The 52,110-nt window shown below is 61.4% G+C and carries 39 protein-coding genes and 1 pseudogene (1 of these 40 cut by a window edge); 17 read left to right on the forward strand and 23 right to left on the reverse strand.

All coding sequences use genetic code 11. The features are described 5' to 3' along the window. Nucleotides 1-429: the start of an MBL fold metallo-hydrolase gene (locus D0Z70_RS15470; RefSeq protein ID WP_182913982.1), read on the reverse strand. Its footprint begins 867 nt before the window's first position; only the first 429 of its 1,296 coding nucleotides appear in the window; it begins with the start codon at nt 427-429; its stop codon lies beyond the left edge, outside the window. 350 nt (nt 430-779) lie between these two features. Then, a complete protein-coding gene (locus D0Z70_RS15475) occupies nt 780-2,639 on the reverse strand; it encodes a competence protein CoiA family protein (RefSeq protein ID WP_147418775.1) in 1,860 nt (619 codons plus the stop codon). Between the two features lie 269 nt (nt 2,640-2,908). On the opposite strand from D0Z70_RS15475, the gene D0Z70_RS15480 reads away from it, so the two are divergent. From D0Z70_RS15480 to D0Z70_RS15520, 9 genes are all read left to right on the forward strand, one after another. Next, a complete protein-coding gene (locus tag D0Z70_RS15480) occupies nt 2,909-4,279 on the forward strand; it encodes a lipase/acyltransferase domain-containing protein (protein WP_119748022.1) in 1,371 nt (456 codons plus the stop codon). A 9-nt stretch (nt 4,280-4,288) separates the two neighbouring features. Beyond that, complete coding sequence (locus D0Z70_RS15485) at nt 4,289-6,067, forward strand: S1 family peptidase (RefSeq protein ID WP_182913983.1); 1,779 nt, start codon at nt 4,289-4,291, stop codon at nt 6,065-6,067. Between the two features lie 398 nt (nt 6,068-6,465). Continuing rightward, nucleotides 6,466-9,135 (forward strand): AAA family ATPase, encoded by a 2,670-nt coding sequence (locus D0Z70_RS15490; RefSeq protein WP_182913984.1) that lies wholly within the window; start codon nt 6,466-6,468, stop codon nt 9,133-9,135. A gap of 308 nt (nt 9,136-9,443) precedes the next feature. Then, nucleotides 9,444-10,553, forward strand: a complete 1,110-nt coding sequence (locus tag D0Z70_RS15495; RefSeq protein ID WP_119748028.1) for a metallophosphoesterase family protein — start codon at nt 9,444-9,446, stop codon at nt 10,551-10,553. Further along, nucleotides 10,550-13,171 (forward strand): AAA family ATPase, encoded by a 2,622-nt coding sequence (locus tag D0Z70_RS15500; protein ID WP_119748030.1) that lies wholly within the window; start codon nt 10,550-10,552, stop codon nt 13,169-13,171. Before D0Z70_RS15495 ends, D0Z70_RS15500 begins: the two co-directional genes overlap by 4 nt. Before the next feature lie 122 nt (nt 13,172-13,293). Then, nucleotides 13,294-14,511: a DUF4297 family anti-phage-associated protein gene (locus D0Z70_RS15505; protein ID WP_220475654.1), complete on the forward strand. Its 1,218-nt coding sequence runs from the start codon at nt 13,294-13,296 to the stop codon at nt 14,509-14,511. A 9-nt stretch (nt 14,512-14,520) separates the two neighbouring features. Then, entirely contained in the window at nt 14,521-16,182 is a 1,662-nt protein-coding gene (locus tag D0Z70_RS15510; protein WP_119748034.1) for an ATP-binding protein, read from the forward strand. A gap of 34 nt (nt 16,183-16,216) precedes the next feature. Next, the gene (locus tag D0Z70_RS15515) at nt 16,217-16,837 is read left to right on the forward strand and encodes a hypothetical protein (RefSeq protein ID WP_147418776.1); all 621 of its coding nucleotides are present in this window, start codon (nt 16,217-16,219) and stop codon (nt 16,835-16,837) included. Between the two features lie 673 nt (nt 16,838-17,510). Next, nucleotides 17,511-19,913, forward strand: coding sequence for a TonB-dependent receptor (locus D0Z70_RS15520; protein ID WP_119748038.1), 2,403 nt, complete (start codon nt 17,511-17,513; stop codon nt 19,911-19,913). A gap of 108 nt (nt 19,914-20,021) precedes the next feature. Here D0Z70_RS15520 and treF read toward each other — a convergent pair whose 3' ends face one another. The 12 genes from treF to D0Z70_RS15580 form a co-directional block, all read right to left on the reverse strand. Continuing rightward, on the reverse strand, nt 20,022-21,596 hold the full coding sequence (treF, locus tag D0Z70_RS15525; RefSeq protein WP_119748104.1) for an alpha,alpha-trehalase TreF: 1,575 nt from the start codon (nt 21,594-21,596) through the stop codon (nt 20,022-20,024). 169 nt (nt 21,597-21,765) lie between these two features. Then, nucleotides 21,766-23,367 carry an AMP-binding protein gene (locus D0Z70_RS15530; RefSeq protein ID WP_119748040.1) on the reverse strand — a complete coding sequence of 534 codons (1,602 nt, stop codon included), beginning with the start codon at nt 23,365-23,367 and terminating at the stop codon, nt 21,766-21,768. Between the two features lie 122 nt (nt 23,368-23,489). Beyond that, nucleotides 23,490-24,848 carry an alpha/beta hydrolase family protein gene (locus D0Z70_RS15535; protein ID WP_147418777.1) on the reverse strand — a complete coding sequence of 453 codons (1,359 nt, stop codon included), beginning with the start codon at nt 24,846-24,848 and terminating at the stop codon, nt 23,490-23,492. Between the two features lie 21 nt (nt 24,849-24,869). Beyond that, nucleotides 24,870-25,907, reverse strand: a complete 1,038-nt coding sequence (locus tag D0Z70_RS15540; protein ID WP_239018948.1) for an alpha/beta hydrolase — start codon at nt 25,905-25,907, stop codon at nt 24,870-24,872. Further along, entirely contained in the window at nt 25,904-26,833 is a 930-nt protein-coding gene (locus tag D0Z70_RS15545; protein ID WP_182913985.1) for an alpha/beta hydrolase, read from the reverse strand. The genes D0Z70_RS15540 and D0Z70_RS15545 overlap by 4 nt, the downstream gene beginning before the upstream one ends. Before the next feature lie 53 nt (nt 26,834-26,886). Beyond that, nucleotides 26,887-28,215 (reverse strand): glycoside hydrolase family 1 protein, encoded by a 1,329-nt coding sequence (locus D0Z70_RS15550; protein WP_338054907.1) that lies wholly within the window; start codon nt 28,213-28,215, stop codon nt 26,887-26,889. Between the two features lie 4 nt (nt 28,216-28,219). Continuing rightward, a complete protein-coding gene (locus D0Z70_RS15555; protein WP_119748048.1) occupies nt 28,220-29,557 on the reverse strand; it encodes an alpha/beta hydrolase in 1,338 nt (445 codons plus the stop codon). Further along, nucleotides 29,557-32,268: a TonB-dependent receptor gene (locus D0Z70_RS15560; protein WP_239018949.1), complete on the reverse strand. Its 2,712-nt coding sequence runs from the start codon at nt 32,266-32,268 to the stop codon at nt 29,557-29,559. Before D0Z70_RS15560 ends, D0Z70_RS15555 begins: the two co-directional genes overlap by 1 nt. A 103-nt stretch (nt 32,269-32,371) precedes the next feature. Next, a complete protein-coding gene (locus tag D0Z70_RS15565) occupies nt 32,372-33,322 on the reverse strand; it encodes a FecR family protein (RefSeq protein ID WP_119748051.1) in 951 nt (316 codons plus the stop codon). Then, complete coding sequence (locus D0Z70_RS15570) at nt 33,315-33,887, reverse strand: RNA polymerase sigma factor (protein ID WP_119748053.1); 573 nt, start codon at nt 33,885-33,887, stop codon at nt 33,315-33,317. Before D0Z70_RS15570 ends, D0Z70_RS15565 begins: the two co-directional genes overlap by 8 nt. 634 nt (nt 33,888-34,521) lie before the next feature. After that, entirely contained in the window at nt 34,522-35,961 is a 1,440-nt protein-coding gene (locus D0Z70_RS15575) for an IS1182 family transposase (protein WP_119748055.1), read from the reverse strand. A gap of 163 nt (nt 35,962-36,124) precedes the next feature. Beyond that, the gene (locus D0Z70_RS15580; protein WP_119748057.1) at nt 36,125-37,177 is read right to left on the reverse strand and encodes an alpha/beta hydrolase family protein; all 1,053 of its coding nucleotides are present in this window, start codon (nt 37,175-37,177) and stop codon (nt 36,125-36,127) included. 279 nt (nt 37,178-37,456) lie between these two features. On the opposite strand from D0Z70_RS15580, the gene D0Z70_RS15585 reads away from it, so the two are divergent. Next, nucleotides 37,457-37,792, forward strand: coding sequence for a TfoX/Sxy family protein (locus tag D0Z70_RS15585; protein WP_119748059.1), 336 nt, complete (start codon nt 37,457-37,459; stop codon nt 37,790-37,792). A gap of 207 nt (nt 37,793-37,999) precedes the next feature. Here D0Z70_RS15585 and D0Z70_RS15590 read toward each other — a convergent pair whose 3' ends face one another. From D0Z70_RS15590 to D0Z70_RS15600, 3 genes are read right to left on the reverse strand one after another with little or no spacing between them, the layout of a single operon-like run. Then, a complete protein-coding gene (locus D0Z70_RS15590; RefSeq protein WP_119748061.1) occupies nt 38,000-38,464 on the reverse strand; it encodes a nuclear transport factor 2 family protein in 465 nt (154 codons plus the stop codon). Nucleotides 38,465-38,478: 14 nt separating this feature from the next. Next, on the reverse strand, nt 38,479-38,889 hold the full coding sequence (locus D0Z70_RS15595) for a VOC family protein (RefSeq protein WP_119748063.1): 411 nt from the start codon (nt 38,887-38,889) through the stop codon (nt 38,479-38,481). Continuing rightward, a complete protein-coding gene (locus D0Z70_RS15600; RefSeq protein ID WP_119748065.1) occupies nt 38,886-39,494 on the reverse strand; it encodes a pyridoxamine 5'-phosphate oxidase family protein in 609 nt (202 codons plus the stop codon). The genes D0Z70_RS15595 and D0Z70_RS15600 overlap by 4 nt, the downstream gene beginning before the upstream one ends. Nucleotides 39,495-39,570: 76 nt before the next feature. Between D0Z70_RS15600 and D0Z70_RS15605 the strand changes: the two genes are divergently transcribed. Further along, on the forward strand, nt 39,571-40,464 hold the full coding sequence (locus tag D0Z70_RS15605; protein WP_119748067.1) for a LysR family transcriptional regulator: 894 nt from the start codon (nt 39,571-39,573) through the stop codon (nt 40,462-40,464). A 172-nt stretch (nt 40,465-40,636) separates the two neighbouring features. On the opposite strand, the gene D0Z70_RS15610 is transcribed toward D0Z70_RS15605, so the two are convergent. Together D0Z70_RS15610 and D0Z70_RS15615 are read right to left on the reverse strand one after the other, a co-directional pair. Further along, the gene (locus tag D0Z70_RS15610) at nt 40,637-41,086 is read right to left on the reverse strand and encodes a DoxX family protein (protein ID WP_119748069.1); all 450 of its coding nucleotides are present in this window, start codon (nt 41,084-41,086) and stop codon (nt 40,637-40,639) included. Nucleotides 41,087-41,112: 26 nt separating this feature from the next. Continuing rightward, complete coding sequence (locus tag D0Z70_RS15615) at nt 41,113-41,382, reverse strand: BufA1 family periplasmic bufferin-type metallophore (RefSeq protein WP_119748071.1); 270 nt, start codon at nt 41,380-41,382, stop codon at nt 41,113-41,115. A gap of 223 nt (nt 41,383-41,605) precedes the next feature. Between D0Z70_RS15615 and D0Z70_RS15620 the strand changes: the two genes are divergently transcribed. The 5 genes from D0Z70_RS15620 to D0Z70_RS15640 all read left to right on the forward strand — a co-directional run bounded on the left by D0Z70_RS15620 (nt 41,606) and on the right by D0Z70_RS15640 (nt 44,834). Beyond that, the gene (locus D0Z70_RS15620; RefSeq protein WP_119748073.1) at nt 41,606-42,142 is read left to right on the forward strand and encodes a sigma-70 family RNA polymerase sigma factor; all 537 of its coding nucleotides are present in this window, start codon (nt 41,606-41,608) and stop codon (nt 42,140-42,142) included. Continuing rightward, entirely contained in the window at nt 42,142-42,783 is a 642-nt protein-coding gene (locus D0Z70_RS15625; protein ID WP_119748075.1) for a DUF1109 domain-containing protein, read from the forward strand. The genes D0Z70_RS15620 and D0Z70_RS15625 overlap by 1 nt, the downstream gene beginning before the upstream one ends. A 75-nt stretch (nt 42,784-42,858) precedes the next feature. Further along, nucleotides 42,859-43,128, forward strand: a complete 270-nt coding sequence (gene bufA2, locus D0Z70_RS15630) for a BufA2 family periplasmic bufferin-type metallophore (RefSeq protein ID WP_119748077.1) — start codon at nt 42,859-42,861, stop codon at nt 43,126-43,128. 90 nt (nt 43,129-43,218) lie between these two features. After that, nucleotides 43,219-44,061, forward strand: a complete 843-nt coding sequence (gene bufB, locus D0Z70_RS15635; RefSeq protein ID WP_119748079.1) for an MNIO family bufferin maturase — start codon at nt 43,219-43,221, stop codon at nt 44,059-44,061. Nucleotides 44,062-44,072: 11 nt separating this feature from the next. Beyond that, entirely contained in the window at nt 44,073-44,834 is a 762-nt protein-coding gene (locus D0Z70_RS15640) for an HvfC/BufC N-terminal domain-containing protein (protein ID WP_239018950.1), read from the forward strand. 233 nt (nt 44,835-45,067) lie between these two features. On the opposite strand, the pseudogene D0Z70_RS15645 reads toward D0Z70_RS15640, so the two are convergent. From D0Z70_RS15645 to ku, 4 genes and pseudogenes are all read right to left on the reverse strand, one after another. Continuing rightward, nucleotides 45,068-45,947, reverse strand: a pseudogene (locus tag D0Z70_RS15645) (SDR family oxidoreductase). A 151-nt stretch (nt 45,948-46,098) separates the two neighbouring features. Next, nucleotides 46,099-48,576 (reverse strand): DNA ligase D, encoded by a 2,478-nt coding sequence (ligD, locus tag D0Z70_RS15650; RefSeq protein WP_119748083.1) that lies wholly within the window; start codon nt 48,574-48,576, stop codon nt 46,099-46,101. A 71-nt stretch (nt 48,577-48,647) separates the two neighbouring features. Then, nucleotides 48,648-49,469 carry a GNAT family N-acetyltransferase gene (locus D0Z70_RS15655; RefSeq protein ID WP_119748085.1) on the reverse strand — a complete coding sequence of 274 codons (822 nt, stop codon included), beginning with the start codon at nt 49,467-49,469 and terminating at the stop codon, nt 48,648-48,650. 35 nt (nt 49,470-49,504) lie between these two features. After that, nucleotides 49,505-50,404: a non-homologous end joining protein Ku gene (gene ku / locus D0Z70_RS15660; RefSeq protein ID WP_119748110.1), complete on the reverse strand. Its 900-nt coding sequence runs from the start codon at nt 50,402-50,404 to the stop codon at nt 49,505-49,507. 379 nt (nt 50,405-50,783) lie between these two features. Between ku and D0Z70_RS15665 the strand changes: the two genes are divergently transcribed. Beyond that, nucleotides 50,784-51,905, forward strand: a complete 1,122-nt coding sequence (locus D0Z70_RS15665) for an alpha/beta fold hydrolase (RefSeq protein ID WP_220475655.1) — start codon at nt 50,784-50,786, stop codon at nt 51,903-51,905. Nucleotides 51,906-52,110: the final 205 nt, after the last annotated feature.

Raw genomic sequence — 52,110 nt, forward strand, 5'->3', positions numbered from 1 at the left:
ACCGGTTGCGACAGGATCGCGCCCGCCGGCATCGATCAATATGGCAGCGCACGGAAACTCGACGAGCGTCGCATTGCCCTGATCGACATCGATATAGTGGACCTTCACCTGATCTGGTCCGCTTGGCGCCGTATCAGCGGACTCGAGCGCGAACTCGTCGGCGCGTTTCACATAGGTCCGATATACCCATCCGACACGACCGTCGCCGAGGCGGACATGATAATAGCCGCGCTCCTGCCTTCCATCGTCAAGCAACACCAGGCGTTCGCCGATAGCGGGAAAGTGCAGTCTCGGGGATGTGCTCAGTGGGTTTGCGCGTACCGTGACGTTACGAGTGACGACCAGGTCCTGCGCATCGGCGGACCATGGAACGGCAAAGGCTGCCAGAAAAGCGATGCCAGAAAACAGGATGTGAAACACATTGCGCACGGCCAACTCCCCCGGAAGATCCACGCGAAATCCCGAGGAGGTTCTGCCATTGTGTCCAGCAGGTCAAATCAAATCCCGTCGAGATTGGCGTGTTTGCGCAGATGTCGCCGCATTCGAACAAATCGGGGCCTCGGCATCCGCTTTTCACATTTGGGCGACTTGGATAACCTCAGAATCTGTCGTTCATGCATATGCGTCATATAGCGGGCTTTGGGACATTCGCGACAGTCCGGTTTGGAGCGATCGGGAGTTGGAAGCTGCCACTCCAATTACGGTCTAGCGCAGACTTTTAGGGGCTAATCAGCCAACGTGATGACGCGCGCGCCTCATCGAGACTGCGATCTGCAGGTCTACCGGCGACGAGCGCGCTTGTCGCGCTTTCGCCAGCGGTCGAGTTCGCCTCTCGCTAAATGCAGCCCAGCTTGATCAACACACACTGCCCAAGGCGACGCCTGGAGATGGCTCGAGTAATTGTTGAGAAACGGATCCGTCAGGCCTGGCCCCAGCGCCTTGTCAGCCTCTCCCTTAAGGAGGCTTCGGCATTCTGCCGCCAATGCCTGTTTCGCAGCCTTTGCGCGGCGGACCTTTCCGATCGCCTCAAGCTCGAGGAGAGCCTCGACCAGACCAGGCTCGCCATTGCGGGCCCGCCAGATCGGGGCATCAGCATCGGGCGGCACGTAGAGCCAGCTGTTGGCCTGTGTCCCGAAAACCGCCTCCGCCGCCATGCTCAGCCTGTGCCCCCGCGCGTCCGCCTCAGCCATCCGCCTGACCCGCGCCCGTTCTTCAGCACGCAGCATTGCGCCCTGGACGGGCAAGCTCAGACCCTCCGCCACTGTCTCGCCGCCGTCGACCATATGCAGGACAGCAAGCAGAGCCCCCTCAAAGGCTGACCAACGTGGTTGGTCTGCCTCAAGAAGCGCGGCGAGGCTCTGATCGAAGCCCGGGATTGGCGCCGCGGCCCAGGCTGCCTCGTCAAATCCTTGCCATTCAAAACCGGGCAGCGTGCCCATCATCCTGGCTATGATCCGATCCGTTGCCGCGCGCCTCTCAGTGCGCAGCCGCCAGCGCGCCTGCTGCCGCGCGAGCGCCTCGGCACGATCGTGATGCACCTCGAAGCCGTCGAGGCCATCGCTCTGCAACAGACCCATGGCGCACAGATAGTAGAGATAGTCCTCCACCGCCTGGCGCGGCAAGGGCAAGTCAAGCAAGTCCGGCGGCAAAGCCGCCTTCACATCGTCGGACAGCTCTGCATGGAACAGCGCGTGGATGCAGTCGTCAATCGCGCGCACGGCACTGTCCAGATTGATATGGGGGAGATAAAATTCCTCCCCGATCCGCACCTCGATCATGCGTACAAGCAGCGCCGCCTGCCAGCGGGCATTGGGCACGAGAAAACCGCAGCTCGATGTGCCGGGTAGCAGAAGATGGCAATTGTCCGGATCCTGGTTGATGGCGGCCAGCTCTGCCAGCCCGGCCGCGCATCGGCTTTTCCTAGCAGCAACCAAGGCGCGGCGGACCTTGTCGACCTTGGCATCGCGCTCCCGTCTGGCCTTGGTGGCCCGGGCCTCTTCCGCCTGCGCGGCGCGCTCGTGACGCTTGCGCTGCGCCTCGGCCGCTGCTGCGGCGCGCTGCTCGATCAGGGCACGAAGCTTCGCCTCGGCGGCGTCCTCCTTTCTGTTATAGAGCCATGTGCGCGGCGCAGTTTCGATAAGCGCCTTTTCTATCTGCTCGCGATCGTCACTTTTGCGCCAGGCCGACAGATCAATCTCCAGCGTGGCGAGCCCGCGATCCTTCAGCTTGGCAATCTTCTCGGGCCCGCAGGCATGGGTCACATAGACCTCGACGAGCAGGCGCTGGCCGTCCCGGGTCGTCAGAACGACATCCGGGACAAGATCATCGAGTATCTTCTCCAGCTCGGCATGGGCGAAGGTGAAAAATCCCTGGCCATGAATCTGGAGCGTCTCTCGCCCGATCTGGGCACCCACAGGCGGAAGGAGGATGCGCTTTTCGCGGCCCAGAACCTCTTTTGCCCAGATATGGGCATTGGTCTCAGCGTTACGGCCACATCCGGTCCCCTGGCCATAATGGCCGAAATGCTCGACCTTGATCCGCCCCTTGCGCGCGATGAGGGTTCGCCCACATGCCGGGCAGGTGCACGCACAGGCGAGGCCGCGCTGTGCCTCTGAAATATGAGTGAGCGTGCCATCCACCTGCCGGCCATAGACAAGCTCGACGCCAAATGCGGCAAAAGGCCTGTGATCTGTATAGCCAAAGGGATTGATGGGAAGGGGGGCGCCGACCATGCCCGATGATGACGCGTTGGCGCGACGCTGAAAAGCAAAACTCAAATAGGTGGCGCTGTGAACAAATAGTCAGGATGGATCGGAATGCGATTGCGTCTATCCTCTCTTTGAGAGATTTTCGCTGTCTGGGGATGGCGGCTTGCGTCATCGATACGAAATGGTGGGGGCCATAATTGATGCACATCGTCATCGTCATCCCGGGGATCATGGGTACTGCGCTCGAACTTCCTGCCCTCGACGGCGGAAAGAGCGAGATGGTCTGGCCGCCAACGCCGCTGGAGACAAAATTTGGCTATAAGCGCCGCGACAAGCTCGTTGATCCCAGAGTGCGCCCGACAAAGATCATCCGCCATGTGCTATGCGTCCAATTCTACAGCGGCCTGTTCGATCAGCTTGACCATCTGGGCTTCACCGAAACCGGACAGCAGAATCGTCTGCTTGCCTTTCCATATGACTGGCGGCTCGATCTTTTTACCATAGCCGGTCAACTCGAGACACTCATCGCAAAGGCCCATGCCGATGGCGCCACAAAAATCACGCTGGTCGCACATAGCATGGGCGGGCTTGTCACGCGGCTCATCCTCGAAGACCCCGCCATGCAGGCCAAGCCCTGGTTCGCGGCGATCGACCAGTTCATAGCCATTGCAACTCCGCATCTGGGTGCACCGCTCGCGCTCGCCCGGGTCCTCGGCCTCGACAGCGCCATGGGGATCAGCAAGGCCGACTTTGCCTGGATCGCAAGTCAGGATGCCTATCCGTCTGCCTATCAACTCCTGCCTGCGCCAGCCGATTTATGCTGCTGGAACCAGTCCAGCCTGACACTTGCGCCCCTCGACATTTATGATCCCGCCACTGCGGAAAAGCTCGGCCTCAAGACGGCGCTCCTCGAGCGCACGCGCGCGGTTCATGTGCGGCTCGATGCCGGCCGCCGCGCCGCCCATATCCGCTATTTCTACTTTGCTGGCAGCGGGCACCGCACGGTCACACGCGTCAATCTCTTCACAAAGGGGCTGGGGGAGCTGGACCTTCCAAGGTCAGTGGTCACCCGGACCGACGAGGCCGGAGACGGAACCGTACCCCTCACCAGCGCGCTGCCGGTCCGCGGCCAGCATCATATCGCCGTCAATGAGCATTCGACCGCATTTGCCGGCGATCCTTTTCACCGCGTCTTTGCGCGCTTGCTGGGCTTTGACGAGGGCTATGCGCTGGAGGCCGTGGGCGATGAGGCAAGGCTCACGCTCGAGGCCCCCATCATCGAAAGCGGGTCGACCATCGAGGTCGTCCTGAGCGCGATCAACAAGGAAGGCTGCCTCACCGAGATCGACGGCACCCTCGTGCTGATGAAGAAGCCCGACATGGAAACGGACCAGGACATTGAGGCCCAACGCATACCGATACGCTATGCAGGGGCGCCGTTCACGCGGCTCCATTTCCGCCTGAACCCCATCACTGAGCCCGGGCACTATGTCCTACAGTTCTCAGGGTCCCCCAATGTCGCCGAACCGGTCGCATTCAGCGTCTTTGCTGAAGAGCAGGATGCAAGCTGATCCATGTGGGTGCCAGAAGATATCGAAAATGCGGTGAGGATCTATCCCGACAAGGCCGCCCTTGCACTGGCTGCGATGCAGCTCGGTGACGCAGAGCTGCCGCTCAATGCCGCAGCGCTCAACGGGCTGGCGGCATTCTACAACGGCAATGTGGGAAAAGCGTGGCGGACAGTCCTTGAGTCGACTGGGCGCCTCGACATATTTGCGCGCGCCCTGGCGGTTCAGGGGGTGCCGATCGACTTTTCACCGCCGCCGCCCCTGCCGCCGGGCAAGAATCTCAAAGACTTTCAGGACTTTTGCCGGCGCCTTAGCGGCTTTCATTGCCGGATCGAACGCGGCACCCAGCCTGTGGGATCGGGCGTCCTCATCGGGCCGACCTCGGTGCTGACCTCCTGGCACGTCATCACAAGCGTTGCGCCCAATGTCGCAGACCCTGCCCCGCCGCCCAGGATCAAGGTGCGCCTCTCCGACGGCCAGGTCATGAGCGCGGTCTTCCCGCCCATTTCTTTCTCCAAATGCAGCCTCAACGAATATGCCTATAAATTACCCGTCGATGAGGCAGAGCTAGCCGGCTTCTCGGATTTTGCGGTTTTGCAGCTCGAGCGCGCGGTCGGTCCTGCCTTCGGAATGGCACGTCTCGCCAAAGCGCCCCAAGCCTATGCGAATGGTGCGCCTATCGTTGTTGTCCATTATCCCTTGGGTGTCGGTCCCGAAATCGGCCTGGGCTCTATCGGCCCCCTGCGCCGCCTGAAATCCCGGTGGTCGCATAGCGTCGGGACGGATCGCGGCTCTTCGGGCGGCGGCTGTTTCGACAGCGCTTATGCGATCATGGGAATCCACCAGGGGAGAGGGGAAACAAACCGTGGCAGGCTGGTGCCGGCAAGCTGCTTTCATGCCGATGTCGCCCGGATCGTCGCCAATGATATTGCACCGCCGCGTGTTTGGTCCCTCAATGGCTCTCCAGATGGCGAATTCATCCTAGGGCGATCGAGCTTCTTTGACGGCTTTGCGGCGGCATCGCGTGACGGACCCATTCGCGGCATTCGCGTCAAGCGTGCGGACCCGACCGCTGATACGAGCGGCCTGGCGTTCAGCTACCGTATCCTCGACCGTCTGGTCGCGCGCGACCCCTCTGCGCGCCTGTGCCGCCTCAGTTTCGAGACGCTCGTCGAAGATCTGGTCAGCTATATCGCATCGCGTGTGAAAGCCTGCGGTCTCCCGGTCGACGCGCCCGCAGCCGTAGAAGGGGTTGCCAAAGGCCAAACGCAGCCCGAGGCGATCGGGGCTGATCGCGGGCGCCGCCTCGCGCTCGCTATCAACAGCGCGCTCGAGCCAATCGACCAGCGCCTCTGGCTCTATTTCGACCATCCCGCTTTGGCATTTGGCGATGAGATACGTTCAACCCTCGAAGCCTTTGTCGATCAGCTCATTCTACTCCCACGGGTGCGGATCGTGATTGCCGGTTTCGAGGCGGTTCCGCTGCCGGGCGCTGACTATGCCAATGCCGCCCAGGCGCGTGCCGAGAGCCGGCCGGGTCTTGTCACGGACTATATTTCCGGCTTTGCCCCAAGCGATATCACCGCTTTTCTGAGCGATGCGTCGCTCGCTGCCGGCAAGACGCTCAGTATGGAACGCATCGCCGAACTCACCCAGCTAGCCCTCGCCGATCTTCCTCATAGCAACGGCATCTTCGCGCCCTGGCTTGCCGAACAGGCCGCCGAACGCCTGCGGCCAGCGATACGCGCGCTTTTTGCCGAGACCGCGCCTGTGCAGGCAGGCGCGCTATGAGTGCGCTTCCTGAGGCTACGATCGCCCTTATTGATGCGGCAAAGCGCTTCGCGGCCCTGTCGGGTCGCTTCACGCCTCACGACGCGCTGCCGCGCGAAGCCCTTCAGAACCCGGGCCTTGCGGCCGTGGTTGCATCGGCCCTCGCCGAGGCCTGCGATGTCGATCTTGATGGTACAGGACGGTGGCTGCTGCGCTCCAATGAACGCCGGTTCGTCCTTACTAGCTTGCGTGAATCCGGCGCGCTGAGCGCTGCGGTCGGGCAGCGCATGGCCTTGGGCTATGATCCCGAAACACGCCAGCTGCTTGCAGCGGCGCTTGGCACCGGCGATTTTGCCGAAACCGTCGTCGAGCGCGACATTGCCGATCCCGGTGTCGATCAGGCGCGAATTGCAGCGATCGTGACGGCGATCGAGCGCGCCGGCGGAGCCTTGATGCGCTTCCTGGCCGCCGCCAAATCCCGTCTACATAGCTTTGAGCGCGACGAACGGCGCCGGTTTGTGACCGAACAGCTCTTTGTCGGGCGCGTTGAAGAAATGACGGCGTTGCTGGACTGGTTCAAGCAGGGCCTCGACCAGCCGCGCGCCCGCGCCGCCTATATCGGCGGCATTCCCGGCATTGGAAAATCCGCACTCCTCGAAGAGACCGTGCAGCGGATCGAGGCTCAGGAAGCCCCGATTGTGGTGCGCCTCGATTTTGATCGGGCAGGCCTCACCATCCTCGACCTCCTGCGCCTCACCATGGAAGTGGCGCGCCAGGTCAGCGCCCACATCAGCCGGGACAGCGCCGCGCTCGCCGAAGCGCGGCTCGTCGCTGGGAGGGTCGAGCAAGGCAGCGAGCAATTCATCGCCTCCGATGCGTCTAAATTTCCCGCTCGCCTTGGCCATGCCATTGGCGAGGCCGTCACTACATCGGGCCGTCCCGTCCTGCTCATACTCGACACGCTCGAGGTCTTGCGCGGACGCGGCGAGCAGCATCCCGTCGCCCTGTTCGAATGGATCGATCACCTTGTGAACGCGGGGGTGAAACCGCTGCATATTCTCGCTGCGGGCCGCGGAGAAGCGCTCGACAGCTGTCCCGACCGCATCGGCCTGCCGATCGCCCTTAAAGGGCTGGATGAAGCCTCGGCGGCCCAGATGCTGGCAATCCTTGAGGTTCCTGGACCAAGCCGCGCCCATATACAGGATATCGCTGACGGCAATCCGCTCGTGCTACGCTTGGCGGCCGAATGCGTGCGCCGCTTTGGCGGCGCTGCCCTCCCTGACCAAGCGATCGACCGGCAGATCACAGCGCCCTATCTTTATCGTTTCCTCCTGTCGCGGCTAGACGATCCGCTGCTGTCCGCCCTTGCCAATCCGGGCCTCATCGCACGGCGTATCAGTGCCGACTTTCTGCGCGAGGTTCTGGCACCGGCGCTGAATCTCCCGCCGCTGAGCGAGGCCGAGGCCTTATCCTGCTTCACAAAGCTTGCCGCCCAGCATTGGTTGGTAGGCCCGGATGACGAGCCGGGGTTTGTGCGGCACCGGCCGGACATGCGCCATGTGCTGCTCCCGATACTCTACAGTGAACAGCCTCAGCAATGTGCCCGCATAGATTTATTGGCCGATCGTTGGTTTTCACGCCGCGAGGATAATCTGTCGCGCGTCGATGCCCTGTATCACCGCCTGCAGCGCATGCGCTCGGGCGCCAAGCCCCCCCGCATCGCGCCCGGTATCGCGGTCCAGTTCAGTCCGGACATGATCGCGGAACTTCCCAGTACGGCGCAAGCCGCGCTCCAGCGCTCTACAGGTCGGCGTAGCGCGCAATTCCGCACCAGTGCGCCAAGCGGCCGAAAAATGGATGAGCGAGAGGCCACCCACGAGATAATCGGACTCATCGAGCGCCAGGATTGGCGGGAATGCCGCTATGTCGTCGAAAGGGTCCTCCAGGCGGGCGAGATCGATCCGGATGGTGACCTGTCCACCGCCATCATGACATTTCACTGGCGGGTCGGCGAATGGCATAGCGCGCGGCAGCGCCTCCGTGTCCGCCGGCCGGCTGAGCCTTTCGATGTCGCCATGATGGCGCCCATGCTGGGCGTCACCCTCCTGGAAATATGGGCCGAGGCTGGAGGTCCTGAGATAGGGCGAGCGCTCCGGGATGTGCCGCTTCTTTCCATCCTAGGCGAGGCGCAGCAGCAGCCGCGATCCCTGGCCAGAATCGGTGCCCTCGGCTTTCGATCAATGGCTCTGGAAGCCGCATTTCATGGCGAGGCCTATGATCGCGAGCCCGATCCACGAACCTATTGTCTCGTCCACTATGTGCATGGCCATGAGGGCTCGGCTGGATATCAGGTCGAGACCATAGCGCGCGAGCGTATGCGGCAGCGGCTGGCTGATGGCCATTCAGGCGACGTGCCAGCCGGCCCGATGGCGGTCGCATCTCTCACACCTTACGCCTTCTTCGCTGCCACGCTGGCGCTCCAGCCCGGCAACCAATGGATCGAAGAGCAAGCACATGCCGACGAAGCACGGCTCAGTAGACTGCCCAGCCTGTTTGGCGACGCCCGGTTCAACACTCTGTCCGACAGCCCCATCGCCGGTATTGCGGGTCTTGGCCTTTTTGCCGAATGGGCCGAGGCGACAGTCTTCTTCCGACCCCATGCCGAACTGCGATCCCTTGCCACGTCAGCGGAACGATGGCGCCGCGTGATCGCGGGCGACTGGCGCTATGGACGCAAGCCTACCGGATGGCTTCGTGATCAATGGAGCCCTGTCGATTCCAGTGGATTTGGAAGCATCCAGGCTCCTCTCGTGCTGGACTGGTCGCTCCATGCCCGCGTGCTGAGACTGAGCGACAGCCATGATCCAGAAACAGCGGCTACTGAAGAACTCGCCGGCTGGGCGCCTGATGGTGATCCCGCTCGTCTGCTCCAGATGCTGGTCGCACGCTATGGTCGGGCGATTGGGACAGCCACCCTTATGGACAATAGTTTAAGCCGGGCGGCCCATCTAAGACGACACCGCGTGCCTGCCGCCTTTTTACCGGCGCTGGTTGTCCTGCTGGACATGGTGCATCTCAGCCTAGATTAATCGCGCACTGCGCTTGCGTCCGCCTCGCGCAGGCGACCTGAGCCGGATCACAAATTCGTTTCACGAGAAATCCGAATGCTACAATCTATCTGTCGGATGCTGGTGTCCAAAGTGAATACGATATTGAATCTAGCCCCTTGTCGGGCGCTAGAGGGAGGCTATGAAATGTCGGCCTCGGTTGCTTACGGAATATTGTAGACGGGCCCGACATGATCGACGGTTGTGACCTTGATAGTTGACAACAGGAGGCCTCAGTTAGGTCGTCGCCGTAAAGGAATACTTAGCCATGCTGACCAAGGTGAGGTAGCTTGAAATTCATCCATTCCGCTGACTGGCAACTCGGCAAACCGTATGGCCGCTTCGAGCCCGAAGTCCGGGCCGGACTTACCGAGGCGCGGTTCGAGGCCATCGACACACTTGGTCGTGCAGCGGCTGAACAGGGCGTGGAGCACGTCGTCGTCGCCGGCGATATCTTTGATACCGAAGGGCCCGAGGACCGGACGATCGTCCAAGCCATATCCAGGATGAGCCGTCATGGCTGTCGCTGGTGGCTGCTTCCCGGCAACCATGATTTCGCCCGCAATGGCGGCTTGTGGGATCGCGTACATCAGCGGGCGAGCGAGAACATCGTCGTCTTGTCGACACCCGAACCGGTCGAGATGAATCCTGGAATCTGGCTGCTGCCGGCGCCGCTTGAGCATCGACATAATCTCGAAGATCCTACCGCCCGTTTCGACGCCATGGAGACGCCCGGCGCGACCCTACGCATCGGCCTCGCACACGGTTCAATCCGCGACTTCGGCTCGCAAGGCGAAACGAAGAACAAGATCGCGCCCGATCGCGCCCGCCGATCGAACCTCGACTATCTAGCGCTTGGCGACTGGCATGGGGCCCTCCGCGTCGATGGTCGCACCTGGTATGCCGGCACGCCCGAAGTCGATCGCTTCCAGCGGGATGATCCCGGGCAGGCCCTTGTCGTGGAGCTGTCAACCGGTGCGGAGCCCTCCGTCACGCCGATCCGCACGGGCCGATTCCAATGGCTTCTACGGGACTGGATGGTCAGTGACCAGGCAGCGTTCGATGCCGAGTGCGCATTGCTTTTTGGCGCGATCGACCCGCCCACAACGCTTCTGCGCCTGACGCTGGCTGGTATCACCAGTCTCGGCGACCGGATTGGTATGCTGGGTCGGCTCGAAAACGATATCGGCCATCAGCTGCGGTATCTCGACGTGCGCGCGGATGATCTGGTTGGCCGGCCAAGGGAGGAAGACATTTCGAATCTAGCCGTCGAGGGCATGCTCGGGGCGGCGGCGACGATGCTTAATGCCAGGATCGAACGCGGCGGCGAGGATGCGGTGGTCGCGAAGCGGGCCCTTGAGCGGCTCTTCGTGGAATATAGCCGGGAGGAGCCGGCATGAGCCTCGTCATTCGTCGCATCGCGGTGGAAAATTTCCGGAAATTCCGCGCGCCCGTAGTGATCGAGGGCCTTACTGACGGCCTCAACGTCGTCATCGAGCCGAATGAGACGGGCAAGTCGACACTTCTCGAGGCCTTGCGCGCGGCCTTTTTCGTGCGCTTCAACACGCGCAATCAGCTGGCCCAATCCTTCGCCCCCCATGGCGATGCGGTTGGTCCTGAGGTCGAGGTCACTTTCGATGTCGATGGCGCGCCGTGGTCGGTGACCAAGCATTTCTTGCGCAGCGCATCGGTCGAGATTTCTGGGCCTCAGGGCCGTGCACAAGGGGAGGAGGCCGAGGCGCGCTTGAATGCGCTGCTCGGTTCAGTCCGCGACACGAGCCGGGGCGGCGATGTCGCGACTTATGGCGCTCTCGGTTTGCTGTGGGTCGCCCAGACCGAAGCCCTGTCCGTGACCGCGCCCGGCCAGATCGTGCGCGACAGCGTCACCTCCACACTCGAGGCGGAAGTCGGGTCGATCATGGGTGGCGCTGCCTATCGCCGCGTCAGGGATCGGGTCGAGGCTCAGTATGAGGTCTACTGGACACCGACGGGACAGAAGCGTGGCCGGCAAGCGGATGCGCGTGAGCGGCTCGACGCTGCCGAGACCGCAGCACGCGAAGCCGCGGATCGATTAGCCATGTTGGAGCGCAGCTTCTCAGATGTCGAGGCGGCTCGCGCTCGCCTAAAGATCATCCAGCGTGAGATGGCGGACAATACGGATGCGCAGACGCGTAGCGACCTGGTCGCTTCGCTCGACGTCGCGCGAGCGGCGGCCCAAATCCTCAGCACCCGTCGTGCCGAGCAAGAGGCGGTCAACGGTAAGGTGAAGGCGCTCGCTGACCTTCGGCAGCGCCACGACGACGCGACTCAGGTCCGAATGAAAGCAGATGCAGCGCTGACCGAGGCAAGTGAACGGCGCCTCGGTGTCGCCGACACATTGTCGGCCGCGAAGCAGAAAGTGGTAGATGCGCGCACCGCGCTTGATGTCGCGCGTACGGAACGCCAGGCCGCGCGAACGGCCTTGGCGGAAGGAGAAGAGAGGAACCGACAAAGCCGTCGCGGTCTAGCGGTCCAGTCCGCGCGCCAGCGGCATGCCGATCTCCTGAAGCTCGAGGAACAACACAGCACCGCGAAGGCGCTCTCCGACACGGCGATCGCCCCGAAAGTGCTGACGTCGCTTGAAGCGCATGATCGTGCCGTTGCCGAAGCGCAGGCAGTGGTGAGCGCCGGAGCGACCCGGATTGCGTTGTCCGGCTCAGCAAACGGCATCACGATTGATGGCGAGCCAATGGCACTCGGCGTGCGTACCCTCGATCATGAGGTCCATGTCCGCTTCGGCGCCGCCGAGCTGCAAATCACGCCGCCGGCGTCTGCCGCCAGCGCCGCAGAGGTCTTGGCGTCTGCGCTTCGTAAGCAGAAAGCCGCACTCGACGATCTTGGTGTTGTCGATCTTGCTGCCGCGAGAGCCCGCCACGAGATCGCTAGGGATGCCGCAGCCGATCTGCGAACCCTGGAGGCGCGCATCGAAGCGGCCACGCCCGCCGACGATCTCCTTCAGGTCACTGCTGGATCCGCCGCGCTCAAACTGTTCGTTGCTGAGCTCGGTACGGAGGAGGCCGTGGGGGAGGGGGAGCTTCCCGATATCGAGGCGCTCACGAAGGCGGTGGAGACGGCCGATAGCGCCTCAGCCCGTGCCGAAGGGGCCCAGGACAGCGCCATTGAGGCCCTGCGTCGGGCAGAGAAGGAGGAAGCGCCTCTTGCGACGGCAGAAGCTAGGGCCACGAGCGATGTTGCCAACGCTGTCAGCGCGCTTGAGGCGATCGAGCGGCGACCTGAATGGACGACGCTTACCGAAGATCTGGCTAAGGCGCGCGAGCAAGCCGCAGAGGCTTCGGTCAAGGTTGAAGACGCAGTCCGCGATGCCTCTGCGCACGATGTTGCGGCAATCACGCGCAAAATCGAATTGATCGATGCGAGGGTGCGCACGGCCGGGGAAACCCGAACGCGGTTGGAGACCGATATCGCGCGCCTTGAAGGGACGATCGAGAGCGAGGGCGGACTCGGCCTTGCGGATCGGACAGCTGCCGCCTCCGAGGAAGTCGAGGCGGCGCGTCTTGCTCTTCAGCGCATCACCGATGAAGCGGAAACGCTGAAGCTGCTGCGAAGCACCCTCGACGCAGCCCGTAACGAGACGTCGGCCAAATTTGTCGGTCCGGTGGCGGCGCGGGCGAAGCGTCATATCGAGCGTCTGCTGCCTGGATGCGAGCTCAACTTTTCGGAGGATCTCGGTCTCGAAAGCGTGATCCGTGCGGGCGTAGACGAAAGCTGCGCGAGCCTGTCGCGCGGCACGCAGGAGCAGCTTGCCGTTCTCACCCGGATTGCATTTGCCGATATGCTGCTGGAGCAGGGAAAGCCCGTGTCGCTGATCCTCGACGATCCGCTGGTCTATTCCGACGATGCCCGTCTCGACACGATGATCGAGATCCTGTCGGAGGCCGCGACCCGCATGCAGGTCGTCCTCCTCACCTGCCGCGATCGCGCCTTCAGACATGTCGCTGGAAATCGGATCGTGTTGTGATCATGCAGTCCTCAATCGCTGATATACCATCATCGACAACCGGGAACGGCCGAAAATGGGGATTTTGATGCCGAATGAATGCGGAGTGACGTTCGCGCGGAAGATCACCGTAGGGGGTAATCGTGGCTGATCGGAGTGCAGTTTCTACGATTGCTGGCTATTTCTATCAATTCGATCGCTCGATCCTCAGCATCCTGGGGCTAACCGGCGCGAATGACTCGGTGGCGATCGAATGCATTGAGGATATTGACATCCACACGGCTACGGAAACGACCGCGGTCCAGTGTAAATATTACGAGAAATCCGAGTATAATCATTCGATTATCAAGCCTGCGATCATGTTCATGCTCGCGCACTACAAAGCGGGCCTTACGGCCGATCGGCCAACGATCCAATATCAGCTCAGCGGCCATTTTGCGTCGGGGCAGGACAAGTTGGTGCTCCCATTCGATATTGGCTTCCTCAAGGCTAATTTTCTCACGACTACGTCGAAAGAAAAAACGGTCAAAAAGCATGAAGAGCTAGGTGTCAGTGATGCGGAGCTTGAGGATTTTTTGAAGCTCCTGTCCATCGATGTAAATGCGGCGAAATTCGACGATCAGTTTCAGACCATCATTGAGAGCCTTGCAAAGCAGTTTGGTTGTTCGCCGTTCGCAGCCGAGTTCTTTTATTATAACAGCGCCCTAAGGGTCATCAAAGAACTCGCCATCGAGCCGGGGGAGGCTCTGCGTGTTATAACGAGGGCAGACTTCATAAAGCGAATAGATACATCATCGTATCTCTTTGATGAGTGGTTCATCGCCAAGCTCGGTACGGCCAAATATTATCGCGGGTTGCGCAACGAGTTTTTCGCAACGGGCGTCAACGTCTCCCCGGCCGAACGGCTCTTCATCATCCATGCGGCTGACGACAGCTACAGTCGGAACACGGTCAAAACGCTATTGAAGACGATCTCCCGGAAATATTCCAAGCTATCCAAGCGCGACGCGAAGCCCTTCTCGCCGTACGTTCTGCTCGTCGGCATTGACGATAGCGAACTTGCCGGCCTCAAGCAGGAGCTGCACAATGAAGACGTTCGCTTCGTCGACGGCTACGATTTCAAGGGCGCCCAGTTCGACGCCGGGTCGATCTCCCGGCCGGCCTCCTACGCCGCCGCTGGTCCGGCTCTGAGACTATTCTGCGATCTGGCGGAGGCGCGGCAGACCTTTCTGTCGTTCCAGCGCTCGCGCGAGATCTACGAATTCTATCGCAGTGAGCCAGTTGAAGACTTTGGTGATGGTGCCATCAGACACACCCGATTCCAGATTCCCAAGTACGAAGATATTGACAAGATCATTTAGGGGGTGGGTATGAGTGATGTAAAAGCGGAAGTCGTCGCTGTCTTTCCTAATAAGGTAAAGATCGTCGTCGATGACCTGGAGAATTTCAGGATCGCCGAGGAGTCTCTCCGCGTCGGCTCTTATTTGAAGATCGCCGACAATGAGAATGCGGTACTAGTCGCCATCATTGAGAATTTTCAGATCCAGGCGCGCGAAGACGGCAGTCAGGACTATGTAATCGAGGCTTTCCCGCTCGGCGTTCTGCGCGATCAGAAGTTTGAGCGCGGCGGAGACGCGCTGGCGATCCCGCCCAAGACGGTCCAGCCGGCAACGATCGACGATATCCGCCTGATCTATGGTAGCTCGTTGCCCGTGAAGGATCGTTTCTGCTTCTCGAGCCTTGCAACTAACAAAGAGGTCGAAGTTCCCGTCGATGGGAACAAATTCTTCAACAAGCATATCGCGGTGGTCGGCTCCACAGGCTCCGGTAAGTCCCACACCGTTGCAAAGATCGTTCAGAAGGCGGTTGGGGCGAAGGGCGACTATACGCTGAACAACTCGCATGTGATCATTTTCGATATCCATTCAGAATATCGTGCGGCCTTCCCGGAGGCGAATTTCATCGACAGTGCCAGCCTGGTTCTCCCCTACTGGATGCTGAGCGGTGAGGAATTGGAGGAGTTCTTCCTCGACACCGAGGCGAATGATCATAATCAGCGCAACGTGTTCAAGGACGCTGTAATCAAGAGCAGGAAGGATAACTTCCAAGGCGGTGAAATCGAGAAGCAAAGGATCCACCTCGATACACCGCTGCCGTTTGATATCGGGGATATTTTGAAAGACGCGGTCGAAAAGAATACCCAAGTTAACGGGACCGGAGAGCTTTATGCAAGTGGTCCAAAAAAAGGTCAGGAGAAAACCACTCAGGGAAGTCTCTATGGGCGTTTGACAAATTTTGTTAATCGCCTTGAAAGCAAGATAAACGACCGGCGGCTTGATTTCTTTCTTGGAGAGAAGTCTAGGATCATCACGTTTGAAGAGACGCTTCGCTCTATATTGGGATACGGTGAAGGTGAATGCAAGAATGTGACAGTTATTGACTTGAGCGGTGTTCCGTTTGAGGTCCTGAGCATAACAGTTTCGCTCATCTCGCGCCTGATTTTCGAACATGGGTATTTCTATAAACGCTTGCGCTGCGCTGAGAATGCTAATGAGAAGATAAATAATGATGCGCCCATTCTTCTCGTTTACGAGGAGGCGCACAAATATGTGCCGAACAGCGAACTGTCAAAGTTCCGGGCGTCAAAGATGTCGATCGAGCGCATTGCCAAAGAGGGTCGAAAGTATGGGGTTACCTTACTGCTCGCGAGCCAGCGACCATCGGAGATCTCAGAGACGATCTTCTCCCAATGTAACAATTTTATCGCGATGCGCCTAACTAATCCCGTCGATCAAGGCTATGTCCGCAAGTTGCTGCCGGACTCATTGGGAACGCTCATCGACAAGATGCCGGCGTTCAAACAGGGGGAGGCGCTATTGGTTGGCGAGTCGATCGCGCTGCCTTCAGTTGTCCAAATTGAGGTCTGCACGACCGCTCCAGCATCGACTGATATTCCGTACTGGGATCTTTGGCAGCAGCAGTGGAAGGATCTCGCGATCGACAAAATCCGCGATGAGTGGATGCGCCGCTAGTCAGGCGATGACCCGCCTCATAGGGATACCGCAAATGGCCTTCTTAACGATCCTTGGCACCGCCGTCGCTACCGCCATCGCTGCCCAGGGTGCATTGTGGGTCAAAGAGAAATGGGTGGCTGGCGCAGAGGGTCGCTTCTCCGCCTTGTACGCTGCACTTTTCTTTGAAGAATATGCCAGCGCCTGCTCACATCGTCTCGGCGAATATAGTGAATACATATCGTCGAGCGGCCACGCTGGCGTTGCTCATGGAGCACTACCTGAACTTCCTGACTTTCCGACGGAGATCGACTGGCGGCGGGTCGGCATTCGTCGGACCGAAGACGCGTTTGCGTATCGGGTGAAACATGCGGCGGCGAGTGCAAAAATCGCGTACTTGTACGACTTCGATCCACCGGACGGCGGGGATCACGAACTTGTCATGCAGTTGATCGGGCGAGGCCTAGACGCGCTGGCTTTAGGCGCGAAAATTCGCAAATCAGGGAGGCTAAAAGCTAAACAAGATCCGGATTCCGAATATACGGTTGAGCGTCACCTTACTGATCAGCGCATGCACGGGGAAGATATCCGGCAGAAGTACCTAGCTTCGCAGGCAGCGTCGCATGCTGCGTTGGTCGCGGGTGCGGCACCAAGAGGTGTCGATGTCACAATCTGAAGGTAGGCGTTTCGTTGCTCACGGATTTAGGCCTCGTCAGTGGCCATCACCCATAGCGTCTCAGGCGACTACAGCAGTCGACCCTCTGACACGAGGTTAGCCACTATCGCTAAGAATGCCTAGAGAAAGCCGACCTTCTGCTGTTGGGAAGCCGAAATCGACCACGGAACGGCGACTAAGGGTCGACATCTACCTGCAACGAATGCTGAATTAGGAGTTTGCACTATCCATAAGCGACATGCCGACCGACAAATTTTCCGGCGAGCCGACGTCAAAATTTGCCGAGCCGGGGGTCGCATTGCGATAGAAGGTATGTACCTGCTGATAGGACAGTTCTGAGATATGCTTTATCTCTACTTTTGACCTAGCCTCGAAGCAACCTTCCGATGCCGTCTAGCGTGACCGCTGACCATCCTCGCGTCCGATATAATCCTCGCCAGAAGGATCGACCCCGTCGCAAGCGATGCCGAAGCACTGGTGCACCAATGTCACACTTGATTATCGAATTACAACAGGTGCGAAACTTTCTTGCGAGCACGTGATTAAGCGGTCAGGGCGCCGTTTCGCCCGCGGTCCGACGCGGGCAGTGGAAGACAACGTTCAAGGCGGCTTCCCAACCATGATTGCGATCCGGCTCCTTTGAGAATGCCGGAAGCTCAGGAGGAACATCATAATGCATAACATCCGTCTATCCGCGTCCAGACTGCTTCTGGCTGGCGCTGCACCATTCGCCCTGATCGCCGGGAGCGCGATGGCCCAGACCGCCCCTGCCGCGCAGGATGCGCCCGAAGCGGCGGCCGATGAAAATCAGGCCGACATCGTCGTGGTCGGCACCGCAGGCGGCGGCACGCGCCGTCAGGACGCAGCCTTCGCCGTCACCAGCCTGTCCAGCGACGCCATCGCCCGCGCCGCGCCCAACAGCACGGCCGACCTGCTGCGCACCATTCCGGGCGTCAGCGCCGAAAGCTCCGGCGGCCAGAACGGCGCCAACATCTTCGTGCGTGGGTATCCGTCGGGCGGCGATGCGCAGTTCGTGACCTTCCAGCTGGGCGGCGTGCCTTTCTTCCCGCCTTCGACCCTGTCTTTCCTTGAAAATTCGCAGCTGATCCGCCTCGACGAAACGGTCGATCGCGTGGAAGCCGTGCGCGGCGGCACCGGATCGCTTTTCTCGAACGGCCAGCCGGGCCTGACCGTCAATGTGCAGCAGCGCGAAGGCGGTCAGACGCTGAAGGGCTTTGCGAAGCTGTCCTACACCGATTATGACGAAATTCGCGGCGATGCCTGGATTTCGGGGCCGATCAGCGAAGACACGACCTTCATGGTCGGCGGCTATTATGCGCAGGGCAATGGCATCCGCGATCCGCAGTTCCGCGCCGAAAAGGGTGGTCAGATCACCGCGAACATCCGCCACGACTTCGGCGGTCGCGGCTCGCTGCTGATTTACGGTCGTTACCTCAACGATCATGGCCAGTGGCTGCTGCCCATCCCCGTCAATCAGGATGGCAGCAAGATCAGCCAGTTCGCCAATTTCGACCATGGCACCGGCGCGCTCGCCGGTCGCGATGTCCGCGTTACCACCAACAACGCCGGTCGCACCGTCGACCTGGCCGATGGTCGCGGCGCGAAGCTGGGCAATTTCGGCCTCAGCTTCGATTACGAACTGGTCGACGGCCTGAGCATTCGCGAACGCGCCAGCTATATGTGGGGCACGGCCAACACCATCGGACTGGTGCCCACCGACGCACCGATGAGCGCGGCGGCCATGGCGACGACGCTGGGCGGCGCGGGTTCGACCGTGGGCAGCCTGACCTACGCATCGGGCGGCGCGGCGGCAGCGGCCGGCACGCAGGTCATGCGCGCGGGCATCTGGGACGTGCGCAAGCGGATCGACGCTTTCGTCAACGACATGGCGCTGGAGTTCAAGGCTGGCGGCAACAAGCTGACCGGCGGCTTCTACCTTGCCAACTACACCACCCGCGACAACTGGGCGCTGGGCAACGACGTTCTGCTGACGGCCGAACCCAATGCCCGTCGCCTGAACCTGACGCTGGGCGATGGCCGCGTGGCGACCCGCGACGGCTTCACCTCCGGCGCCAGCTTCCTGGTGAACGGTCGTTATGAGGGGCGCGACATCGCCTTCTATGCGGTGGACGAGCTCCAGATCACCGACCAGCTGCGCGTCGATGGCGGCGTGCGCTGGCAGCGTCATGAAGTCGTGGGCGATGTCGCCACCTCCGGCGCGGCCTTCGATCAGGATGGCAGCGCCGCCACCCTGTACGACCGGACCGTGCAGCTGGGCGGTGCAGGCCGTATCGACTATGGCGCGTCGCGCTGGTCGTGGACGGCGGGCGCCAACTACGACTTCACCAGCCAGATCGGCGTCTTTGCCCGGTACAGCCGCGGCAACAGCTTCCCGCAGTTCGACAATCTGCGCGAAGGGCTGACCATCATCTCGAAGGTGGACACCTATGAAGGCGGGTTGAAGGTTTCGACGCCGATGCTGAACCTCTATGCGACCTTGTTCCACAACAAGTTCGACGGTCTGGCGACGACGCAGATCATCAACGGCGTGCCCAATGAATCGGTCGGCGGCGCCAAGGCGACCGGCGTCGAGCTGGAAGGCGTGATCCGTCCGTTCGCGGGCTTCAGCATCGCAGCGGCGGGCACCTATCTCGACGGCACCTATCGCGGCTTCTTCAGCGGCAACGGCACCATCGACAATACGGGCAACCGCGTGCAGCGTCAGCCCAAGTGGATGTGGCGCGTGACGCCCAGCTACGAACTGACGGTGGGCGATTTCCGTCCGTCCATCTTCGCCACGCTGCAATATACGGGCGACCGTTTCTCCGACCCGGAAAATGCGCAGTTGCTGCCCAACTATTATCAGCTGGACGCGGGCGTGTCGGTGGACGTCAACCAGCGGCTGAAGCTGGCGGTTACGGGTAACAACCTGACCGACGAGCTGGGTCTGACCGAAGGCAATCCGCGCATCATCGGATCGCAGGGTGCAGGCACGATCCTGGCGCGTCCGATCCTGGGCCGGTCCTTCCGCTTCAGCGCGGCCTACAGCTTCTGATCATGTGAGCAAAAGAAGGGGGCCGGGCGATCCAATCGCCCGGCCCCCTTCTTTTCTGTTTTCCGCATGATGCGAGCCATAGGCTGTGCCAGCCGACTTCATTATGCTTTATTCGGCCTTTTCCAGTTCGGCCGCTATGTCGGGATAACGGTCCAGCAGCGCGCTGGTCACGCCATTGGTCCATCCGAACCCGTCCTGAAGCGGATATTCGCCTCCGCCGCCGGGCTTGCGTTCTTCCACATCATATTTTTCCAGCATCTTGCCGGTTTCGGCATAGGCCGCTGCGACCGTACCGATCCAGCGCCCGGCAATGTCGCGGGCCAGCGTTTCCTGCCCATTGCGCGCCAGCCCGTCGATCGCCACCCATTGCAGCGGCGCCCAGCCATTGGGCGTATCCCATTGCTGGCCGGTCCGGTTGGGTGTGGTGCGCAGGCCGCCGCTGCCCAGCAGTTTCGCGCGGACCGTGGTCGCCACGGCATCAGCCTGTGCAGGCGACGCCGCGCCGACGAACAGCGGATAGAGGGTCGCGGCGGACAGGATGGCTGTGGGCTTCTTCGCCTTGCTGTCCCAGTCGGCATAGCGGCCTTCCTTGCCGACCCACAGATAGCGGTCGATCGCCGCCTTGCGCTTGCGCGCCAGCCCTGCAAATTCGGTGGCGCAGGCGCTGTCGCCCGCCTTCTGGCAGCGCGCCTCGATCCGCTGTTCCATCGCCAGCATCAGGCTGTTGAGGTCCACCGGTACGATGTCGGTCGTGTGGATGGTCGCGATCGTCCGCCCGTCGCCGAACCAGCGCGAGCTGAAGTCCCAGCCGCTTTCCGCGCCCGCGCGCAGGTGGCGATAGGTGATGGCCTTGTCGCCCTTCGCCTCCGCCGCGGTCGCCACATCTTCGGCATAGGATTCGTCGCGGGGCGTATCCTTGTCGTCCCAATAGCGGTTGAGCAGCGTGCCGTCGGGCATCCGCACGATGCGTTCGCACGGACGGCTGGCCTGAACGCAGGACGCGCCCTTCATCCAATAGGCATATTCCTGTCGCAGTGCCGCCAGCTGACGAGTGGCGGTGTCGGGGCTGTCATCCTTCGACAGGTCCAGCATCAGCGCGTAGAAGGGCGGCTGCGACCGGCTGAGATAATAGCTGCGCATGCCGTTGGGGATGTGGCCGTAGATTTCGATCGTCGCGGTGAAATCCACCAGCATGCTTTCGATCAGCGACTGCTGACCGTCGACCGCCAGGCCCAGCATGGTGAAATAGCTGTCCCAATAATAGATTTCGCGAAAGCGGCCGCCCGGTACGACGAAGGGCGTGGGCAGCGGCAGCGCGGAACTGCCCGCCTGTCGCTCGACCGGCTGGCGGACGAGCGTCGGCCACAGGGTGCGGACATGCGCGCGCAGGTTGGACGCGCCATGATCGTTGACGCCCGGCACGCGGAAGTGGTGCAGCACGAATGTTTTCAGCGCGTCCTTGCCCTGAGGCGGTTGCTGGCGATAGGCCGCCATGATCGCGGCAGGGTTCGATCGCGGTGTCGCGTCGACGAAGGTCTTGCCGTCGGGGAACAGTTTTTCAAGCTGAACGCGCTGGAACAGGTCGCCGTATAGTTCGGCAGGGGAGGATTGCGCCCAGCCCGGATTTCCCAACGCGAGGAGGGAGACGAGGCCGGCAGCAACGAAGGATCGCCAATTTTTCATGCCCGCTCTTTCGGTTGCGCCGCCAGCCTTTGCAACGGCAAAATCGGATGATCGGCCAATACTGCCGCCCAACAGCGCAGCGTCAACGTTGGCAGCTATGCGCGACCGGATGGGGCACTAGCCTGCATCGAACCATGCGTTCTTAAGTGTGACCTAGTCGATCATCTCGTCATAGCGATGCTCCGGGCTTGCGAGAGGTAGCGACAGGGGAAATTGCCCGTAGTTCCCGTCGCAACAGCTTACCCACCGCTGATTTTGGCATTGTTTCAATGAAATGAATGTGCCGTGGCACCTTGTAAGCGGTCAGGTTGCGGCGACAATGCGCGATCACCATTTCCGCTGTTAGCGTCTCGTCGCGTCGGACAATATAGAGCGCCACAGCTTCGCAACCTTGGCCGTCCGGAACTCCAACGCATGCGCATTCCACGACGCCGGGTAAGTCGGAGGTGACCGCCTCTATCTCGTTCGGATAGACGTTGAAGCCTGAGACAAGGATCATGTCCTTGAGCCGGTCGACGATATGGTAGCGTCCATCGGGATCGCAGCGCGCTATGTCTCCAGTACGGAAAAAGCCATCTGCTGTGGTCGCCGCAGCGGTCGCTTCGGGATTGCGCCAATATCCTTTCATGACCTGCGGCCCGCGCGCACATAGTTCACCAATCGCGCCATTCTCGACATCCTGCCCTTTCTCGTCGCGAAGGGCGATTTGGGTGTTTTTTACCGGGAGGCCGACACTTGCAAGAAAGCGTGGTTCGTCGAGTGGCGTGCATGTGAGGATGGGGGACGTTTCCGACAGGCCATATCCTTCTTTGATATGACCACCCGTCAGCCTATGCCATTGGGCAGATACCACCGGCTGCACAGTTGCACCGCCGCCCATGGTAATGAGGCGCGGATGAAACCGAAGTGCCTGAAAGCCTGGATGCGCGCCCAGCGCCTTGAACAACGTGTTCACCCCCGTGACGAAGTTCACGTCATGACGGTGCCATGCATCGATCAGTTGGTCTAGTTTACGCGGATCGGCGATCAGCACATTGGCTGCGCCCAGTGCGATCGAGGAGAACAGGTTCACGGTCAGCGCGAAGATATGATAAAGCGGGATAGCCGTCAGCACCTTGATAGGACCGTGGTTCAGGATCAACGCGCTTCTATCCATGAACTGCTCGATATTCGCCAGAATGTTGCCGTGTGTCAGCATCGCCCCCTTCGAAGGGCCGGTAGTGCCACCGGTATATTGGAGAAACGCAAGATCCTCGCGCGTGAGCGCTGGCCATGACATCGCGGGGTCCGGCACAATGGCGAGCGCGTCATCCCATGTACTGATCGTCCAGGTGGCGGGGACCGTGTCGAGCAGCGATGGATTACACGCGCCTGTCAGTATGACATGCTCCATATCGCGCGGCGCCGCCGCAATCAGTGTCGGCAGCGCGGTCGCAGGAATCACGGCCGCTTTTACGCCTGCGTCGTTGAGCTGATGCCCAAGCTCACGGGGCGTGTAGAGGGGATTGCAATTCACCTGTACGCAACCAAGCCGAAGCACAGCCGCCGTGGCTAAAGGAAAGGCGATGCCGTTGGGCAGGATCACGGCGACCCTGTCGCCGGGAACCACGCCCTTGTTGCGCATAAGCGCGGCAATGGCCTCCGATCTGTCCCACCATTCGCCGTAGGTCAGGCAGACGTCGCCTTCGAAAAAAACGGGGCTTGCACCATTGTCCTCACAGGCAAGCGCTATATAGTCGACCAGATTGTCGATGTCGGAAACCGGCTTCATCGCCCAATATCTCTCCTTATGCGCGCCGGTTCTGTGCCGGTCGCTGATTATCGATTGCGGCGCACAATAGCGTATCGATCACACAATGCGCGGGTCACGCCGTTGGTCAGCTAGATACTGTCTCATTGGATAGCGTCTGGGCCGGGTTTCCGCTTGGTTTCGACCCACTGGCGCAGCGCATTCCATCCCGCCAGCGCCTGCGCAGGGCTGAAGCCGCAATGGGTATAGCCCTCGATCCCGCCGATAGGCAGTGGCGCGCGGGTCGGCGGCACGGCATAGGCCACAAGGAATCTGTCGCGACCGTTTGCGCGCACCTTTGCCTCAAAAGCGACTTCCTGCGCATAAGGGACGAGAGAGTCGATCCGGTTGTGCATCGTGATGAGCGGCGTGTTGATCCGGCCGGTCGCCTCATGCCATCGGGTGAGATAGGCGGTCGCCTTGGGGGCTGCTCGCACCCGCTGGATCTGCGCGTTCAGCATCGTTTCCTCCTGCGCGGTCATGCCAGAGGCGGAATAATGTTTTTGGCGGTTATCATATATCCAGCCGCCCGCCGTGGCGGCCATGTCCGACGCACCCAGCGCGGTCGTGACCAGAGGATAGGTCAGCGACGCAGCATCATAATCGAAGCCGCCGATCGCCGTCACCTGTCGCACGATCCGCGCTTCGGAGCCGTCGGGGTTCTTTTGTGCCGCAGTCCACAGCGCCAGCGGCGGCTGCGCGACCTGGCCCATCCGGGTCCAGACATAGGCGGTAGCCTGCGGGTCAGGGGTTCCAGCGGGCGGCACGGACGATATCGCGTCGAGCCGCACGTCCCGCTCCCCCGGCAACGCGTAGGGCGTATCGCGCGTCAGGACGGTGTAAGCCAGCCGCATATCCGTTAGCTGGCCTAGCAAGGTCTTCCAACTGTCGACCACACCGCAGCGGGCAAGGCCACCGGCAAAGGCGCGCGGATAGAGTTCCAGCAGGGTGACGACGATGCTGCCGCCCATGGAGTCACCGAGCACATAGACGCGCTTTCCGCCCAGTGCGGTGATGAAGTCGCGCAGGCGCTTTGTGTTGCGAACCGCTGTTTCCACGCCCAACCCCGCCTTGTCGTATGCGCTGTGGCCGACGGCGAAGCCCTGATCGTATATGGCCCGAAACAGGGCGCCGCCTGGCCCCTTTTCAACCGGGTCGGCCTCCACCGCAATTGGCATGCCGGGAGTCGAATAACCGTGTGCGTACAAAAGACTGTCGCCTTTCCACCCGGCCGGAAAAACAAGCGCGAACTGCGCGCCGCCCAACTTGCCGTTAAGGGTGGTTCCGCCATTGGGCGCCGGTTTTCCGGTCACGTTCGTCGCGCCGAGCGACTGCGCGCGCGCAACGAGTGCGTTCCGATCCGTGGCCAGCGCGACCGCTGGCGTACGCGCTGAAATCGGTGGAACGGAAAGGAAGGTCGCGCCGATAGCTGCGGCGCAAATCATGAGGCGAGTAGCACGCATGGACATGTTCTCCGGGGGGTCTCACTGGTTCCTGTCGGTCAGATGGCGGTCGAAAAACTGCGCTATCAGCTGAAATGCCTCAGCGGATTCGGGCATGTCCGGCCACATGAAGAAGGCGTGGGGCAGGCCATCGAACAGCTGAAGGTCGCTGTCGACTCCCGCCCGCGCAAGGCGTCGGTGCGCGAGCGTCAGGGCGCTGACGGCGAAGTCGCGCCCGCCTGCAAGCAGCAGCGTCGGCGGCATCGCGCGTATTTCCGCTTCCGACATCAATGGATAGGCGGCAGCGTCGTCGGCGGGAACGCCCTCCATATAGGGCGTTGGCAGCGTCGCGGGCAGCGCAGGCGCAGCCATGACATCGCCCCCTGTGCTCGGCCCGGCCAGATAGGGGCTGTCCCCCGAATAACCGGCTCCGGTCCCGCAGAAGGTTCCGATCGCGCCGGGGCGCGGCAAACCTGCCTTGCGTATCCAGGCGGTCGCCTGCGCGGTGATGATCCCGCCTGCTGAACAGCCATAGATACCGATGGCCGATGGGCTATAGGTTTTCAGCAGCTCGCCATAGACCGCGGTCACATCCTGCGACGCTGCGGGGTAGCGGTGTTCAGGCGTCAGGCGGTAATCGACCGTCACGACGCGGATGCCCATCGTGGCGGCGATCGGTATCGCTTCGACCAGCGCACCGCTGCCCGATCCCCACATGAAAGCGCCACCATGCACGTTGATGAGGATGCGGTGCGCGTTGGCTGCTGCCGGGCCGTCCTTCGGATCGACGATGTGGACCCGAACGCCGTTTATCTGTGTGGGGCGTTCTGTCGTCGCGAAATGGCGACGCATTTCGGCGAGGCGGTCGTCATTGTAGCGCTGATAGAAGGCACGTTGCCTGGTCACATCGCCAGCAATGTCTTTGGGCGCGGTCGCGGCTTTCATCCGGGCGAGCACCTGCTTCGCTTGCTCGCTGAGCTGGCTGGATGGCGGCAGGGTGAAGGCGGGGACAGCCACCTGTTGCGCACTGGCTGGCGCTGCCAGAAGGACTGTCCATGAAGCGATCATGAGGGCTTTCATTGTGTATTCTCCATCCTCTCCCGGAAAAAGCGTACCATGGCGGCAAAGGCCGCCTCGCTTTCCGGCGCGTCGATATAGCTCCAGAAGGCATGGGGCAGACCGTCCCACACCAGCAGCTTGGCCGACACATGAGCTGCATCGAGGCTACGGCAGAAGTCCGCCGTTCCGCCCAGTAAAAAATCGCGGACGCTCGTCAGACAGAGCGTTGGTGGCCATCCTTCCAGTTTTCCAAGCCCGGGCGACAGCAGGGGGTCCGTCAGGTCGTGCGCACCAGCATAGAGGCGAGCCAGCGCTCGGACCCCGGCGGGAGCAGCAAACAGGGTGGTCGTATCGGCATCGCGCGAGAGGTCGGCGGTACCGCTGAAGAAGCCGAGCGCGGCCGGCTGCGGCAGTCCCGATGCGCGCAGCCGCGCAATCAACTGCGCCGACAATATGGCGCCCGCCGAGGTGCCGTAAAGCCCGATCGCTCGATCCTTCGACAATATGCGATAGACGGAAAGCGCATCATCGACCCCGGCGGGATAGGGGTGTTCGGGCGCCAGACGGTAGCGCACGGCAATGACGCGATAGCCGGTCAGCCCGGCGACGGCGGCATTTTCGGTGATCGACCCGGCGTCGACCATGAAGCCGCCGCCATGCAGGTTCATCAGCCATGGGCCGTTCGACCGCTCATTGCGCGGGTGGAAGATGCGAACCGGAACTCCCGCTATGACGGTTTCCTCGATCCGCACCTGGTAGCGGCGGAGGCGGGGACCGCCAATCGCCTGCTGGATCGATTCCGCCCTGGCGCGGCGGTCGGGCATCGCGGCCGGTTCGGGGGGGCGGGCGTCATTGGCGGCGATGGAAGCTAGCGCTTGCGTTGATAATGTGTCCGGCCACGGCGCCTTGACGATCTGCGCCGGAGCACGCGTCGACGAAAGCAGCATGGCTGCGGCTATCGCAACACGAAGCCTTCCCCTTGTGCGCATCAGACCGGCGGTCATCCGTGCATCGTCCCGCCCGATTGGGCTATGCGGCCATAGAGTTTGGCGCTCGGCTTCACCTGTCGCCGAAAGCTCGTGCGATCGACCGATACCAGGCCATATTTTGGGCCATAGCCCGACATCCATTCGAAATTATCGAGCAGCGACCAGTGTATATAGCCTATCACCGGTATTCCGTCGCGCCGTGCCGCCTCGATCGACGCGATTGCCGACGGAATGAAGCGGGTGCGTTCTTTGTCGTCGGCGGCATCGATGCCATTTTCAGTGACCAGGACCGGCTTTCCCGTCGCCTTGTGGGCGTAGCGCACGACGTCGCCGACCGCTTGCGGATACCATTCCCTGCCGTCCGGGCGGCGGGGCGCATCGGCGGGCAGGTCGACGTCGCCCTTCGGCCCGACATAGGCGCGGCCATAGGTCTGTATGCCGATAAAATCGTCCTTGTCGGTCACGGCGAAGAATGGGGCATAGACATGGGCGCGCTTGCGCTCGATCGCGCTGTCAGGACCGGCTGCGACATTGTCTGGAATGGCGAGGCTGAGGCCGATCGGCAGGTCGCCACGCACAGCGCGAATGGCTTCGCGCGCCTTCACATGGGCCGCGACGACGCCTGGGATCATCGGTTCGGGATCGCCCGCATTGAGCAGCGAGAAACGGTCAGATCCGCTTGCCTTCGCGGCGGCGGCAACGCTGGCGGCGATCTTGTCCATGAAGGCGGTAGAAGGCGGGCTGCTCGCCCAGCGCCCACCAAGCGCAAGGTTTGGCTCGTTGAAGGTCAGCGCGTGGCTGATCCCACCCGCCATAGCCCGCGCCACCCGGTCACAGTAACGGGCGAACAGATCCGGCGCGTCCGGATTTTCCCAGCCGCCAGTTGCCGCAAACCAGCGCGGTGTAGTGAAATGATTGAAGGTCACGACCGGGGCCAGCCCCCGCTCGCGGCAATGATCGATCATCTGCGTGTAATGGTCGAGATAGGCTTGGCTGAACTGATCCTTCGCCGGTTCGATCCGGCACCATTCCACGGAGAAGCGATAGCAGTTGAGGCCCAGCGTCTTGACGATTTCGATATCTTCCCGCCACCGGTGAAGGCTGTTGCAGGCATCGCCCGACGGTTCTGCAAAGACGGTGGGCTTCACCTGTTCGAGCAACCAGATATCGGCGTTGACATTATTGCCCTCCACCTGATGTCCCGCCGTCGCCGCGCCCCAAAGGAAGGGTGGGCGTCCCGATGCGTCGGCCTTGGCAGCCTTCGCAGGATGCACTGCCGCCGCTGACATACCGCCCGCGACCAATCCCATCGCTTTGCGCCTGTCGATCATGTTCGCCATGTCCTTACGTCCCCTTATCGGGGCGCTGGCCCGTTTCGACCCACTGGTGCAGCGCCTGCCACAGTTGGGGGCCTTCCTGCGGCGTGAAGCCGCAATGCGCCCATCCTTTCAAACCGGCGCCGGGTATGTCCTTCTGCTGGGAAGGCGCCCAAAGCTGGATCAGCCGCCCGTCATTGCCCTGCTGCTTCACGCGCGCCGCAAGCAGTCGCCCCTGTTGCGCGAAGACCAGCCCGTCATGTGCGCTGTGCACGGTGATGAGTGGCGTGCGGAAGCGTCCGGTCGACCGATACCATTGGTCCGCGAATGCGATCGCCTTTGGATCGGCGTCCGTCCGCCCGATGTCGCGATTGAGCGCCGCATTTTCTGCCTCGGTCAGAAGGTCGCTATGATAGATTTTTTTCCGGTTGCCATAGACGACGCCACCGAAGCTGGCGCGCATGTCGTCCATGCCGACCATCGCGGTCATGATGGCGAACATGAAGCTGCCAGGATCGGCGTCAGCGCCTGCAACCGATGCGATGCGCGCCACCATCCTCGCTTCGGCGCCGCCCGGATTGCGCCGGGCTTCCTTGAACAGCGCGCCGATGGGCGCGCTCATGCGCCTGATCTGCCACATCAGCCAGAGCGGCCGGGCAAAGCCGAGGCCGGTCGGCGGGACCGGCGACAGGCCATTGGCGTCAAGCGCCTTGTCGCCCGGCAGCGCATAGTCTGTGCCGCGGGTAAAATAATCATAGCTCGCGCGCAGGTCCACAAGAGCGCCGATCTCCGTTTCCCAGTCCCCGGTCACGCCGCACGCGGCCATTGCTCCGGCAAAGGCGTCGGGATGTTTTTCGATCAACGCCATGACGATGTTCCCGCCCATTGACGCGCCGCCCAGATAGAAGCGCTCCGTGCCGAGCCGTCGAAACCATTCGCGCAGGCGCAGCGTGTTGGCGACGCCACTTTTGACCGCCATGGCCGGCTTGTCGAAGGCGCTTTGGCCCACGGCAAACCCGTCCTTGTAGGCAGCGGTGAGATAGCCGCCCGACGGCTCCTTCGCGACAGGGTCGGCCGGCACCGACACCGGCGTACCGGGTATGGAATAGCCGTTGGCGAACAGCACGGCCTGCCTGTTCCACCGCGCCGGTACGGCAATGCCGAACAGACGGCCTCCAAGCTTGCCTGCCACGCTCATGCCGCCATCGGCGCGCCCGTTGGCGTCGATATCGGTGGCGCCGGCGGCGCGCATCCTGTCGACCAGTTTTTGCTGATCGACAGAAATTGCGCGCCGTTCGACTGTCTCGCCACATCCCTGCAAGGCCAGCATAAGCGCAATCAGCGGAAGGAAACCATGCGCCCGCATCAGAAGCGATAGCGCAACTGAACGCCATAGGTGGCAGACTCGCCATATATGGAGTTGATGAAGCCGGAATTGTTGTAGCTCGGATTGGCGGTGATCCGATATGCCTTGTTGAAGATGTTGTTGCCGTAGATCGACAGGTCGATCGGCGCGCCGCGGGCATTGTTCCAGTCCAGCCGCAGGTTGAAGAGGCTATATCCTGCGATCGTGTCGAACGGCTGATTTTCCGGCGTGACTCGTTGGCTCGACTGATATGACCAGTTTGCGCTCACCGCCATCTCCCCTTCGGACGCAGGGATAGGCAGCGCGACGCGGCCATTCACCCCGATCTTGTGCTTGGGCACGAAGGAAAATGGCGTGCCGGACAGGTCGCGACTGGGCTGCGCCGCGGTCAGCGCTTGTGGAATGGCCGGGATCGCAATGGTGTCATAGGCCAGATATTTCGCCGAGTTGTAGGAATAGACGGCGCTTAGCGTAACGCCCTTGGCCGGAACCACCACGCCTTCGAACTCAAGCCCCATGACCCGCGCTTTCTGGGCGTTGGTCAAAATATCCGCCCCGGCGATCGCGGCCCGCTGCACAACCTGAATATCGCTATACCATGTGTAGAAGGCCGAGATATTCGTGCGCGCCTTGACATCGCCAAGCGTCCAGTCGCGCTTCAGTCCCACTTCCGCGTCGGTCACTTTTTCCGGCTGGACCGCGAACAGGGGATGGGCCTCGCCCAGAAACAGCGACACGATCGGATTGCTAGCGCCGGACTTGTAGCCCCGGCGGGACACGGCATAGAGCAGGGTTTGGGGGTCCGCCTGCCAGTCTAGGCCCAGTTGCCAGGTCGGTCCGTCGCTTTTGCCGTTGAAGGTCGGCGTGGTGCAATTGGGATAGTGTCGTGTCGGGAACCCGCCCGATGCGACTGCCTGATAGGCGTCATAGACGCAAAGGTCGGAATTGAGGCCCACTATCTGCGCCGCCTGCGCGTTGCTGATGACGCCCAGCGCGGCCAGTTTGTTGAATATCTGATAGCTCGACGCAGCCTGATAGGACTGGATGTCGCCGCCGAACCGATCCCAGGTCCAGCGGAACCCGGCGGTCGCTGTCAGTTCGGGCGTAACCTTATATTGTGCCTGTGCGTACAGCGCCTTGCTGCGTCCATCGACATGCGCAGAGGGTTGAAGGCTGAGCGCAGGAGCCAGAGGGCCGCTCAGGCCGAGCAACGGCTGCAACGCTGGCGGTATGAGCAGTGGCCCGCCGCCCAAAATACCGCCGCTCTGCATGGGATTGATCGTTGCGAAAGTCAGATCCGACGGGGTTTTCTGATCCAAAAAGAAGCCGCCAAATTGTAGACGCAGCGGGCCGTTTTCATAACGGAATTGCAGTTCCTCCGTGATGGTGCGCAGGTTGTTGTTGTAGCTGCCTGGATACGCGCCCAGCAGATCCGCGATTTGAAGCGGCGTGGAATCGCGGTCCGTCGCGCTGGTCGATCGCGACCGGGCGTAGCTGACGATATTCTTGATCGTCAGCGTGTCGGTCGGCTGCCACTGGGTATTGTTGAGGATGAGGAGGTTCTTCGCCACCTCTCGCGTCGGAACGCTCAGCGCAGTTCTGCGTATGCCGCGCGCTTGTTGCGCCGCGAGATAGGGCTGAAGCAACGCTGCGTAGGGACGGTTGGGGTTGACGGCGAGCAGAATGGAGCCGCCGCCATGTTCCTTGACGTCGGCATAACTTACCGCCGTATAATTGCTGAACGTATCGGTGGGGTTGAATTGCACGCCGAGGCGCAGGCTGTAATTGTTGCGATTGAGGTAATCCCGGCCCGTCACCACGTCGCGGACATAGCCGTCGCGCTTGTCGAACTGCCCGGCGATACGGACGGCGAGGACGTCGTCGACGATCGGAATGTTGAGCGCGCCCTGACCGCTCTTGCGCGCGAAATTGCCGAAGGTGAAGTCGACATAGCCCTCCGTGATATTCATCTTCGGTCGCTGCGGCTCCAGCAGAACCGCGCCGCCTGTCGTGTTGCGGCCAAATAGCGTGCCTTGCGGGCCTTTCAGCACCTGAAGCGATGCCAGATCGTAGAAATTACCTGGCCCCGATACGGAGGAAGGGACTTCGGCAAAATAGCCGACCACGCCCGGACCGCTGCCCGTGCCGGGACCGCCATTGCCGCCCATGCCGCGAATGGAATAGGTTTCCTGATTGCGCGCGACATCACCAACGACCGACAGGGAGGGGGTGAAGTTTTGAAGATCGGTGCCGGTCGATATGCCCTTCTCGCGCAGATTGTCCTGATTAAACGCGGTGATCGAAACCGGCACACGCTGGCTCCGCTCCTCGGTCCGGCGGGCTGTCACGACGATATCCGTAATACCTCCCGGCTGATCGACCTGTGCGGGCGCCGCGTCGGATATCGGACGTTGGACAGCGGAATTGCGGACGATGGCGGTGGCCCCGCTGTTATCGACACGCATCACGAGCCCCGAACCCGCCAGCAGGGCGGCCAGCGCCTTTTGCGGCGCCAGACTTGCCCGGACTCCGGGCGACCGCAGCCCCCTCACATCCTCTACCCGATACATGAGTTCGCGGCCCGACTGTCGGCTCCATTGTTCGAGCACGATGCGCATCTCGCCGGGCGCAATATTGAATACCCGGACTTGCGCATAGGCATGAGCGGGGCTTGCCGCCCCGCAGGCGATGATGCAAACGCCAGCCATCATGGCCGGGATAATCCTCTCCGACATAATCCACCCCTTTTTACTAGAGGCGCTCTTCGGCGTCTCTAGTAATGAGAGACACGCTGCTGCGAAGAAACCCTAACGCCTATCGAGAAATTTTTATGGTTTCGCCCGAACGCGATACGTGGAGGCCATAGGCATCCTCCAGCAAGCGCAGAAACGCATCGACATTGCCGGGCTGAAACACGCCACCCATCCGCATCTGTGCGACGGCGGGGTCGGATACCGCGATCTGGGATAGATTGTAGCGGTTGAATTCGGCGATTACCTCGCCAAGCGGTTGTTGGTCGAAACGCAGGATGCCGTTGCGCCAGGCGAGCTGGTCGCTGACCTTCTCTTCCGATTTCTGGGTTATCAGCATCGAAGCGCCGCGCGCGATCGCAATGTCGCCTGCCGTAATGACGGATTGACGCGCAGGGGCGTCTGCGGATTCGTCGTCGACCCTGACCTTTCCTTCCGCGACCGACACTATCACCCGGTCCCGATCACGCCGGACGGAAAATTTGGTCCCTAGCACAGTCACCCGGCGGTCGCCCGCATGGACGACGAAGGGATGCCCCGAGTCATGAAACACCTCGAAATAGACTTCGCCCTTGTCGATCCAGACTTCGCGCTCGTCCCGACCGACCTGCGCGCGAATGGCGCTGCGGGTGTTCATTTCGATCCGGCTGCCGTCGCCCAGTTCAAGCAGGCGACGCTGTCCGATGTCCGTTTTCGCGGCCAGTACCGGCTGCGGTCGGGCGGGCAGCATTATAAAGCCCAGCCCTGCCGCGATCAGGAGCGAGGCGGCAAGGGCGGTCAGCCGGGGCAGATACGACATCCACGACGACGTGCGCCGGGATGGCGGGGGGGCGACGGCCGCGATGCGATCCGCCTCCCGCCAGCCATGTTCAAGACGCCAGAACGCCGCCTTGTGAGCCATGGATTCGTCAAGCCAGGCATTGAGTTCATCTTGCTGGCGCTGGCTCCAGTCCGGCTCTTCGCGACGGACCAGCCATTGCGCAGCGAGCGCTTCGAGGCGACGGGCCTCACTCATGCCCTGCCTCTTGGCGTGGCGGGACGGTCGCCGTCTTGCGCACGATGCGGCCTTCCCCGCCGAGCATGAAGTCGACCAGCGCCCGCATGCCCAGCGTCAACTGCCGCTCCACCGTATGATGCCCCACGCCCAGATGCGCCGCGACCTCACGCGTCGACATCCCTTCCAGCTTCCTCAGACGGACAACTTCGCGGCAGCGCGGTGGCAGCAGGTCCAGGCCAGCCTCCGCGCGGCGAAGCTGATCGCGCGCCACGAGCGTGTTTTCGGCGTCATATCCTTCCGCTAGGTAGTCAAGCTCTTCCAGATCTGCCACCAAATCAAAGGACACGATTTTGGCACGCCGGGCGCGGTTGAGAAGGATGTTGCGGGCGATGGTGAGGAGATAGGCGCGGGGTGTTACGGGGATCGCCCTTTGTGCGCCGATTAGCGCGTGTTCGTACACATCCTGGCGAATGTCGACGACATCGTCGGAATTAGGCCAATTGCGCCGAATGAAGCGGACGAGCATCGCCTCGTTCGGCAGAACTGCCTCCTGAAACCAGCGGTGAAGGTTCGCATCATTCATCGTTCGCTGCGTCCATCTGCCCACTTCATTGATGTAAAACACTCAACCACCGGATTCCCGTAACAGGCCTGGAATAGAGGCAGCATTAGATTTTTAACCGTGAGATGATAGTTTGCTGCTTTACCGCAAGAGCAACGTCGGCAAGGCTAGCGGGAGCATTTGGCTGACGTGATCGCTGAGCCTCCTACCCTCACACAAATTTTTCTCGTTCAGCCTCTCAATAAGCTAGCTTCAAGATTCACAGGCCATAGTCGGCAGCAGTCAACATGCAACCCGTATGCGGCCGCAAATGCCCCCAACAGCTTCGTCCGAACCTCCTTTCCTGCAGCTCAGAGATGGCAGGCAGTGAGCGTCTTCCACTAGGGGCGATGATGTAGCTGAAGAGCGTCGGAGATTGGTGCATACCTGTTCGCCGCGATTTGACCCCATGATGACCAGTTCCGGTGCAAGCCGACATCACTGGGGCTTCGCCGGAAAGGCCATAGGTGGTTAACTGCCGCCTGCTCTTGGAGAGCGAAAATTAGCTGCTGAGCGTCTGGCTTGGGTCTAGGCTGTGTGAAAACGCTGGCACGGAGGTTTTGAGTAGCGAGTTGATTAGCAAACACATTGGCGAGACCCGAGTGCGGCATGGCCATTATGTGGTGATGGCTTTCAGGATTGCCTTGCTACCCATGATGTTGAGCACCCTGGTCAAGTTGTAAGCGAGGACATGGAGCGCCATCTCGGTTGAGACGCGCGGTTTCGTCTTTGTAAGGAAGTGCGTGTAGCCCATTCGGGCCTTCAGGGTGCCAAAGGGATGTTCGACGGTCTGGCGTCGTATGCGCATGGCGTTAGGATTGGCATCCAGTCGAAGCTGCATCGCTTCGATCACCTCTTCATGCTCCCATCGGGAGACACGGCGCTCTTTGCTCGGCGTGCATTGCGCCTTCATCGAGCAGTTTGCACAGACACTTGCCCAATAGCGTTTCAGCGTCAGTCCCCCTTCTTCGCGAGTGTACCGGTAGCTGAGAGTTTCGCCCGCTGGACAGCGATAGGCATCCTGCTCGGGGAGATAGATGAAGTCTTGTTTTCCAAACCGCCCAGCCATTTTGGCTTCAGAGGTCATCGGCCTTGGCATTGTGACCGTCACCCCGGCTTGTTCACTTGCCAGTATTTCCACGCCAGAGAAGTAGCCACGATCGACGACAACCTCGAGCTGGTCCTTTTCCAGCACCGCTTTCGTTTTCGTCGACATGCGGGTCAGTTGAGCGCGATCATTGCCGATATTCGTCACATCATGCGTGACGATGATGTGGTTTTCGGTATCGACGGCTATCTGGACATTGTAGCCGACCATCCCAGTTCCCCGGCCGCTGGTGGCCATTGAGCGGGCGTCTGGATCGGTCAAGGATATCTGCTGATCTGAGGCAGCCAGCATCTGCTCCTCCAGTCCGTCGAGACGTTTCATCTCCCCCTCGAGCTTGGCGATCCTCTCTTTGAGGCGCGTCGTTTTTGCAGCCAGCACGTCCGTTGGTTGATGCCGATCAGCCGTGTCGAGCTGGGCAAGATAACGTGTGACGCTCTCTTCAATCTGTTCCCGGCGCCGCGCCAGCTTGGCCTTGGTGAAGTTGCGATCGCGATTATTGACGGCTTTGAACTTGCTGCCGTCGATTGCGATGCTTCCACTCGTGAGCAGGCTCATCTCCCGGCAAAGCAAGACGAAACGGCTGCAGACTTGGCGGATCGCTACGCCATTGTCGCGACGGAAATCCGCAATCGTCTTGTGATCAGGGACAAGCCGACCCACCAGCCACATGAGTTCGACATTGCGATCGGCCTCGCGCTCAAGACGACGGCTCGACTGCACCCGGTTCAAATATCCGTAAATGTAGAGCTTGAGCAAAACCGACGGATGATAAGAGGGCCGACCCGTGGCAGCAGGCTCCACGCCCTCAAATCCCAGTCCCAACAAATCGAGCGCGTCGACAAATGCATCAATCACTCGAACCGGATTATCTTCGCCGATCCAGTCATCTACGCAGGGCGGAAATAGCGTGGTTTGTTTGCGATCAGCACCAGAAATGAAGCGACCCATATGATCCCCCAAAACGTTAGACCAACATACCACATCTGCCGCGTTTTCACACAGTCTGGGTCGGAACAAGCCGCGGCAGCCGCCTCTGCGAACCGTCTCGAAAGCGATGTTGAAATGGGGGGGGGGGGCGGAGGTATACCTCGTCCAGCACCGAGTGCAGCGATCAAGGCATGATGATCCGTTGCAACCAAACGCCTAGCAGCGCGAAATAGGCGGGCGCGTTGGGCGTCGCGTTGGTAGCGAAGCGCGCGTCGACTTGTTGAGCGGATGCCACGCCCAGCATCATCGCGTGATCCGCCCCGTCGATTACGCGCACGGTAATTTGCGGCGACTCGGCATGGTGTGCACGTAATGCCGCGAGCGAAGCCGCAACGGGGACCCACGGATCGGCTTGGCCAAAGACAATCAGTGTGGGTACGCGCGATCCAAACAACGCACGCAGCGGGTCGTTGCCGATCTGCTGACGCCATTCGGGGTCGTCTATGTTACCCTTGATCCAGGTGTCGGCATACCAAGGCTCGTTACGGATGCCGGCCTCGGCCCGCTCGGCAGCGACTCGGGTCGCCTTCCCGCGGACGTAGTCATCGACCGCCGTGCGCGCGGCGATCGCCCGGTCGATTGTCTCCTGTGATTTGCCCTGGATGCGCAGGATGTTCGACACAGCGAAATTCATCTGGACATCCGCTGCTGACATCGGCCCCGACACGGCAATTGCAAAAGCGGCTCGCTGCTCCTTCTTCGCCGCCAGGATGGTCAGCCACCCACCCTGCGACAATCCCCAGAAGCCGATGCGGCGCGGATCGATGTCGCGCTCTCGGCTTAACCGTGCGAAGGCCGCGACGGCGTCGTCCGCCAGCAGGTCAAAATTGCCGGCGGGCGCCCCGCCGCTGGTTGATGCGCCTGACCCGCGCCGGTCGTACAGCAGAACCGCAATACCGAGGCGGGGCATCACCTCGGTCAGATGACGATATAGCGGCGCGCTGCGAAGAGGCGCTTGAGCGCCGTGCAGCGCGATGACGGCGGCGTGCAACTTGCCGTCTTTGGGCACGAACAACGTACCCGACAGCCGTGCACCGCCATGCTCGAATACGATCTGACGCTCCTCGATGGGATTGTCTGTCGGCACAGCCCACGGCGGGATCGCTGCGGTCTGAGCTACGGCCGGGCTGGTCCCCATCGTCAGGAGAACGCCTAAAAAATAGGATAGCAATCGCATGGCAGAATCTCCGGCGGTTAGATTGTCATGCCTGTATCGCGAGCGCGATCCCAGACCTCGCAACTGTCTATTAAGGGTAGCTGGCGTCCGGCTGCTTGATGAACCTGGATTAGCAGATCCTGTCAAACTCGGACGTTCGTGTCACCTCATGGGAACGGCGATAGCTGGTCGCTGCCTGAACCGGACGGTCTGCACCTGGGGACTAATTTTTGGTCCCTGAGCGTCTCACAAGGGTCGATTAACCCTCGACCTTTTCATCAGGACCGGCGATATCGCCTTATGGCATCCGATCGTAAAACTGTTGAATTCCTCGTTGAGCAGATGGCAGGCGGCGGCACCGTTTCAGCCAAGGCGATGTTTGGGGAGTTTGGCATTTATTCCGATGGGAAAATGGTCGCATTGGTCTGCGACGACCACCTATTCGTAAAGCCCACGGTTGGAGGGCGGGCATTCGCTGCCGGTGCGGAAGAAGCCCCTCCATATCCCGGTGCAAAGCCCTGTCTCCTGATCGACGCGGAAAAGTGGGATGACCGTGAGTGGCTTGCCGAGATCGTTCGTATCACATCTCAGGAAATGCCTGCTCCCAAGGTCAGGACCAAGCGCAAATCCGGCTGATGCAACGCCTGGCAGAAGCCCGTGTTCGTTAACCTAATGTCCGCCTTTGGAATGTGGAGGTGGGATTGTTGAATGCCCGGGAAGGGGTCGATGGCTTCCGATTCGCGCTGTACATTTGGAAGCGAACGTACGGCGACGGTAAAAATGCTCTTGTAGTGGGGCCGAAGTCTATATTGGGCTAGCCGGAGTGCGCGCGTGCTGTGAAACCTACAGCCCCAGTTCTTCCAATCCGGGATGATCCTCCGGTCGTTGCCCGAGCGGCCAGTGGAACAGGCGCTCCCCCTCGGAGATCGGCAGGTCGTTGATGCTCGCGATCCGCCGCGCCATCAGGCCGCTCGTCGCGAACTCCCAATTCTCATTGCCATAAGAGCGATACCAGGCGCCTGCATCATCACGCCATTCATAGGCGAAGCGCACCGCGATCCGGTTGCCGTCATGGGTCCACAGACCCTTGATCAGCCGATAGTCCTGCTCGCGGCTCCACTTCGCGGTCAGGAAGGCAATGATAGCATCCCGCCCCTGAAGGAACTCGGACCGGTTCCGCCACTGGCTGTCCTCGGTGTAGGCAAGCGCCACGCGCGCGGGATCACGGCCATTCCAGCCATCCTCGGCAGCGCGAACCTTCTGCAATGCGGTCTCATGGGTAAAGGGCGGGAGGGGCGGTCGCGACATCGGGAGAAATCCTTTCAGGCAAAGGGCGTGGCGAACTCAAGGCGAATGCCACCGGGAATGAAGATGAGGAAGTGGCGCGTCGAAGACCCTGGACGGATGGGACCGGGCGCTGCATCGACGACTACCTCCGGATGCGCCGTCACCGCCTCCCACGCCGCCTGCAGCGCGGCATCGTCGGCGACCGCCAGCGAGAGATGATGGAGACCGATATTCGCGCGCCGATCAAAGGCCCGGGCCGTCAGCGGGTCCGCAGCGCGCCACAAGGTTAGCAGGATCGCGCCATCCGACACGAAGATGGAGGGATAGTCGGGCACGCCGCCCACCTCAGCAAAGCCCAATGTGCCACAGAAGAAGGCGCGCGCCTGATCGAGGTCGGGCACGGTGAGTCCGACATGATGGATGCCTTGAGTGAGTTTGCCGGTCATGATGCTGTTCCTTCCAGTTGGGCGATGCGGGTACGCAGCGCCGCGATCTCATCAATGAGGGGTTGGGAAGCGCGCCGTACCTCAGCTTCGGTGAAGCGCGGCGTGATGTGTTGCGGGCAGTTCCAGTCGAATCCGACGACGTCGATCAGGAAGGCGCGTTCCGGTTCGGCGGCATAGCCCTGCGGCATGAGCGCGGCGATGTCCGCCGGACCCTCGCTGGAATGGGCATGGCCGATGATCTTGAGGCGTCGGCGGTTCGGATAATCCATCAGGAACAGCGAGACACGGTCGTCAGCCACAAGATGTGCGGCGGAAAGATATTGCCGGTTCCCCCGATAATCCGCAAACCCGATGCGATTGCCCTCGATATGGCGGAGGAAACCTGTCGGTCCACCACGATGTTGGACATAGGGCCAGCCATCCTCAGACACGCTCGCCATGTAGAAGCTGTCGCGGGCAGCGATAAAATCCAGTTCCCGCTTTGTCAGCACATCGACTGGTCCCGCGTCCGCTTCCATACGGGCATAGGAGGTGCGCGATCCCGCCGCCGCCTGCATGGCGCGGGCTCCGGGACCAAAGAGGGTATGGAGAAATGTCTGTGCCATGCGAGGAGATATAGCGCGTTGCCCTTGGCACGATAATCAGCGATGATCGACGTTCACTATTTCATTCTGAGGAATAATGGATCACTTCGAGAGCCTCTCTGTCTTTGTCGCCGTGGCCGAGCAGCGCGGCTTCGCGGCAGCGGCGCGGTCGCTGGATATGTCGCCGCCTGCGGTCACGCGCGCGGTCGCGGCGCTGGAGCGTCATCTGGGCGTGACGTTGTTCCATCGCTCGACGCGGGCCGTGTCATTGACGGACGAGGGGGCGGTCTTGCTAGACCGGGCCCGGCGGATCCTGGCAGACCTGCGTGAAGCGGAGCAGATTACCATGGGCGGGCGGTCCGTGCCGCGCGGTCAACTCTATGTGACCGCGCCGGTGATGTTCGGACGCCTTCATGTTCTTCCAGTCATCAATGCGCTGCTGGCGAGCCACGCGGGTTTGAATGCGCGCATAATGCTGCTCGACCGCAATGTCCGCATCATCGAGGAGGGTATCGACGTGGCGGTGCGGATCGGGGCACTGGCAGACAGCACGTTGCGCGCCGTGACGATCGGCTCGGTCCGGCAGACCATCGTGGCGAGCCCGGCTTATCTCGCCGAACGTGGCGCGCCCACCGATCCTGCCGAACTTGCCAGCCATCATTGTATCTTGGGCAGCGGAGTGCGCGTCGGCAGCGCATGGCCGTTTGGTGTACGGGGCGACAGTATCGTGGACGTGGTCCCCCGCCTGATCGTCAACAGCATCGATGCTACCATCGCCGCTGCTGAGGCGGGCGTGGGGCTGGCCAATGTGCTGAGCTACCAATCGGCCCCGCGCATCGCGAACGGGCAGTTAGTGGAGGTGCTGGCGGATCATGCCCCGTCCCCCATGCCGGTAAGCCTGCTCTACGATCCCGGTCGGGCGGCTATGCCTGCGGTTCGCGTGTTCATTGAGGCCATGCGGGAACAAGGGCAGCAAGGAGCGTGGTCCTGATCAAGATCGGTGCGAACCGTGAGCACAAAACCATTGTCCCGAAAACGGAGCGGAGCGTCCGGTTGCGGGAATCAAGAGTTCCCCTTTGAAAGACCGAAATGGGTCGATGTCGATTGACCGACGATCGTGATGCCCTGTGGCGGTTCCCGCCGGTCAATGAGAGGACCAAGACCTATTTGCGCATCTCAAACCCAAACAAGTGGTCGAGCGACCAGACGCCGCCGCCGCGCGCTATCAAAGGGAGCAGCAGCCCCGCCCAACTCAAATGCGTCGGCCAGGCATCAGGATAGACGAAGATCTCAATGACGAGTGTCATGCCCAGCAGCGCTGCGGCGCCAGGCCGGGTAAAAAGGCCAAGCACCAACAGGACAGGGAAAAAATGCTCCGAGTATGTCGCCGCGTGCGCCGCAATCTCCGGCGGCACCAACGGCAAGGCATAGTCGGAGCGGAACAGCTCATAGGTGGAAGGCATGATTGTGAGCACGCCTTCCACCTTGGTGCGACCCGACAGGAAGAAGATGGACGCAATGCCAAGCCGCGCGACCAGCAGCAGCAGGCTTTCCGATATATGGCCAGCCAGCCATGCCGATGCTTCACGATAATGATGTGCAAGAGTTGTCATCGCTCTTCTCCGGGGGTTCGTGAAGATCAGGCCTTCGGCATCAGCGAGCCGAACCCTTTGGGCGTCTTTATCTTCGTGCAGGTGCCAGCCTTGACCAGTTTCCAGGCATCGCCCTGATAAGCGATCCGCGACGTGCCGGCGCAGCTCGTGCCGGCACCGGCCTTGCAATCGTTCTTGCCAGCTTGGGCGACGCCATAGCATTTCTCCATCGGCTTGGCGGCACCCGCGGCGTGCGCGCTTCCGGCGATCATCGTGAGAGCGAGGGCTGCGGCGAGGGCTGCGGGGGTAGATGTCATCGATAGTCTCCGTGAATGCTTGGGCCTCACATGCGGCAGGATCATCAAGGATAATCCCGCCGCACGGCGACCCTGGGAGGCCAAGCGGGCCGGGTCACGCAAGCTTCTTCGCGGCGGCGTTGAAAAGCGTTACAGAGGAGGCGCAGGTTAAGCCGCACCTTTTTTCTGCGGTATCACTGTAACCATCTGGCACGGCACCGCGAATAGCTGTCCGGGAGTGCACATGCGGGCGAGCGAAGAACAGCTCAGGATATGGATGATCGGCGGTCTCGATGGAGACGCCGAAGCCCATACCGCCTTGCTCCGCGCGCTCGTTCCCATGCTGCGATCCTTTTTCGGGCGTCGCCTTCGCGGTGCCGAAGATGATGTCGAGGACCTCGTGCAAGAAACTCTAATGGCCATTCACACGCGACGCGGCACTTATGACCGAACGCGTCCCTTTGCCGCCTGGGCCTATGCGGTCGCGCGCTACAAGATGATCGACCAGTTTCGGCGCACCCGCCGCACGGTACCGATCGAGGGGCTTGAGGACATATTGATCGCCGAAGGGTTCGAGGATGCCTGCGCCGCGCGGATGGACATCGACCGGCTGCTCGGCGGCATATCGGACAAACAGGCCAGAGCGATCCGCGCGACGAAGATCAATGGCTTGAGCATGGCGGAAGCCGCTAAGGCCGGAGGCATGAGCGAGGTGGACGTGAAGGTGTCCGTCCATCGTGGACTTAAGGCCTTGGCCGCGCGGCTCAAGGGAGACGGTTGATGCAGACCGATGATCTCATCCGATCGCTCGCCGGTAACGTGGCGGCAGTTTCACCACATCTCGTGGAGCGCAGGGTAACGGTCGGGATTGCGGTGGGCGCCGTCGTCACGCTGATGGCTATAGCCTCCACATTGGGATTCCGGCCGGATCTTGCCGTGGCGATGCACGGCTTCACATTCTGGATGAAATCGGCCTACACGATTTCGCTGGGGATCGCGGCGATTGCGGCGACCGTCCACCTGTCGCGGCCGGACGCGACGCGGGCGCAGTGGCTCTGGCTGCTTGTCATTCCCTTTGGCCTACTGGCCTGCGTGGCGGCGGGTGAGTTGTTCCGCACGCCCATCGATGGCTGGCTTCCACTCTGGCTGGGCCAGAGCTGGAAAAGATGCTCGATTTTCGTGGCGATGCTGTCGGCTCCGATCTTCATCGGGATGATCTGGGCATTTCGCCAGTTCGCGCCGACCCGATTGCGCCTTACCGGCGCGACCGCTGGTCTTGCGTCGGGAGCTTGCGCCGCAACGCTCTACGGCCTGCATTGTCCTGAAGCATCGGCGATGTTCGTGCTGACCTGGTATAGCCTGGGCATTGGCCTGGCGGCACTGGCAGGCGCGTTGATAGGCCCGCGTTTTTTGCGCTGGTAGATTGCGTGTAACCATCCGGTGCGTGCCTCCGAAGAACCTCATGCCATCCCGGCAAGCCTATTCGGAGACCACATCATGATCACGCTTAAGTCTGGCGTCAGCATCGCCACCACCGCCGCCCTGCTCGCCATGGCCGGTGTCGTAGCCTCCAGCCCGGCAAGCGCCGCTGGCGCAAAGGCCGTCCATTGCTACGGCGTCAACAGCTGCAAGGGCACATCCGACTGCAAGACCGCCAAGAATGACTGCAAGGGCTTGAACAGCTGCAAGGGCACGGGTTTCAAGGAAATGTCCGAGAAGAAGTGCGCCGCCGCTGGTGGCAGCCTGACTGGGCCCGCCGGTCAGTGATCGAAGGCTTCGCGATCGCCTCCCCCCGGTGATCGCGACCCGGAGGTCCGGCTTCCCCCGGTAGGACCTCCTCTTTTCCGGAGCGAACCGATGACAGGCAATTCCGACGCGACAATCCAAGGCTTTGGCCTCGGCCTGCGCACGCCGCACTATCAGGATTTCCTGACCGGCACGGTGCCGGTGGATTTCGTCGAGGTGATCTCAGAGAATTTCATGATTGATGGCGGCAAGCCGCGCCATATCCTCGACCAAATCCGTGAGCGGCATCCGGTCGCGCTGCATGGCGTCTCGATGTCAGTCGGCTCTGCCGATGGTCTTGATCACGGCTATCTGCACAGGCTCAAGGCGCTGGCGGATCATCTCGATCCGCTGTTCGTATCCGATCATCTGTGCTGGACGCGGATCGAGGGGTTCAATTCCCACGACCTGTTGCCGTTGCCCTATACCGACGAAGCGCTGGACATAGTCTGCGCGAACATCGCGCTGGCGCAGGATGTGCTCCAACGCACAATGCTCATCGAGAATCCGTCGACCTATCTGCAATTCACCGCCGACAGCATGACCGAATGGCAGTTTCTGGACGCGATGTGCGACCGCACGGGTTGCGCGCTGCTGCTCGACGTCAACAATATCTATGTCGGCGCGGTCAATCACGGGTTTGACCCAATCGCTTATCTCGATGGCGTACCGGCCGACCGGGTGCGCCAGATCCATCTTGCCGGTCATAGCCAGGGCAAGGACCGGCTGATCGACACCCACGACCAGCCCGTACCGCCGTCGGTCTGGGCGCTCTATGCCGATGCCTGCCGCCGTATCGGCCCAGTTGCGACCATGATCGAGCGCGACGACGACATCCCTCCACTCGCCGAACTGCTGGCCGAACTGGACATCGCGCGCAGCTTAGCGAGCGACGACCGGAAGGCGGCGGCATGAGCCTTTCGGCAATGCAACGCGACTTTCGCGGCTGGCTGATCGACGCGCCGGTGTCGATGGCCGAATGGGTGGATGCCGACGCGCGGGCAGGCCTCGCCGTGTATCATAACGCCTATCGGGTGCAGCTCGTCGACTGCTTGCGGGACACGTTCGAAAAGACATTGCTGTGGCTGGGCAACGATGAGTTCATCGATGCAGCTCGCGCGCATATCGAAAGCACGCCACCTCATGGTTGGACCCTAGGCGTATATGGTGACGGGTTCGCCCACACGCTCGCCGAACTTTACCCTAACGATCCCGAAGTGGCCGAACTGGCCTGGCTCGACTGCGCGCTGAGCCGAGCCTTTGAAGGGCCAGATGCTGCCCCTGTGTCTCCAGAGCGACTGGTGGCGGTGGACTGGGACAATGCCGGATTGCTGTTCACCCCCACGATGCAAATCGCCGTGGCCCGCACAAATGCAGGCGCAATCTGGTCGGCGCTGTCGGCGCAGGACGATCCGCCGATGGCGGCCATTTTGCCGGAGCCCGGTGCAATGCTTGTCTGGCGACAAGATTTTACGCCTTGTTTCCGCACGGTCCAGGCCATCGAGACTTTCGCGCTGGAGCACATCGTCGCCGGCGCGACGTTTGGTGCCCTTTGCCTCGCTCTGATCGAACGGTGCGGTGAGGAGATCGGAGTGGTCGAGGCTGGCGCGCTGCTCGGTCAGTGGATCGGGGACGGGCTGATCACTGCAATCAGCCTGTATGGACAACAACCAACCGCGCAGAGATAAAAGACAGATGCTGTCGGGAGTAGTCGTTCGCGACGAGCGCCAAGAAGACTTGGTCTGGTCGGTAGCCGTCGCAAAAAGCAGACCGTCGGGACCTAGGGATAGGAAATTGATCGCTGAGCGTCCGTGATGGGTCGACCGCAGAGATGTGCCGTTGATATGCATCGCACTCGTCAGTGATCAACCAGCTGCCATAATGTATAGTCGAGACAGGCACGCCCACAACGCGGCACTGTTCAGGCGATACCCGCGCCGCCAGTCACACCATAGACCTCGCCGGTGATATAACTGCCCTCCTGCGACGCCAGCAGCACATAGATGGGCGCGATCTCGACGGGTTGGCCGGGGCGGCCGAACTGGCTCTGCTCGCCGAATTTCGTGACCTTTTCCTGCGGCTGACCGGACCGTCCAGAAGGGCCCAGGCGCCACCACATTGGCGCGGATGCCTTTCTCGATCAGTTGCTTGGCCAGCGCCTTGGTATAGGCCACGATCCCTGCCTTCGTCGTTGCATAGTCGAGGAGGATGGCTGATGGATCATAGGCTTGGATCGACGCGGTCGTGATGACCGACGCACCGGCGGGCAGATGCGGCACCGCCGCCTGCGCGATCCAGTGCAGCGCATAGAGGTTGGTCTTCATCGTGCGGTCGAAATCATCTGAGCTCAGCACCTGCACATCGTCCCGAAACTGCTGACGGCCCGCATTGATGACCAGAATGTCCAAACCGCCAAGACCGGCGACGGCATCGTCGACCGACTGGCGGCACCAAGCTTCATCCATCACGTCGCCGGGAAGCGCGACGGCTTTGCGCCCCTCCGCTTCGATCAGGGCTATCACGGCCTGCGCATCGCTCTCTTCGCTGGGCAGATAGGCAATGGCGACATCGGCCCCTTCCCGTGCGTAGGCGATGGCCGCCGCCCGACCAATGCCGGAATCGCCGCCCGTAACGAGCGCCTTGCGTCCCTTGAGCTTACCCGACCCCACATAGCTTTCTTCACCATGGTCTGGTGTGGGGTCCATCTGCGCCGCTATGCCGGGGGCTGGCTGGGGCTGCTTGGGGAAAGGCGGCTTGGGATATTGGTTGCGTGGATCTTGCAGGGTGAGGCGATCGGCCATGATGGTTCCTTGCTGATGATTGGCGGGCGGATATTTCGCCGTCGCTCCGAAGGCTGGAGGTCAAATTACGAGCCACCCCGCCCGCGAGTTCCTGCGTTAGGCTTGGCCATGCCCCGGTTCACCGACGGTCGACGTCTTCGGCCGCACCAGACTAAAGATCCGGCAGGATTTGGTCAGCTCTGCCCCAATGGGCCAGATCCTTGGAAGCCGCGCGCTTCAGCATCTCTCCTGCGTCCCCGATGTGCCAATGGTCCGGGCCGTCCAGCGTCCGCAGTTCCTCCCAGCTGAGCGGCACCGCGATAGGTGCGAGCGGGCGCGAACGGGCGCTATAGGGCATGACGGCCGTAGCGCCGCGCTGGTTGCGCAGATAGTCGATGAAGATCTTGCCCGTTCGCTTCGCCTTGGCGAGCGCAGCGGTAAACCGGTCGGAATCGGCCTGTGACAGGGCGGTGGCGAAACGATGCGCGAAATCCTTGACCTGCGGCCATTCCGCGCTGGGGGTCAGCGGCGCGATCACATGCACGCCCTTGCCGCCTGTCACCATCGGGAAGGTGACGAGCCCCATCTGCGCCAGCATATCCTGCAGATGGAAGGCGGCGGAGACCACATCCTTGAAGGCCAGCCCCTCGTCGGGATCAAGATCGAACACCAGTCGGTCGGGCTTCTCGACATCCTCGATCCTGGCTCCCCAACCGTGAAATTCGATCGTCCCCATCTGAACGCAGGTCAGCAGCCCTGCGGGCGTATCGACGAAGAGATAGGGTTCTTCATGGCCATCCTTCTCCAGGATGTTGACTTGCTTGACGTCGTCGCCGAAACTGCCTGCATCATGTTTCTGGAAGAAGCATTTCTTGTCGCGGCCTTGCGGGCAGCGAACGAGGCTGATCGGCCGACTGCCTGCCCAAGGCAGCATGATATCCGCCACCGCTTCATAATAATAAGCCAATTCGCCCTTAGTGAGCTTGCCCTCCGGGAAGATCACCCGGTCGCGATTGCTGATCTTGACCCCGCTGGTCGCAGCGGGCCGCGTCGCCTGTTCGACAGGGGCCTCTACCTCCAGCACGACCGCTTCCGGCTTCTTGTCCTCGCGCAATCCGAGATAGCTGGAATGGCGCAGCACGCCTTCTTCGGTAAATTCTGCAAAGGCGACCTCGGCGACCAGTTTCGGCTTGATCCAGCGCGCCTGCCGCACAGCCGCGCGTGGGGCCTCGACCGTCGGCGTCTTCCGGGCCAGCGGTGCCATCAAGGCCAGCAGCCGCTCCATCTCCTCCGCCGAAAAGCCAGTGCCGACCTTCCCGGCGAACCGCAGCGCGCCACTTTCATGGACGCCCAGCAGCAGCGAGCGGAACCCGCGCTGCTTATCGGAGGGCAACCAGCCCACAACCACGAATTCCTGGCGGCGAATGCATTTGGTCTTGACCCAGCTTCCCGATCGCGCGCCGGAATAGCGCGCATCCACCCGCTTGGAGATGACGCCTTCAAGCCCCGCACCGCAGAAACGCTCGAACAACTGCTCGCCGCGCCCGATGATATGGTCGGAATAGCGAATATGGCCCGCGCCATCGCCGATCAGCGTGGCAAGCATCGCCTTGCGTTCAAGCAACGGTCGCCTGGTCATATCCTCGCCATTCAACGCCAGCAGGTCGAACGCCATATAGTCGATCCGGCCCGGATCATCCTTGAGCGCAGCCTGCAAGCCTTGAAAGCAGGTGCGGCCATCGGGCAGGATCACGACGGCCTCGCCGTCGATCAGGGCGCTTGATGCATCCAGCTTTGTCGCGTCAGCGATCAACCCGGCAAAGCGATCGGACCAGTCGAGGCCTGAACGCGTATAGGCGCGGCCATTGTCGCCGCCGATGGCCAGCAACGTGCGATAGCCATCATATTTCAGCTCGTGGAGCCAGTGATTGCCTGCAGGCACATGGTCGACATGTGTTGCCAATTGCACCGGCTGAAAAGGCGGTGGGGCTTCGCCATTCGCTTTTCCGCGCGCAGTTAGCTTCGCCTTTGCGGCTTTGCGCTGGGAAACGGGTTTGCCAGCGGCAATTTCCTCCATCGTGCGGCCACTGTCGATGCTGGTGAGATGGTGATTGACCAGATTGTCCGACCCACCGGCAAAAGCGTCGCTGACCTTGCGCAATATCCAGTTTTCGCCGCGCTCCTTCCCGCGTGGCTTGAGCCGGAACAATATCCATTCGCCCTGCATCCGGCGGCCGCGCAGGATGAAATGGAGATGCCCTTCCGGCAGCGTCTTGCGCGGGTCTTTACCCGCTATCGGTTCCCATGTGCCATTGTCCCACAGCATGACGGTGCCGCCGCCATATTCGCCTTTGGGGATCAGGCCTTCGAACCGCGCATAATCAAGCGGGTGATCCTCGGTCCGCACCGCCAGGCGCTTGTCGTCGGGATTGGCGCTTGGCCCACGGGTGACGGCCCAGCTAACCAGCACGCCGTCCAGTTCCAACCGGAAGTCATAATGCAACCGCGACGCTGCATGTTTCTGGACGACAAAGCCGTTGCCGCTCGTCGGAAACTCCGCGCCCGCAGGCTCGGCCGTGCGCGCAAAATCGCGCTTGGCCCGATAGAGATCGAGACTGTCTTTCGGGCTTTTGTCCTGCGCCTTCGCCATGTTGGTTCGGTCCGTTGCTTTGCCCCCCAATCCGCAAGCGCGCCAACTCGTTCCGGGAGTTCGCAAGCGGGTTACGCTTCTGCGTCAATGGCGCGCGCGAACCGATAGCTGGTCTGCTCGAACTTCGAAGCCCGGAAGAAATTATGCGCATTTTTAATTTCAATATCGCTCATCGCTTCGATCCGCGTGCATCCCGCTTCGCGCAAGACGGTTGTCGCAGCATCCAGCATGGCGGTCGCGATGCCTCGGCGGCGATGCGCCCCGTCCACCAGCAGGACAGTGATGCGGCCGATCACGCCATGGTGAAGCGTGGGTATCAGCGTCCAGCCGCAACAGCCGACGATCCCCTCCAGAACAGCGACGATCAAGCCGCCACCAGCCTTGCTGATCCGCTCAAGATTATGCGCGACCCCGTGTTCATCGATAGCCGTTTGGGCAAGCTGGCGCAGCAGCGCCGCCATGTCTGCCGCATCCGCCGGCGTGGCGGCGCGGATGCGGAGCGGGGCCGGTTCGGGTGTGGGCCTGGCCGCAATCTTCTTCGAGGGCGTTTGCGTGTGCCCGGTGGAACGCTTAGCGCGCGGCCGAAGGGCGGGCTCGACCTTTTCATGCGTCGCTGTCGTCGCTTTCCTTGCCGGTGTGGCGCGTGCTGGCATGGCGTCAGCCGATGCCTTCCAAGTGCTAATGGCACCCTTGCGCAGGAAGGCTTCGATATCCTCCAGCGAAGCGATGAAGCCGTCGTCACCTACCCCAAGCAAAGGCTTCCCGCCCGAATCGGTCAGGCCATATTTGCCATAATCACCCGCACCAACCTTGCGCCTGCGGGACTTTACCAGCTTGAAACCACGATGGGCGGCCATCTCGCGCAGCGTCTGATCCTTGGTCGCGTCGGTCATGATCCACTACGCGCAAAGCATCGGAAACGAGCTGCTCACGCCCGTTTCTTGGCAGGCGCTTTTGCTGGTGCCTTGTCGGCCGACTTCGCATTGATTTTGACTGCTATCTTGCCTGTCTGCTTCTTTGCCGGGGCCTTTGGCTTGCTGGCCGGGCCGATGGATTTTTTCAACGCCGCCATCAGGTCAACGACATTGTTACCCCGTGGATCAGCGACATCGTCATCATCGCCGTCGATGTTCAGCGTCTTGCCCTTCTTCTTATGCTCGATCAGCTCTTTTAGGGCATCGACATAGCGATCGTGAAAATCGCTCGCGTCGAATTTACCGGTCTTCTTGTCGATCAGGGTCGTGGCGAGATCGAGTAATTCGTCATCCGGCTCGCCGTTGCCTATCTCGCGGAAATAGCTCGCAGCCTTGTTGACTTCATCGGCATAACGCAACGTCTCCATCACCATGCCGCGCCCGCACGCCTTGATGCTGACGACATATTCCCGACCGCGCATGGCCAATTGGCCAAGGCCAACCTTCCGGCTGCGCCGCAGCGCTTCCCGCAGGACGATGAAGGCTTCCTCCGCCAGATCGTCGGCGGGTACGACATAATAGGGCTTTTCGAAATAGATCATGTCGATGTCGTGTGCATCGACGAATTGGGTCAGCTCCAGCGTCTTCTTGCTTTCCAGCTTGACCCCTTCGATTTCCTTCTCATCCAGCAGGACGTATTCGCCCTTGGCATATTCAAAGCCTTTGACGATGTCGTCGAGATCTATCGGCCCGATGCCGGGCACGATCTTCTCATATTTGATGCGCTTGCCCGAAGGCTCATGGATCTGGTTGAAGGCGATCGTCGCGCCGCTTCGGGTCGCGGAATAGATTTCGACGGGGATAGAGACGAGTGCAAGCCGGATCTGGCCTTTCCAATAGGGTCGTGCAGCCATGATCATCTCCTGTCGGTCTGTCATATCAACCTTCCGCGCGTGGTCTCGTTCCGTCCAGCCGTGTCGGCCATGCGGTCCAGCCTTGCTCATGCAACGCCTGCCGGGCTTGCGATCCGAGTGGGGGTAGCAATACGATGCGCCGACGGTCTAGCTGTCCAGGACAAACCGTAAACCGGCCCGAGTTCGCTGGGGGCCTTTAATTTCAACATTTCAGTAAGCCGACCGTCAGCTTGTCGAGATCAAAAATCGGCGGCTAAACAGCAGGGGTGGGTCGGCCGCTGCCGGAATATCGTGGTCATGTCGGCCCAATCGATGATGGACGTGCGGTCAGAAAATTTGGCAAGCTGGCAGTCCGATATCCAAGATGATTGGAAAGTGTATGAAAAAGCTAGTCGCACTAGCCGCAACTATCGCCGCTTTTCCCGCAGCCGCCCAACCACAGATCCAAGAAGGTTCTGTGGGGCCGCACACCCGGGCGGAAGCGGTCAAAATCATTGCCGATCTGCGGGAAATCGTCAGCCCGCAGGGTTTGCAGGCGATTGAGACGGTGCCGATCGGCGGCATTTCCCAAGCCGTATCAATCCGCAGCCAGGATTTGCGAAACCCCGTGCTGATCTACTTCCATGGCGGTCCCGGGTTCGTCGAGATGCCCCTCGATTGGTGGTGGGATCGCGGGTGGGACGAGTATTTCACTGTTATTCATTGGGACCAGCGCAACGCTGGCAAGACGTATACATTGAGCGGCGCGAGCGATCCTGCCACGCTAACGCCCGAGCGCTTCCAAGCCGATGCCGAAGAGTTGGTGCAGTGGGCACGCAAGCGGTTCGGTAAGCGCAAGGTGTTCGTGCTCGGGCACAGCTGGGGCAGCATGTTAGGGCTGAAGCTTGCGGCAGCGCATCCCGAATGGCTCTATGCCTACATTGGGATGGGCCAGCTAACCGACGGACTGGAGAGCGAGCGGCGTGGTTGGCAATGGACGATTTCCAAAGCGCGGGCCGACGGTAACACGCAAGCCGTGCACGAAATGGAAGCAATCGCCCCCTACGGTGCCGCCGACCGTCCGCTCACCGTTGCCGCTATCCTGACGCAGCGCAAGTGGCTAAACCATTACGGCGGGGCGGCATGGCGCCGGCCGGGCGGCGGCTTCGAGGCAGCCGCTTTCAAGCTGGCTCCGGAATACACCGATGAAGATGTCCGCAATGCGTTCAGGGGTCAGGAACCGGTCACCCAGGCCCTGCTGCCCAAGGTTTTAGCAACCGACCTCTCGACGATACGGCGATTGGATGTCCCGCTGGTGCTGCTGCTTGGCCGGCACGACGTGAATGTGTCGAGCGAGGTGGCAGCCGAGTGGTTCGCGAGGGTGCACGCGCCGTCGAAACGATTGATCTGGTTCGAGCGATCAGGCCATCACATCACCAGCGAGGAACCGGGCAAACTGCTAACGACGCTGGTGACCGAGGCCCGGCCGATCGCAGCAAGTGCCGGCGATTCTGCCCCGTAGATTATGCCAATTCGGCAAACGTCTTTGGCGCCTGTCCAAAAAGCTTCGCTCGGATTTTCGAGATCAGCAGTCATGCCCTCATCGTAAGCGCCGACGGAAGGCGGCCTTGTTGCCGGCACCGGAATAGGAAAGCTCGCGGTCTTTGAGGAGGCGTGAGCATGGACATCGAGCAGTCAAACGAGCCTCGCATGAGCGGTCGCGGGGA

It is taken from the genome of Sphingobium terrigena, from assembly GCF_003591655.1.
Lineage (GTDB): Bacteria > Pseudomonadota > Alphaproteobacteria > Sphingomonadales > Sphingomonadaceae > Sphingobium > Sphingobium terrigena.

Coding starts and splice junctions, on each gene's coding strand:
- D0Z70_RS15480 (WP_119748022.1), top strand. CDS start 2,909: ATGCACATCGTCATCGTCATCCCGGGGATCATGGGTACTGCGCTCGAA.
- D0Z70_RS15500 (WP_119748030.1), top strand. CDS start 10,550: ATGAGCCTCGTCATTCGTCGCATCGCGGTGGAAAATTTCCGGAAATTC.
- D0Z70_RS15510 (WP_119748034.1), top strand. CDS start 14,521: ATGAGTGATGTAAAAGCGGAAGTCGTCGCTGTCTTTCCTAATAAGGTA.
- D0Z70_RS15515 (WP_147418776.1), top strand. CDS start 16,217: ATGGCCTTCTTAACGATCCTTGGCACCGCCGTCGCTACCGCCATCGCT.
- D0Z70_RS15520 (WP_119748038.1), top strand. CDS start 17,511: ATGCATAACATCCGTCTATCCGCGTCCAGACTGCTTCTGGCTGGCGCT.
- treF (WP_119748104.1), bottom strand. CDS start 21,596: ATGAAAAATTGGCGATCCTTCGTTGCTGCCGGCCTCGTCTCCCTCCTC.
- D0Z70_RS15530 (WP_119748040.1), bottom strand. CDS start 23,367: ATGAAGCCGGTTTCCGACATCGACAATCTGGTCGACTATATAGCGCTT.
- D0Z70_RS15535 (WP_147418777.1), bottom strand. CDS start 24,848: ATGCGTGCTACTCGCCTCATGATTTGCGCCGCAGCTATCGGCGCGACC.
- D0Z70_RS15540 (WP_239018948.1), bottom strand. CDS start 25,907: ATGAAAGCCCTCATGATCGCTTCATGGACAGTCCTTCTGGCAGCGCCA.
- D0Z70_RS15545 (WP_182913985.1), bottom strand. CDS start 26,833: ATGCTGCTTTCGTCGACGCGTGCTCCGGCGCAGATCGTCAAGGCGCCG.
- D0Z70_RS15550 (WP_338054907.1), bottom strand. CDS start 28,215: ATGGCGAACATGATCGACAGGCGCAAAGCGATGGGATTGGTCGCGGGC.
- D0Z70_RS15555 (WP_119748048.1), bottom strand. CDS start 29,557: ATGCGGGCGCATGGTTTCCTTCCGCTGATTGCGCTTATGCTGGCCTTG.
- D0Z70_RS15560 (WP_239018949.1), bottom strand. CDS start 32,268: ATGATGGCTGGCGTTTGCATCATCGCCTGCGGGGCGGCAAGCCCCGCT.
- D0Z70_RS15565 (WP_119748051.1), bottom strand. CDS start 33,322: ATGAGTGAGGCCCGTCGCCTCGAAGCGCTCGCTGCGCAATGGCTGGTC.
- D0Z70_RS15570 (WP_119748053.1), bottom strand. CDS start 33,887: ATGAATGATGCGAACCTTCACCGCTGGTTTCAGGAGGCAGTTCTGCCG.
- D0Z70_RS15575 (WP_119748055.1), bottom strand. CDS start 35,961: ATGGGTCGCTTCATTTCTGGTGCTGATCGCAAACAAACCACGCTATTT.
- D0Z70_RS15580 (WP_119748057.1), bottom strand. CDS start 37,177: ATGCGATTGCTATCCTATTTTTTAGGCGTTCTCCTGACGATGGGGACC.
- D0Z70_RS15585 (WP_119748059.1), top strand. CDS start 37,457: ATGGCATCCGATCGTAAAACTGTTGAATTCCTCGTTGAGCAGATGGCA.
- D0Z70_RS15590 (WP_119748061.1), bottom strand. CDS start 38,464: ATGTCGCGACCGCCCCTCCCGCCCTTTACCCATGAGACCGCATTGCAG.
- D0Z70_RS15595 (WP_119748063.1), bottom strand. CDS start 38,889: ATGACCGGCAAACTCACTCAAGGCATCCATCATGTCGGACTCACCGTG.
- D0Z70_RS15600 (WP_119748065.1), bottom strand. CDS start 39,494: ATGGCACAGACATTTCTCCATACCCTCTTTGGTCCCGGAGCCCGCGCC.
- D0Z70_RS15605 (WP_119748067.1), top strand. CDS start 39,571: ATGGATCACTTCGAGAGCCTCTCTGTCTTTGTCGCCGTGGCCGAGCAG.
- D0Z70_RS15610 (WP_119748069.1), bottom strand. CDS start 41,086: ATGACAACTCTTGCACATCATTATCGTGAAGCATCGGCATGGCTGGCT.
- D0Z70_RS15615 (WP_119748071.1), bottom strand. CDS start 41,382: ATGACATCTACCCCCGCAGCCCTCGCCGCAGCCCTCGCTCTCACGATG.
- D0Z70_RS15620 (WP_119748073.1), top strand. CDS start 41,606: ATGCGGGCGAGCGAAGAACAGCTCAGGATATGGATGATCGGCGGTCTC.
- D0Z70_RS15625 (WP_119748075.1), top strand. CDS start 42,142: ATGCAGACCGATGATCTCATCCGATCGCTCGCCGGTAACGTGGCGGCA.
- bufA2 (WP_119748077.1), top strand. CDS start 42,859: ATGATCACGCTTAAGTCTGGCGTCAGCATCGCCACCACCGCCGCCCTG.
- bufB (WP_119748079.1), top strand. CDS start 43,219: ATGACAGGCAATTCCGACGCGACAATCCAAGGCTTTGGCCTCGGCCTG.
- D0Z70_RS15640 (WP_239018950.1), top strand. CDS start 44,073: ATGCAACGCGACTTTCGCGGCTGGCTGATCGACGCGCCGGTGTCGATG.
- ligD (WP_119748083.1), bottom strand. CDS start 48,576: ATGGCGAAGGCGCAGGACAAAAGCCCGAAAGACAGTCTCGATCTCTAT.
- D0Z70_RS15655 (WP_119748085.1), bottom strand. CDS start 49,469: ATGACCGACGCGACCAAGGATCAGACGCTGCGCGAGATGGCCGCCCAT.
- ku (WP_119748110.1), bottom strand. CDS start 50,404: ATGGCTGCACGACCCTATTGGAAAGGCCAGATCCGGCTTGCACTCGTC.
- D0Z70_RS15665 (WP_220475655.1), top strand. CDS start 50,784: ATGAAAAAGCTAGTCGCACTAGCCGCAACTATCGCCGCTTTTCCCGCA.